Consider the following 47544-nt stretch of genomic DNA (forward strand, 5'->3'; position numbering starts at 1 on the left):
AAGCTGGCGCAAGCTGCGCGGCTTCGTTCATCTCGCCGACGTCATCCAGGGCGTCGATTTCGTCAACGGCATCAAGCCAATAAACCAGCAGCTAACCGCCGCATGATGATCGCTTGGGCACCAGATTTGACAATAACTCGGATTGCCAATGCGTTTGGCATTCAGTGTCCTGCCGTTGTCGCCCTGCTGGGCGGGTGAACCAAACCGCATAGTCTGGCGGCACAGCGCCCTTTCGCGCCGATATCCGGGTTTGCGGACTATACTGCAATCAAATAACGGCACAAATGGCGCGGAATTGAAGCAAATAGGTGTCTGCTCCCCTCGCGTCATTCCAGGGAAGGATCCCCTCAGTCCCTCGTTTGGCTATAAGCGGCCTTGCAAAGTGGCCCTATTGGCAAGCGGTGTACATCGCTAGTGTCCGCCCAACCGCGCAGGCCCCTCGGCCCGCGCCCTTCCCAGGGAGAGCCACCATGAAAATGACCACCGAAGAAGCTTTTGTCAAAGTCCTCCAGATGCACGGGATCGAACATGCGTTCGGGATCATCGGCTCGGCCTTCATGCCGATCTCCGACATCTTTCCGAAAGCGGGCATCACCTTCTGGGACTGCGCGCATGAAGGGTCTGGCGGCATGATGGCCGACGGCTACACCCGCGCATCCGGCAAGATGTCCATGATGATTGCCCAAAACGGCCCGGGCATCACCAATTTTGTGACAGCAGTGAAAACCGCCTATTGGAACCACACCCCGCTTCTGCTGGTCACACCGCAGGCGGCGAACAAGACCATCGGTCAGGGCGGTTTCCAGGAAGTCGAGCAGATGAAACTGTTCGAAGACATGGTCGCCTATCAGGAAGAGGTGCGTGATGCCTCCCGTGTGGCCGAAGTTCTGAACCGCGTGATCCTGAACGCCAAGCGCGCCTCGGCTCCTGCGCAGATCAACATGCCCCGCGATTTCTGGACTCAAGTGATCGATATCGAACTGCCGGAAGTCGTTGAATTCGAACGTCCCTCGGGTGGTGACAGCGCGATCCAGCAGGCCGCTGATCTGATGTCGACCGCCAAGAACCCCGTCATCCTGAACGGCGCCGGTGTTGTTCTTGCCGGTGCGATCCCCGCCTCCATGGCGCTGGCAGAGCGTCTGACCGCGCCGGTCTGTGTGGGTTATCAGCACAATGACGCCTTCCCGGGGTCGCATCCGCTCTTCGCCGGTCCGCTGGGTTACAACGGCTCCAAAGCGGCGATGGAGCTGATCTCGGGTGCGGATGTTGTCCTGTGCCTCGGCACGCGCCTCAACCCGTTCTCGACCCTTCCCGGCTATGGCATTGACTACTGGCCCAAAACCGCGAAGATCATTCAGGTCGACATTAACCCGGATCGCATCGGTCTGACCAAGAAGGTCAGCGTCGGCATCGTCGGCGATGCGAAAAAGGTGGCAGAGGGCATTCTTGCACGCTTGTCCGACACCGCTGGCGATGAGGGTCGTGAGGACCGAAAAGCCAATATCGCAAAAACCAAATCCACCTGGGCGCAGCAGCTGTCCAGCATGGACCACGAACAGGACGATCCGGGTACCACCTGGAACGAACGTGCCCGCGCAGCCAAGCCGGAGTGGATGAGCCCGCGCATGGCATGGCGCGCGATCCAGTCGGCTCTGCCGAAAGAGGCAATCATCTCGTCGGATATCGGTAACAACTGCGCCATCGGCAACGCTTATCCGACGTTCGAGGAAGGCCGGAAATACCTGGCGCCGGGTCTGTTCGGACCGTGTGGTTATGGCCTGCCGTCGATCATCGGCGCAAAGATCGCCTGCCCCGATGTTCCAGTGGTTGGGTTCTCGGGTGACGGTGCGTTTGGCATCGCGGTGACCGAATTGACCGCGATTGGCCGCCCCGAATGGCCGGCGATCACACATATCGTCTTCCGCAACTACCAGTGGGGTGCGGAAAAGCGCAACTCCACCCTCTGGTATGACGACAATTTCGTCGGAACTGAACTCGACGAAGGCGTGAGCTATGCGGGCATCGCCAAGGCTTGCGGTCTGCAGGGTGTCATCGCGCGAACGATGGACGAACTGCGCGATGCTCTGAACACCGCCATCAAGGACCAGATGGAGAATGGCAAGACCACGCTGATCGAAGCCATGATCAACCAGGAACTGGGCGAGCCGTTCCGCCGCGACGCGATGAAGGCACCTGTGGCCGTGGCGGGGATCGACCCGGCGGACATGCGCCCGCAGAAAGTCGCCTGACATGACCGACCCCGCAGAGAACGGACCGATTCTGGTCCTGAATGCGGGGTCGTCCTCGATCAAGTTTGCATTGTTTGATCCGAACTTGATCGAAACCCTCTCGGGGATGGCCGACGCCATCGGCGGGGCCTCTCGCTTGCGGATCGGGGACGACACGCACGATGTGCCGCTGATCGACCACCGCGCAGCTTTGGAAGCGATCCTGAAAGCACTGGCAGAACGCGGGATCACGCCAGCCACTCTTCGCGCCGTGGGGCATCGCGTGGTACACGGCGGTCGCAAGCTCACGGGTCCGATGCGAGTCACCGACGAGGTCCGCGCCGAGATCGCAAATTGCACGCCCCTTGCCCCGCTGCACAACCCGCACAACCTCGCCCCGATGGAAGCGCTGTCGCGGCTTGCGCCGGACCTGCCGCAGTTTGCCAGCTTTGATACGTCGTTTCATGCGACCAACCCGAATGTGGCCACGCGTTATGCCATTCCGAAGATGATGGAGACCAAGGGCATCCGCCGCTATGGCTTCCACGGACTCAGCTACGCGTCCCTCGTGCGCCGCTTGCCGGAGGTCTCAGGCGAAGCCTTGCCATCCCGTCTTTTGGCGTTCCACCTCGGCAACGGCGCGTCGCTCTGTGCAATCCACAACGGACAGTCGATTGCTACGACCATGGGCTATTCGCCGCTGGATGGCCTGACCATGGGTACCCGCTCTGGCGGGATCGACGCGAACGCCGTGCTGCGGCTGGTCGAGGAAAACGGGCTGGAGCGCACCAAGGCCATCCTGAACCACGAAAGCGGTTTGTTGGGCCTGTCGGGTGGCAAGTCCGACATGCGCAAGCTGATGCTGGATGCCTCTGCCGAAAGCGCCTTTGCGGTCGAGCATTTCTGCTATTGGACGCTGCGACATGCCGGGTCACTGATCGCGGCTTTGGAGGGTCTCGACGCGATCGCCTTTACCGGCGGCATCGGCGAGAATGCGGTCGGAGTGCGCGCACGTATCCTGCGCGGGCTGGAATGGGCGGGCGTTCGGATCAATCCGGACTTCAATCACCGCTCTGGCCCGCGCCTGCATGGGGAAAGCTCCAAAGTCGCCGTCTGGGTCATACCCGCCGAAGAAGAGCGCATGATCGCGATGGACGCGCTGGCCCTTTTGGAGGCCGCATGAGTTCCACCGATCAGGTGTGCTGTGCGAGGGCGATGGTGACCAGCGTTGACGCCACGATGTCGTCCACACTGGCACCCCGGCTGAGATCGCAGACGGGCTTGGCAAAACCTTGCAGAAACGGGCCGATAGCCTGCGCGCCTGCCAATTCCTGGCACAGCTTGTACGCGATGTTGCCCGCGTCCAGCGATGGGAAGATCAGCACATTGGCATCTCCGCTGCCCAACCCTTTCTTCGCGGCAATGGTGGCGTTCAGCGCGGCATCCGCCTGGACCGGTCCTACAAAGCCGGTGGCCTCGGCAACGCTGCGCACGCGATCCACGCTGTCGCCTGCACCGCTGGTGCCGGTGGAGAAAGACAAAAGCGCGACCCGCGCGTCGCCCAATAGCGCCTTTGCCGTGTCAGCCGATGCCCGCGCAATGGCTTCCAGCGCCGCTGCATCCGGTGCCACGTTTACTGCGCAGTCTGCGAACACGAATTCGCGCCCATCCGGGAAGACCATCAGGAAATACGACGACGGGATCGTCACGCCATCGGCCAGCCCGATCGCCATGCTTGCCGCTTCGATCACGCGCCGCGTCGGGCTGTCGGCCCCTGCAACCATCGCATCGGCCTCGCCTGCTGCGACCATGGCCGCCGCGCGGTACAAGGGTTTCTGCAAAAGCCTGCGGGCCATTGCCTCTTTCATCCCGCGCGCTGACACCAGGGCTGCAACCTGTGCCTCTGTCGGATTGGCCGCGACATCGAGCACGGAACACAGCCCTTCCTTGGTCAGACACTGCGCGGCGTTTGCAACGCGCGGATCGTTAAGTTCGGGGAACACCACGCGGGTGTCCGATCCTGCTGCAATGGCACGTGCCTTGCTCAGAACGCTCATATCACTCTCCCACTTCCGGCCGCAAAGGAGCCTTCAATGACTGATAACGTCAAGATCAACCGAGGTTTGAAGGGTGTCTATTTCGAACGGTCCGGGGTGAGCGACATCGACGGCGCCGCGGGAACGCTGCAATATCGTGGCTATTCGATCCACGATCTGGCTACGCATGCCACGTTCGAAGAGGTGTGCCACCTCTTGATGAAGGGCGAGTTGCCGAACGCGGCTGAACTCGCAGCCTTTGACGCAGAGATGCGGGCAGCGCGGTCGGTGCCGGATGCGGTTCTTGATATCATCCGCGTGTGCAAGGACGGCCACCCGATGGACGTGCTGCGCACGGCGGTGTCTGCGCTGGCGGCGTTGGAGCCGGACAGCCTTGCGACCGGGGAGGAGGCATTCCTGCGCAACGGTATGCGGCTGACCGCGCAAGTGCCGACGCTCGTCGCGGCGCATGAGGCGATCCGCAATGGCCGTGACCCGATCGCACCGGATAACAGCCTCAGCCATGCCGCCAACTGGCTCTGGATGCTCAAGGGCGAGAAGCCGTCCGAGGACGCGGCGCGTCTGGCTGATGTGGATTTTGTCCTGCACGCGGAACACGGCGCCAACGCCTCCAGCTTTGCGGCGCGGGTGACGGTTGGGACGGAGGCGAACCTGCACGGTGCCATCGTAACCGCGCTCAGCACGCTGGCGGGTCCTGCGCATGGTGGTGCTGCCGAAGACGTGATGAAGATGGTCAAGGAGATCGGTACTCCGGACAAGGCGGCGGAGTACGTGAAAACCAAGCGTGCCAACCGCGAGGCCGTCACCGGCTTCGGCCACCGCGTCTACCGCGCCGAAGACCCCCGCGCGCGCCACATGCGCGAAGGGGTGCGTAAGCTGGGCGAAGAGATGGGCGCGCCCGAATGGTACGAGATCCTGCAAGCTGTCGTCGAGGCGATGAAGCCCTACAGCCGCCACGGTCTGAATGTGAACGTGGATTTCTATTCAGGCGTGATCTACCAGCTTCACGGCATCCCGATGGATCTTTACGTTCCGATCTTTTCCATTGGCCGGATGCCGGGTTGGGTGATCCAGTGCATCGAACAGCAGCGCGGCAATATCCTGATCCGTCCGCTCACGCTCTACAACGGACCGGAGCCACGGGATTGGGTGCCGATTGACGCCCGCTGAGTCATAAATGTAAGCGCTTGCATAATGCGCCTTTACCATCGGCGCAGAAACGTAAACACTGTCGCCAACTCCGACCGGGTCGACACCCGGCGGATCAGGGAGGATAGATATGGGCCACGTCCAGCCAGAGCTGAACCTGTCACCGAAAGTCTCGGACGAAGTGCGCAAAACCACCTGCTACATGTGCGCCTGCCGCTGCGGGATCAACGTGCACATGAAGGACGGCAAGGTCGCCTATATCGAGGGCAACCGCGATCATCCGGTGAACCGCGGGGTGCTCTGCGCGAAGGGCAGCGCGGGTATCATGCAGCACAACGCGCCATCACGCCTGCGTGCGCCGTTGAAGCGCGTAGGCCCGCGCGGGTCGGGTGAGTTCGAAGAGATTAGCTGGGACGAGGCGCTTCAGATCGCGGCTGATTGGCTCAAGCCTTTGCGGGCCGAAGCACCGGAAAAGCTCGCGTTCTTCACCGGGCGCGACCAGTCGCAATCCTTCACCAGCTTCTGGGCGCAGAATTTCGGAACGCCGAACTACGCAGCACATGGCGGGTTCTGTTCCGTGAACATGGCCGCTGCCGGCATCTACACGATGGGTGGCGCGTTCTGGGAATTCGGCCAACCGGATTGGGAGCACACCAAACTGTTCATGCTGTTCGGCGTGGCCGAGGACCACGACAGCAACCCGATCAAGATGGGGCTTGGCAAGATCAAGGCGCGCGGGGCCAAGGTGATCGGCGTCAACCCGATCCGCACTGGTTACAACGCGATTGCGGATGATTGGGTCGGCATCACGCCGGGCACCGATGGCCTGTTCATCCTCGCGCTGGTGCATGAATTGATGAAGGCCGGGAAGATCGACCTCGACTACCTTGCCCGCTACACCAACGCGCCGGTTCTGGTGAATGGCGACACGAAATCGCCGGAACACGGGCTGTTCCTCAAGGATGACAACGGCAAGCCGCTGGTCATAGACCGGGTGACGGGCAAGCTGACCCCGTTCGATCAGCCCGGCGTCAAACCCGATCTTGCCGCCAGCTACCGCCATGCCGGGATCACACACAAGACCGTCATGCATCTGATGGCCGAGCGCTATCTTGATCCGCAATATGCGCCCGAAGCAGTGGCCGAAACCTGCGGCGTGTCCGCCACCAAGATCAAACGCATCGCGGCCGAGATTGCCCGCGTCGCCTTTGACGAGGCCATCGAGATCGACCAGCCATGGACGGATTTCCGGGGCGAAAAGCATGACAAGATGCTGGGTCGACCGGTCAGCTTCCACGCGATGCGGGGGATCAGCGCGCATTCCAACGGCTTCCAGACGTGTCGCGCGTTGCATGCGCTGCAAATCCTGCTGGGCGCGGTCGAAACCCCCGGTGGGTTCCGCTTCAAACCGCCTTACCCCAAGCCCGCAACAGCGCATCCGAAGCCGCATTGCAAGGTGACACCGGGCAAGCCGCTGGATGGTCCGCATCTTGGATTTGTGCATGGGCCGGATGATCTCTGCCTCAAGGAAGACGGCACGCCTGCCCGCATCGACAAGGCGTTCACATGGGAAAACCCGATGAGCGCCCATGGTCTGATGCACATGGTCATTTCCAACGCCTATGCAGGCGATCCCTACAAGATCGACACGCTGTTCATGTACATGGCGAACATGTCGTGGAATTCGACGATGAACACGTCGGGCGTGATGAAGATGCTCACGGACACGGACGAGAACGGCGACTACGTGATCCCGCGCATCATCTATTCCGATGCCTACTCGTCCGAGATGGTCGCCTATGCCGACCTGATCCTGCCCGACACGACGTATCTTGAACGGCACGACTGCATCTCGCTCCTCGACCGTCCGATCTGCGAGGCGGACGCGGCGGCGGATGCGATCCGTTGGCCTGTGGTGGAACCTGACCGTAATGTGCGCGGGTTCCAGTCCGTTTTGTGCGAATTGGGTGCAAAGCTTGATCTGCCGGGTTTCGTGAACGAGGACGGCAGCCAGAAATACGCTGACTACGCCGATTACATCACCCACCACCAGCGCCGTCCCGGTGTTGGTCCGCTGGCGGGTTGGCGCATGGGTGAAGACGGCCTGACAGGCGGGCGCGGCGACGTGAACGAGGCGCAGATCGGCAGCTACATCGCCAATGGCGGTTTCTGGATGGCGCATGTTCCGGAGGAAGCACTGTACTACAAACCGTGGAACAAAGCCTATCAGGACTGGGCGGTGAAAATCGGCCTCTACGACGCGGCCGCGCCCTATATCTTCCAGCTCTACGTTGAGCCGATGCGCAAGTTCCAACTGGCCGCCGAAGGGCATGGCCACCGCCAACCGCCGGATCACCTGCGCGAGAGGATCAAGGAAACGCTCGACCCGCTGCCGATCTGGTACGCGCCTTTCGAGGACAGCCGCGTTGACACCGAGGAATTCGCGATCCACGCGCTGACCCAACGCCCGATGGCGATGTACCACTCCTGGGGTACTCAGAATGCTTGGCTGCGCCAGATCCACGGTCGCAATCCGCTTTATCTGCCGACCAAGCTTTGGGAAAAGCACGGGTTCAACACTGGTGACTGGGCGCGTGTGACCTCTGCCCATGGTGATATCACGGTGCCTGTCGCGCATATGGCGGCGCTGAACGAAAACACCGTCTGGACATGGAATGCCATCGGCAAACGCAAGGGGGCATGGGCGCTCGACAAGGACGCGCCCGAAGCGACCAAGGGCTTCCTTCTGAACCACCTGATCCACGAATTGCTGCCACCCAAGGGCGACGGTCTGCGCTGGGCGAATTCCGACCCGATCACAGGGCAGGCGGCGTGGTTCGATCTTCGGGTGAAGATCGAAAAGGTCGATGGGCCTTCGGAATCCCATCCTGTGTTCGATGAACTGAAATCGCCTGTTGGCAAGGGACCAGACGAACTGCGCTGGAAGGTGGAACCATGAGTGGAGCAATGAAAGCCACTCTGCTGGCCATCGCGGTTGTGCTGATCGGCATGGCCGGATCGTTTATCTGGTTCGTCGCAACCTGGGACAAAGAGGCAGAGCAGCCGATCGGGTTCGCGCCAGCACCCATCATCACGATCACGGAGGACCGCACCGCATGACGCAGCTTCCCGAAAAGACCGACCGCAAGATGGGTCTGGTGATCGACCTCGACACCTGTGTCGGGTGCCATGCCTGCGTCGTGTCCTGCAAAGGCTGGAACACCGAAAACTACGGCGCGCCTCTCTCGGATCAGAACCCTTACGGCGCGGACCCGTCGGGCACCTTCCTCAACCGCGTTCATTCCTACGAGGTCCAGCCGGAAAGCGGACCGGCACAGCTCATCCATTTCCCGAAATCCTGCCTGCATTGCGAAGACGCGCCCTGCGTGACCGTCTGCCCGACCGGGGCCAGCTACAAGCGCACGGAGGACGGGATCGTTCTGGTGAACGAGAAAGACTGCATCGGCTGCGGTCTCTGTGCCTGGGCCTGCCCCTATGGCGCGCGCGAGTTGGACAAGGCGGAAGGGGTGATGAAGAAATGCACCCTTTGCGTGGATCGCATCTATAACGAAAACCTGCCCGAAGAAGACCGCGTTCCCGCCTGCGTACGCACCTGTCCGTCCAACGCCCGTCACTTTGGCGATCTGGGCGACCCGGATAGTGAGGTCAGCCAGCTTGTTGCCGAACGCGGTGGGATGGATCTGATGCCGGAACAGGGCACCAAGCCCGTCAACAAATACCTGCCGCCGCGTCCCAAGGACCGGCTGAACGAAGAAATCGACATCCTCGCCCCGCTTCTTGCCCCCGTGGTGGAAGAGCCCAAAGGCTTTCTGGGATGGCTCGATAAAGCGCTGGAGAAACTCTGATGCACCCGGCTCCGTCCATCATCGCCTTCAGCACGTTCTCCGGACTTGGCTTGGGTCTGCTGTTCTGGCTTGGGATTGATCCGACCGCGCCAACGGGCTGGGTCGCCTTCGCGTTCTTCGCGATTGCCTATGCCTTGGCCGTTGGCGGCCTGATCTCTTCGACCTTCCACCTCGGTCGCCCCGAGCGGGCGATCAAGGCGTTCACCCAATGGCAGACAAGCTGGCTCAGCCGCGAGGCCTGGTGCGCCGTTGCGGCACTGGTCACTATGGGGATCTACGCGTTCCTACTGGTGTTCTTCGACACGCAGGTCGCGATCCTCGGCTGGATCGGAGCCGCGTTTGCACTGGCGACCGTCTACACCACCTCGATGATCTACGCCCAGCTCAAGACCGTGCCGCGCTGGAACACTGTCCTGACTTCGGCGCTGTTCCTGTCTTTGTCGATTGCAGGCGGGGCCCTTCTTTCGGGTCGTGTGACCATCGGTCTGATCCTGCTCTTGGTGGCGGGAGGCCTACAGGCGCTTTGGTGGAAAACCGGCGACACGCGGTTCAAGCAAAGCGGGACAGATCTCAAGACTGCGACCGGCCTTGGCAAAATCGGTGAGGTCCGCGCCTTCGAGCCGCCGCATACCGGCACCAACTACCTGCTGAACGAGATGGTCTACACCGTCGGTCGACGACATGCGCAGAAACTGCGGATGATCGCGCTTGTGCTGATGCTGGTCGTGCCTGTGCTGCTTCTGCTGCTGCCCTATCCGCATATCTTCGGCCTTCTGGCAGTGATCAGCCACGTCGCGGGCGTTCTCGTGTCCCGTTGGCTGTTCTTCGCGGAAGCCGAACACGTTGTCGGCCTTTATTACGGTCTGAGGTAAGTCGCCGGGTCAGGCCGACCCGCGCCGGATCAGTGTCACGGGCAACGGGGCAGGGGATGTCACCTCTGTCCCGCCGATTTCTGAAAGCAGAGCCTCCACCGCCGTGGTCACCATCGCTTCGGCATGCTGTCGGATGGTCGTCAGGCTGTAGGCGGGCCAGGCCGCGCTGGGCACATCGTCGAACCCGATCAGCGCCACATCGTCCGGCACGCGCAAACCCAGTTCCGACCGCAGAACATCCATTACGCCGAACGCCATATAGTCATTGGCCACGAACACCGCATCCGGCCGGTCGGGCGTGTCAAACATGCGCCGTGCTGCCTCTTTGGCGCGGGGCAAACGGTAGTCGCCAACCTCGCGCGCAAACAGGCCCAGACCGGCAGCACGCAGTCCTTCCATGAACCCTGCCTCGCGGTCGCGCTGCGTGCTGGCGCCTTCCCAGCCAGCGATATGCCCGATCCGCGTGCGCCCGAGCGAGATCAGATGTTCGGCCGCCAGACGTCCGCCCATGCGGTTGTCCGACACCACTGCCAATTCGCCCTCGGCCTCGAGCTTGCGGTTGAACAGCACCACCGGAACGCCGGACGCGCGGCAGCGATCCGCAAGATCGGAACTCAGGGAAACCGAGGCGAGGATCAGCCCGTCGACCTGATAATCGAGGATCTGGCTCACCACGTCTTCGACATCATCCGCAGAGTGGGCGGCCATGAAAACCAGCACGTGATAGCCTTCGCGCTCCAAAGCCTCGGACAGCAGTTCCAGCACGGTCGGGTAGAAATGGTTGTCGAGATAGGCCACCACCAGCCCGATGATCTTGCTCTTCCCGGTCAGCATCGCGCGGGCCAGGACATTGGGCCTGTAGCCCAGCGCATTGGCCGCCTCGCGCACCTTGGACGCCGTGCGCTCGCTGACCGAGGCACCGGGGGTGAACACGCGGCTCACCGCAGAGCGGCTGACCCCGGCGCGTTTCGCCACGTCAAGCGAGGTGACCTTGCGCGTCGTCGTCATGGGGCAGGCGGGGTCTTTTCGCCCCGGTCATAGGCTTCCCAGCCTTCGCCACCGAACACGTCAACGCCAAGCTGCGCCAAGACATGCGGGAAATCGACCATCACGTAATTGTCGACGATCTTGCCATCCACGACCTTCCAGAAATCCATATAGCGGATCGTGACGCGCTTGCCCGTCGGCTCCACCCCCATGAAGCGCCCGGAATGCACGGCCTCCTGACGGCCAAAGGCAGCCGCCCATTCGCCCATGTAAAGCCGCGCCTCGTCAACGCAAACCTTGTCCGAAAACGCCGCCTGAAACGGTTTCTGCCAATTGTCCTGAAATTCCCGCAGACCCTCTTTGGTGCCGCAGCCGGTGTTACCCATCCAGCGGAACCCTTCGGCAAAGAACTCACCGATATCGGCAATGCGGTGATCGTTGAGACCGTCCACCATGCCTTCGATGACCCGACGTGTCTCTTCGGTCTTGGACAAATCCGTATCGCGGGTCAGAACCGCCTGTTCGGGTCGTACGCCTGCCATCATCCCTCACTGCATGCGTTTGCACGAGACTGACCGAAACCGCATCGCTTTGGCAAGCGGGTTACTTGGACTTCCAACTGTCCAGCCACCGCCGGAACCCGCTGCGACGGCGTGCGATGCCGTCGCCGACCGCATCGAACCCCTCTTCCACGTCTTCCAGAACCGGGTCGATCCGTGCGATGCGGAACCGCCGCCAGCGCACCCAGACAGCCCAGAACAGCGCCGCCAAAGTTGTCAGGATCACGATATTGATCCACGGGATGATCCGCACATCCGGTCCGTCCACAGGCCGCACGCTGATCGCGTTGGGGAAGATGGTGAAGAACTCGTTCCGCCAGCCATAATGCTTGATCACCACCCATTGAGGCGCGGCGGAGGTGCTGCGCAGATCAGCCGCTTCGGCCTGCAGGTTCGAGGTGTCGAACTTGAAATAGGGCGGCCAGCTCCAGCCGGTGTCCTCGTTGCGGTAGACCATCACGCGCCCGTTGTCGCGCACGGTCGAGATGAAGAACACGTCGCGGTTCGCCAATGTGCCATCGCTGCCGATGTCGGCCTGCGCCCAGAACCAGCGGTTTTCGCCCGGATCGATCCGGCGCACATCGGTTTCCGTGATCCGCGCGATGTCATGCTGCGGCAGCGTGTAATGCAGGAACGAACCGAACAGCACCCAGAAGGTCAGGATGATGGCCCATTTGAAATACCCCACGGCGTCGTCCCCTCAGTGGAAATTCGTCAAGTAGATGATGACAGAGATAACCGTCAGCGGCACGATATACACCCCCAGAATGAGCTTTCGCCGCAGCGACCCGTCGTATTCGCGCAATCCCGCCTCTACAAATGTCTCGCGGTCGCCCTGCTGGATTTCCTCGTCCCATTCCTTTTCCAGCTTGTCCCGCCGCACCGCGCGGGAATAGAGCGACAGGCAGATATAGACCACGCTCAGGACCAGAAATCCGATCACCAGCAACCGACCAAGTGCAAACATACCCTACCTCCGAACCGCGCCCCAGGGACCGACGCGCGTGATGATATCGTCGCGGATCGGCGCCGGTTCTTCAAGCGGCGCGTCATGGCCGAACAGCGCCTCCCGCGCACCGGCCTTGTCGGCGACGTATTCACGTGTCAGGAAATCCACCACATAGGCGCGCTTAGTGTCGGTCCACCCGCGATAGGCGGCGTAGAACGCCTCCTTGTGGCAGATATAAAGCTGCCGGATATCCTTGGGCGACAGCTCCGACAGCAGCATGTTCACCAGCGTCGCGTCGGGCGTATCACTGGCCCGCAGCGTGTAGAAATAGGCCGAGTTGTCACTTGCGATCCGGGGCCATTTGGCGTCCCCATCCGCCCATTGCACCAACTGGTTCAGCGCGTGCCACTCGGGGGGGAGCCTCTCTGCATACCGCCGCGCCAGCCCGCGAATGTCCCGCCGGGTCGCCCCGGTCAGGTCGATCTCTGCCTCCTGCGCAATATCCACAACGATGAAATCCATCTTCTGACGCAGAATGGCCGAGGCATCGATACCCCGCGCCTTCACAATCGGTTCCACCAACCCGTTCAGGTCCAGAAACTTCGCGACCTTGTTCCGCTGCTCCAGCCCGAACGTGTAGGCAATCGGCAACCCCGGCACGACATTCCCAGAACAGATCGCCGCCGGATGTTCCACCTGCCGGAACACATAGATCCCGCCGAAATGGCTGGTGTGAAAGTTCTCCTGTTTGAACTCCATCTGTTTGAGCCGCACGGGATTGCGCACCACATCGCCAGTGCGTTTGGCGAGGCCAATCATCTCTGCAATCAGCACATCATCGTGCCAGCCGTCAGGCTCCGTCTTGAACCGATCCACCAGCGCGCCCAGCTTTTCCGCATCGCGCACCGTGCCGCTGGTCGTGTCCGCCTCGATCCTGATGGTGTGAATATCGAACAGCCGTTCCGGGTTAGACACGTCGAACACTGTGTTCACCAACTCCCCCGCCACCGCATCCTTGGCGGTCAGCGCGAACAACTGGCTCTCATTCGCCTCGATGAACTGCCGCAGAATATCCCGCGAGGTCGAGAATTTCGCATCGAGCAGCGGCGCGGTCTTCTGCTGCGTCGTCAGCAGAATGAACTGCCGGTTCACCCCGTTGTGGTTGAGGTAGAGCGGGTCGTTCAACTCGTCTCCGATTTCGGGCGAAAAGCCGGAGATGTCGACGTGGAAATCGGTCTGGGCCGTGGTCTTGCCCGTCAGGTGTTTGAGCGCGCGGTTATACCGTTCGACCAGCGCCGGCGAGGCGACGTGGATCAGGTTGCCGAACATCAGACCGGATTGGATGAGGCGGTTCATGGTTAGAAAAGCTCTTTGATTTTTGGCAGGAATTCCGTAAGGGCTGCTCCTGCTAGGAGCATTATAACGCCAACGATAAACTTATCCTTGTTTCTCTGCCAGAACGTATCTTGACGCGAGTAGTAAACAGGATTGAATAGATTTATGAATAAGGAGATGATCCACATTGCCCAAGGAATAAGCGCAAAGGATGCTTCGAAGTGAGTTTCCGGCTGGTTTGATCTTTCAATTGGCGCCACGTTGCTTAGGATCAAGCCTAAGATAATTCCCCACCAAACGAACCTTGGTATTAATGTGAAAATCCATATTATTGGCGTTCTCAATGATTTGAGATCAGCTTCAAGTTTTTGGCGTAGCGCTTTAATTTCCGTATTTTCAGTCTCTGTATTGGCGCGTGTCTCAATAGAAGTGCAATAGTTGAACTTTATCGTTATTTGATTAGCCCACTGCCCCTTTGATTGCAGTTTTACTGTCGTTTTTCCCTGAAGAAGTGGTAGATTTTCCTCCATGTCGTCAACTCCTTCAAAGGAGTGGTTTTTTGTTTCTGCAGAAATCTTGATATCCGTCGATTCATACTTCCTAAGAAGCTCAATAAGACTTTTCCCTGATATTCTAATGTGCCCAATTGGTTTGCCAAGTGGCCACTCGGGTTTTTCTATCTGCTTGACCATCCATTGACGCTCCTTTTAGGGAAAATTTGGTGAATAGCGGAAAAATTTCTGGCAAAAGTGTAACGCAATATTGAAATTCGTTTACTAGCCTTGAAAGGAAATATCGGTAGATAAGACTTCTAGAGACCAAACTGGTTGCTCCACAATTGGGCAAATAATTGGGCTTTTCACCTCTTCCCCTCCAACCACCTTCTCTTCGCCTCTTCCTGACGCCCGAAGTCCCGCACCATCGCCTCGATCGCCACCTCATCCGACTTGTCTGCGTACCTGAACTCGGAATCCGCGTAGCGGTTGATCTCCTGGATCACCATCTCGACCGTAATCGGTCGCCGCAACTCCTCGATCATCGCCGCCTTCTCGTCATACGGCTTGAACAGGAACAGATCCGGCTGCTCCATCCATTCATCCGGCAGTTCAAAATCCATCGCGCGGACCTTCACCGCGTCGGTGATGTTCTTGATCGCGCGGCCCGTAAAGCGCGGGTCGGCCTCCTGAATGGCCTTGAGATAGGTGCCCATCTTGGCAATCGTATCGAGCGCGCCGATCTGCGACGACACCCGGTCGAACACGTTCATCAGCCCCGGCTCCTTGGGCCGGTTGTGCGACTCAAACGACGCCGCCACCGCCTTCTGTATCTGCTGCGCGGCATATAGCTCGTGGTCGCCCAGAGGGATGTCGTGCTTCTTGCCCATGAGCAGCGCAAGGATGTCGATGTAATCCTCCCGCGTCTGCGGCCCGTCCACAAGGAACCGCGCCCCCGCCCGCTGCCGCAGCGCGTCGTCCACGTTCTCGGGGAAGTTCGAGAACATCCCGAACGTGCAGTTCCCCCGCACCACCGTATTGGCCCCGGCGAACGCCTCCATGAACACCGCCGTGACCTCCTGCTGCCCCGCGCTGGACTGCCGATCCCCCCGCTTGCCCGCGATCTGGTCAATGTCGTCAATCGTCCCGAACCCGATCACCGACGGGTCGAGCACATTGTTGATAAACGCCTTCGCATTCTGCCCCGACTTGCCCTGAAAGCTGTCGATATTGTCGATGCCGAAGTTCTGGTACCGGAACGTGTAGCCCGCGTTCTGGCAATACTCAAAGATCATCCCCGCCATCATCTGGATGAGCGTCGTCTTCCCAGTCCCCGGCGCGCCGTCCCCCATGAAGGTGAAGATGAAGCCACCCAGTTCCGCAAACGGGTTCAGCCGCCGCTCGAAATCATAGGCCATCAGCATCTTGGCGAGCCGCATCGCCTGGTACTTGGCGATATGGTTGCCCACCACCTGATGCGGCTTCTTGAACTGCATGGTGAGCGTGGTGCCTTTAGCCTTCGTCGCAGGCGTGAACCCCCGGAGCGTCAAGCCATCCGCCTCCACCCGCCAATTGGCCGAGGTAAACGCCCCCGTCCGCGCCCCGTTCTGGGCGCGCAGCGCGACCCGCTCCATCAACTGCTCGGCAAAGGCCAACACCGTCGCTACCATGCGTGGCTCATCTGACGCATAAAGCGCCAGCTTCTGGTCCAACTCCCAAAGCGCCCCATGTAGGGCCAGCTGCGCATTGTCGGTCAGAACCTCCTGCACCTCGCCCACATCGACCGTCACCTCCGACGCCTGCGCGGCCAGCAAGAACGCCGTCGCATTGGCAAACACATAGCCTACCGCCAGCGCCTCACCTTCCAGAAGCGCAGAAAACTCCGCTTTCCGATCCGCGCCCAATGAGCCCTGCAAATTCGCCCGCTTCATCTCGCCCAGCGGCGTCGCGTCCGAAAACGCCTCCCCAACCGCAAGCGCAATCCCCAAGGCCCGCCGCAGCCCATGCATCACCGCCGCCTGCGCAGGCGACACCAGCGGGTCATCTCCGTCCGCCCCGGCAATCTGATCCAGCAAATGCACCCCCTCGGGCCGCGCCGTGGACCGCGTCACCAGACCCGGCGTCGTTGCCCGAAACCGCCGCCGTGTGCCGATCCCCGAGGACCGCTCCACCGCCGCAGGCTCGGTCGCCGCCGCCACCCGTGGCGTATGATCGAACCCCTCCAGCATCGCATTGGCCGCAGGATAATGCTTGCGGATCGCCTCTTCGCGCAGCTCCATCAAATCGGACGTTACGGACATCTTTCGACGCTCCTATGCTTCATCTTGCCAAACAAACTCCCGCCGGAGGCTCCCGCAGCAAACGCAAGCACGACGGTCAGTAACTCAACACCCGCCCCGCATCGTTCACCACGAACTTGCGAACAGTCGCAAATCCCGGCGGGTTCAATTCCGCAAGCGCCTGGAACGGCCGCTCCGGCAGGATGACCATGCGCTCGGTCGCTGTTGTCCCGGTCTCCGCGCCGCGTCCCGCAAACGGGTCCAAGGCAAACACCTCGCGGTCCACTTTGGAAAACCAGCCCGATTTCTCCTGCCGCACCCGTTCGCTTTCCAGTTCTTCCAGCGTCCAGGCCAGCGCCCAATCCTGCCCTTCGGGCGCGCGCGCCTGTTCCAGCACCTCGCGGATCGGGCCGGACTTCTGGGTGAAGGAATGTGAATACATCGGCCCAATGTGAAACCGCCGCAGCCGCTTGGGATGCAGGTCGTCAAAGGTTTCGTCAAACCCCTGCGCGATGGTCAACAGCTTCAGCCCCCCAAGTGACTGCGCCATCAGATGCGCCTGCACTTCGGGCCAGCGCCGGTCGTCCTTGGGCAGGGCCTCGCGGCCGCTGTCCTCGACCTCCATCAGATAGATCGTGGGCAGGTTCACCTGGCTGTCATAGACCCCCCAATGCAGCAGATACCGCCGGCGCGGCTCGGTCCCCGACAGCCACAGGCATTGCGGATCATTGCGCGCCCAGAACAGCTTTCCGCGCCCCAGTTCCTCGTAATACAACCGCTGGCTCAGGGTGAATTGCAGCCGTGTCGGGATCGCCTGATCGCCGATGATCTCGGCCACCATCTGGTCCTTCAGCGCCTCGACCGAGGGCATGGTCCGCAAATGCTGATCAGCCTGAGCGGCGTCATTCGCCATCACCAGCAATTCCGTCACCGTTGGAAACCCGCTGTCCTTCACGTCCATCGTCAGAGACCCAAAGAACTGCCCGGTGTCCCGCCCGACCAGCAGGTACTTCATCGAAAGCGCCCGGAAGGTGAGGTTGAGCGCGATCACATAGCGCGTCAGAACCTCGACCTCGTCCTTGGTCAGCCGCTTTTCCACATGCAGCATTGCCGCCACGCGTCCCAAATGGGCGAGGATCTTTTCGAACTTCGCAAAATACCGGCGGCTGGCCTGAGTGGCAGGCAGCCCCCGGTGATCATTGGCGGCATTACCGCCCGAACGTGTCACGCGTTTTCCTTTCCTTCATCCATGCCCGCGCTGCATATGCCAGTAAGCAAACGGCTATCACGAGTAGGAGGACGCAAATAAAAGTGCCAACTGTGCCGTAGCGACCGGGCAGAAAGCTCGGGAATTCTGGTACGACTCTCGTCCAAAAACCCAAGACAAACCAGCCTAGCCATACTCCACAAAGCGCCAAGAGAATGACCTTCGCAGAAGGCACTTCATGCCCCATACAGGTTCTTGTCGTGTTTCTCGACAATCGCCTGGAACCGGCGGGCAAAGCGTTCATCCGCCTTGGCCTTGGCCTCCAGCACTTCGCGGGCGAAGACCATGTGATCTTCATGGCTTTCCAGCATGTCGGCCATCTTCTGATTGGTCGCCGCCCCGATTCCGGCCATCGCGGACTGCGCCTCCTGGTCGGTCTTCACCCCGATCTCGTTGATCCGGTGCGCCACGTCCTGCTGCTGCGCGGTCTTCAAGGACTTGGACAAAGCATCATACAGCACCACCCGCTGCTTGGTGTCGGTCTGCAGCTTGTTGATCAGCACCATCTGTGTCGCCGCCTGGTTCTGCAGTGAGTCGATCCAGGTCTTGCCCTTTTCGATATAGCGCTCCAGCGTCTGGGATTTGGCCAGCTTGACCTGCTCGTCTTGAACCATCGCGTTATAGGCGGCGTTCAACTCGGCCAGTTCGGTTTCCAGCTTGGTGCGGGCGGCCGCGTCCTGTTCGACGCTGATCTTGTTTTCCAACTCGATGATCTTGGGGTCCATCGCCAGAATCTCGGACCGAACGCTCTCAAGCTCACCCACGGTCGCCTCGCGCTCGTCCAGCGTTTCGGAAAGGTTCACCTCAACCTTGTCCTTCTGCTCGTTGAGCAGGTTCAACTGCCCCTGAAGCAACGTGACGATCACATCCGACTTGGCGATCAGATCCTGCAACTTGTCGTCGATGGAGGCGGTCTTCATCCGCTCCTGACGCATCGACTCGGACTTGCCCGCCGAGAAGATACCGACAAAGCTTTCCCAGCCCGTTTTCGACCGCATCTCGTCGAAATCCTTGGAAAACGCGGCGGTCACGTCGTCAAGACCCATGATCAGTTCCGCGATGTTCGCGTTCATCACATCCGTATGGGCCTGCACGTCCTCAAGCGTGGCGTTTTCGATGTCAAAGGTGACATCTGTGCCATCCTTCATCTTGGCGCGTGCGGTTTCAATGCGGCTGGTCAGTTCCGCGATCTTGGCCTGTGCTTCGGCCACCTGTGCCTGGCTTTCGCGCACTTGAGTGTCGAAATCCGCCATTCCAAATCCTCCAATCAATCCATCCGGTGCGGCATCAATGGCAACTTGGGGGTCGCCGAACCGGGTCTGGCAAAACAATCGCAAAACCCCGGTTGAAAGGGAAGCGAAGATCGCGCTTAAAGTTGCGTAAGGCGCGGTGCTTTGCCGGATCGCCAAGACATCCGAACGGAGACTTTAGAATGAACAGATTTATGAGTTTTGCATTGGCCGCGGCGTTGACCCTGCCGTTTGCGGCGCAGGCAGACGAAATTTCCGATACGCTGCAATCGGCCATCGAAGCCTATAACGACGGTGACATCACCTACGCCCTCGAAGAGTTGGATTTTGCGCGTCAGAAACTGATGGCCCTGCGGACCGAGGCGTTTCAGCAGTTCCTGCCCGAAGCGCCCGATGGGTGGACGCGCGAAGTTGATAGCGACATGCAGGCGGGCCTTGCGATGATGGGCGGCGGCATGGGGGCCAATGCCGATTACCGGTCTGCGGATGGTTCGCAGTATTATTCGATTTCGATGATGGCCGACAACGCCATGGTGGCCAGCATGGGAGCCATGGTCGCCAATGCGGCCGCGATGAGGATGAAGGTCGAACGCGTGGGCCGGCAGCGGGTGGCGATCAATGACGGTCAGGCGATGGCACTGGTCAACAATCCCATCCTCATCACAATCGAAGGCGGTGACGAGGCGCTCTTAATGCAGGCGATGGAGGGGATCGACTTCGACGCGCTGTCGAATTTCGGCAACTGACGAATTTGACCATCCGGTAAAAACCCGAAAGGCGTCCCCCTGCGACGCCTTTCGTCGTCTTTGGACTTGCTACGTCCTCCGGTCTCGCGCATCCCTTGCGCAACCCAAACTTCGGAGTGTGGCTCATGTCCGATCTGTTCCTGCGCGTCCTGCCCTCGGTCGAGGTCGAGGAAGACGCCCCACCTGCGGACCGCGTGATCGCAGGCGCACCGCAATTCAAGACGTGGAACCTTGAAGACCGAGACGGGATCTACTGCGGCATCTGGGAAGCAACGCCAGGCCACTGGAGGATTTCCTATGACGAATGGGAATTCTGCCACATCCTGTCCGGTCATTCGATCATCACAGATGCCGAAGGCACGGAATATGAATTGAAGGCTGGCGACAGCTTCATCCTGCGTCCGGGCTTTTCCGGGTCGTGGAAGGTCATCGAAACCACCCGAAAAGAATACGTGATCCGCACGTAACCACACCATCAAGGAAGAACCGAATGAATTGGTCGCCCGACAAGACCCAAGTCAAAAGCTGGAACGAATGGGACACCCTGCGCCACGTGATCGTGGGCCGTGCCGACGACTGCCATATCCCGCCGGAAGAACCCGCGCTGGATGCGAAGGTGCCCGAGGACAGCGACATGCGCGGCCAATGGGGTCGCCGTCCGCAGGAAACCATCGACCGCGCAAACGAGCTTCTGGACAACTTCGCCGACATGCTGCGCAAGCGTGGGCTGCGGGTGGATCGCCCGACGCCGACGGATTTCTCAAAGCCCGTCACGACCCCGGATTTCCACACAGACAGCCAGTTCGGCTGCATGCCGCCGCGCGATGTGCTGCTGACCGTGGGGCACGAGATCCTGGAGGCGACGATGTCCTATCGCTGCCGCTGGTTCGAATATCTCTGCTACCGCCCGTTGATGCAGCAGTACTGGGAAGAAGACGTGAATTTCCGCCACGAAGCGGCCCCCAAGCCGCGCTTGACCGATGCGGATTATCACGCCGATTACCTGTCCGAGAAGATCGGCATCGAAAAGCGCCTCAAGTGGACCGCCGAGAAGTTCTTTGTCACCACCGAGGAAGAGCCTTTGTTCGACGCGGCGGACGTGCTGCGCTTTGGCAAGGACCTGATCGTGCAGCACGGGTTCACGACGAACCTCAAGGGCATCGAATGGCTGCGCCGTCACTTCCCCGACCACCGCGTCCGCGCGGTGAACTTCCCGGGTGACCCGTACCCGATCCACATCGACGCGACCTTTACGCCGCTGCGCCCCGGTCTGATCCTGAACAACCCGAACCGCCGGTTGCCCGAAGAACAGCGGGAGTATTTCAAGAAGAACGATTGGGAAATCGTCAATGCCGCACAGCCCGCGCACAACACGCCGCCGCCGCTGTGTTATTCCTCGACATGGCTGTCGATGAACGTGCTGGTGCTTGACCCCAAAACCGTATGCGTTGAGGCGTCCGAAGTCTACCAGATGGAGCAGATGGACAAGCTGGGGATGGAGGTTGTCCCGGTCGATCTGCGCGACGCCTATGCCTTTGGCGGTGGCCTGCATTGCTGTACGGCGGATGTCTACCGGGATGGCGACTGCGAGGATTATTTCCCGGTCCAGTAAGGCTGGGTGGCACGTGTTTTCGAAAACACGTGCCACGACATTTCGAAATGTCGTGCCGCCCCGACCCGTACGGTCAGCCTATCCGAACCGTACGGTCGAGCAAATCCACACCCTGCTGCGCCCAGAGGTGCAGCAGGTCGATGACGATCCAGTTCTCGGCCAGCTTGTCCCCCTCACGGCGGTAAAAGTCGATCACGCGGAATTCCACGCGTTTCCCGGTGGCAGGCATGCCCATGAACCCACCGGTGAATTCGGCGGTGAAGTTGGGCCAGCCGAAGAACCCGCCGAAATGCCCCTCGGCCATCCTGCAGAGGTGGCCGGTTTTTGACCGATTGGTAAAACTTGCGCGGAACGGTGCGGAATGCTGCTCGGCATAGCGCGGGATCGTGTAGGTGGTCCCAATCCCGGCGGGCCCCCACCAAATCATATCCTCATGCCAGGTGCGGCGCAGTTCCTCGACCAAGGGCAGGCCAAGGTTCCAGTCGCCCAGATCGCCCACCATCGCGTTGATGGCGTGCAGGGTGGCAGCACCTTCGGCCTCGGGCGCATCGTGGTAGAGCAGGCCGTCATGGGTGATGGGCCCCGGCTGCACCAGATGTGCGCCGGTCTGTGGGCCAAAAGGGTTTTGCCCGGCCTGCATCATCAGATGGGGCAGGTCGAAATACATCACCTCTTCGGTGATTTTGCCGCCCTCGATCTTATGGAACGCGCCGAAGCGCAGCATGCCGATCTTGCGGGTCGGGCGAACGCCCCAGAGCGGCTGATCGAACAGGCCCATGAGATGACCCATGGACGCGACCCAAACCGCGCCGTCCTCGGCCATGTGGTTCAGCCCGGCGAAGAACAGGTCGGTGCGACGTTGCAAGGAGGTCAGTGCTGTCTTGATTGGCGTCCAGAATTGCGTTGCCACAGCCTCTGGACCGACCAGCAGACCAACGGGGTGATAGCCGCGCCAGATCAGCTCGGGATGGCAATAGCGGGCGAGAACCGTTTTCGTGTCCTCAGCCCCGGACAAAGCGGCGTAATAGCCGCGGACAAGCTCTTTCTCGGATTGGAAGCCGGGCATGGCGGGCCTTTTGCAATCGTATGCAGTCTTGCCCACATTGCCCGAAATCCGCAAATCGGCAAGCCGAAAGTCGGACACCGGCCTTGGCTGACAGCCAAGGACTGCGGTTCCGCCTTAAGGGGAGGACCTGCCCGGCGTGTTCAGGTCTGCGCGTAACTGATGATCGACAGATACCGGGCGGGCAGTTCCACCAGCGTTTCCGGTCCATGCGGCGCATCTGCTTCGAAAAAGAGCGTGTCACCGGGGCGCAGGGGGTAGATCTTGGACCCGTGCCGATAGTCGACCGCCCCTTCCAGCATGAAGATCGTTTCGATGCCGTCGTGTTGAAAGGTCTCAAAGGTGTCGGACTCGGATGTGAGGACAATCAGGTAAGGCTCGACAATGACACCGCTTGTGTTTGCGCCGATATGACCAAGGAGGTTGTACTGATGCCCGGCCCGTGTGCCGGCGCGGTCGATGGTAACGCCCTGACCGGCCGGTGTGTGCACGGCCTCGCGCTTTTCCTCGAAACCACGAAAGAACGACGTGAGCGGAACCGACAGAGCATTTGCCAGCGTTTGTAATGTGGTGAGCGAGGGCGAGGTGTTGCCGTTTTCGATTTTAGAGAGCATCCCAACCGAGATCGCGGTCTGTTTCGACAGGTCGGCGACGGTCATGTTCTGCTGCTTGCGGAAGGCACGTAATTCGCGCCCAATGGCGACCTCAAGCACTTTCTCCAGTTTTTCAGTCGTGCGATGCGGGTTTTGTGTGAGTTTGGTCAAAGTTCACCCATTCAACGACACATTGTGCGAAACTGTGTTAGAGACCTCCGGTTGAAAAGGCCAGTACGGGTCGGTTGTGGCAATTTTCACCCACGCCGAACCATTGTAGATTTTTTTGAAGCAATCCCGGATTTAGTGCCCATTTTTGGGGAACTCAAAGAGACCCGACGCGTTGCATTCCGGGAACCAAATAAATCACTGAGGTCAAGCAGCAATGACACCGACGAAATTCGCGGCGATCCAAGAGCATGACTGGCGTGTGAGCGGCTGCGCTGCAGGAACATAGCTTTCATGAATATCGCAGGACCAGAAAACGCATCCTCGACAGCACGAGAAGGCGGAGCGAAGTCGCTTCGCCAAATGCTTGTTGTGCGGATCGGGTTTCTGTTGTCGCTTGCTTTGTTGCCGATCGGGCTTGTGGCGATGGGGCAAAGCTGGCGGGCGCTTCACATCACCAACGAAAATCTCGAAGCGTCGATCCACGCCCGCACCAGCGCCTTGGTCGAATCCGAACGGCGCGCCTTGCAGACAAAACTCGGAACGGCCTCGGCTTTGGCGGACACGCTTGGGGCCGCTGATCTTGGCACCGATGTCTGCACGGCCATTATGCAGCGGGTGCAGGAGACCAGCCCACGGCTTGCCTTCGCGGGCTTTCTGGAAGCGGGCACGGTGTCGCGCTGCAACAGCGCGGGGCGCACATTCGATTTTCTACCCGATGCGCGGTCAGACGCGCTTTTTGAGCAACCGCAGCCCTATATCACCTACAGCGCACAAGGCGCCGTATCGCAGCTGCCAGTTGTGATCGTGGCCTATCCGAGTTTTTCGCAGGACGGGTCGCTCAAGGGGTTCGTGACTATTTCGTTCGAGACGGAACCGCTGGTTCAGGCCGACAGCGCCATTGCGGCGGACGGCGACGTGGCTTTGATGACCTTTAACCAATTCGGCGACACCCTGTCGAGCTTTGCGCCGGACGGTCCGATCGAAGACTATCTGCCCGAAGGACTGGCCTTTGAAGGCTTCATCAATCAGGACGATTCCTTTTTCACGGCTACGACACGGTCTGGAGAAAAGCGGCTGATTTCCGTCGTGCCGATCCTGCCGGGCGAGGTGTATGCCCTTGGCAGTTGGGGACAGGATGCCCTGCAGCGCACCACCTCGACATGGTTCACGATTTCAACTCTGCTTTTCCCGTTCCTGATGTGGCTGGTCGGGATCATCGTTGCGGTGGTTTCCCTCAATCGGTTGGTGCTGCGGCACATCAGCGATCTGGGGCGACGCATGCGCCGCTTTGCAACCTATCGCGATGTTGAGTCGTCGGAAAAGATCGACGACGCGCCCAGTGAGATCCAGACGATTAATGAAACCTTCGAAGCCATGGCCGACCAGTTGCTGCGCGACGAAGCCGATCTGGAAAACGCGGTGTTCGAACGCGAGGTGCTTCTCAAAGAGGTGCATCACCGGGTGAAGAACAATCTTCAGCTGATCTCGTCGATCATCAACATGCAGGTCCGTCAGGTGGCCAGCCCAGAGGCGGTTGCGGCCCTGCGGCAATTTCAGGACCGTGTGACCAGTCTCGCGTCGGTCCACCGGGCGCTTTATCAGGAACCGTCGCTGACCCGTATCCGGTTCGATGTGCTGCTGAGCGATCTGGTGGCGCAGGTCAATGCTGTCGGTACCGCAGATCAGACGCCGGTCGAGATCGAGCTGGATCTTGATCCGGTGACGCTTTTGCCAGATCAGACCAGCCCTTTGGCGATGGTCACAACCGAGGCGCTGTCAAATGCGTTCAAGTATGGTGGGCCGGGTCGGGACGGGGTGTTCCGTCTCAAGGTGCATCTCAAGGAGATCATCGACGGTTCGACGACACACCTGCGATTGAGCATCGAAAACAGCGTCGATCCAGAGGCCCGCACCGAACCGGGGACCGGTCTTGGCAAGCGGCTGATCCTTGCCTTTGCAAGCCAGTTGGACGGTGACCTTGTCTATACTGACGAAGAAGATCGGCATGGGCTTACGATCACCTTCGACTATCAGCCGTTCTCACCGGAATAGATGAACGAAAAAAACGCGCCCAAAATTCAGGGGCGCGTTTTTGCCGTGGTGGTTGTGCTGCGGACGCTCAGGCGTTCGGCGCGTCCTTGGCCAAAGTCGATTTCGACGCGTTGGGATCGTCAAGCTTTTGCTCGGTACGATGTTTGCTCACCAATGCGAAGATGATGGCGGCCAGCATCGTCATGAGCGCAAGAAGCGGTACGATAAATTCTGCTGTCATGGTCGTCTCCTTTCACAGGATCAACCCACAGCACCTTGTTGGGTTCCCGGATCGTGAAGACCCGAGTTGTGTTACCCGCGTAGCTCAGAGTGCCGCGCGCATTGCCGTCACAAGCGCATGGTGCAGGGATTTGGCCGAAGAGCTTGGCCCCAATATGCGCAACCAATTGGCGGGATCGCGGCGCAGAACATAGACACCCATGTAGTGAATGACCGTGCGATGGGCATCGCCGGTCTGCATCTGGTCGATGTCGATATTCGCGCAAAGCCGCATCACGTCTTCGATCCCGTCGCCGCGCATGTCAAAGCAGACCCACGCGTCGGTTTGATCGGTGATCGACGCTGTGTGTCCAAAGCGGGACTTGAGCTGCGCTGCAAGGTCTTCGTGCGTCGCAATCGGCGCGCCGACCATCCATTGATCCGGCCCCATCCAGAATGAAGCTTCCGGATCGTGAAGAACGGCTTTGCACGGTTCGGGTACCGAGCCGTCCAGCAACGTACTCAGATGGGCGCGACATGCGGCTTCATGACCCCGCCGCGCCGCCACGGACGCAAGAGAGAGGCCGGGATTTTCGGTCAGGGTGACACCTTTGACGGTGTCGACATGCGGTTCGGTGCCGCCAAGGGCGCAGACGGGGGCGAGATCATGCACGGAGGCGCTCTCCTTCCGGGTCGACGAAATGCGGGCTGACCACTTCGACATCGTGATCGACACCTGTCAGGGGGCTGACCAGTCGGATGATTTCCCCGATGCGGGTGTCGCCCGATTTCAGGAACCCAAGTGCGATGTGACATCCAAGGTTCGGCGAATAACAGGCTGACGTGACATAGCCCTGACCATGCGCGGCATCGACCTTGGTGCCCTTGGTCATCAGATGCGCCCCGGCGGGCACCTTGTGGTTCGGGTTCACCGGCTTCAGCCCCACCAGTTTCAGCGCGTCGGGTTCATTGAGGCCGGGGCGTTCTGACAGTTTGGAGCCGATGGAATCCTTGGCCTTGGACACCATCCTGCCCATGCCAAGGTTCAGCGCCGTGGTTGTCCCGTTCAATTCGTTGCCCGTCACATGGCCTTTTTCGATGCGCATGACGTTCAGTGCCTCAAGGCCGTAGGGGACCACGTGAAACTCCTCGCCCGCCTGCATCAACCGGCGCACCAGCGCGTCGCCATAGCGGGTCGGGACCGCGATCTCGTAAGCCAGTTCGCCCGAGAACGAGATGCGGAACAGCCGGGCGCGCAGGCCGCCGCAGATGGTGATCTCCGCGCAGGCCATGAAAGGGAAGGCGTCATTCGACAGGTCCACGCCATCGTCAACGATCTTTTCCAAAAGCTTGCGGGAATTCGGACCGGCGACCGAGAACTGCGCCCAAGCGTCGGTGGTCGAGATCAGCTGCACGTCCATGTGAGGGCAAAGACACTGGCGCACAAACTCGAGGTGGCGATAGACCTGAACCGCCTTGGCGGTGGTGGTCGTGACGACGAAATGATCCTCGGCCAGCCGCGCGGCGGTGCCGTCATCCATGACGATCCCGTCCTCGCGCAGCATCAGGCCATAGCGCACCTTGCCGACGGGCAGCTTGGCCATGCCATTGCAGTAGACTTTGTTGAGGAACTCCGCGGCATCCGCGCCCTGTACGTCGATCTTGCCCAGAGAGGTCACGTCGCAGATGCCGACGGATTTGCGGGTCTGGATGACCTCGCGGTCGCAGCTTTCACGCCAATGGGTCTCGCCCGGTTTCGGGTACCATTGTGCGCGCAGCCAAAGCCCTGCTTCGGTGAAGACCGCGCCTTGCTCTTCGGCCCATGTGTGACTGGGGGTCAGGCGTGTGGGTTTGGTCTCCATGCCCCATGCACGGCCCGCAAACACGCCCATCGCCGTGGGGGTGTAGGGGGGGCGGAACATGGTTGTTCCGACTTCTGGAATTTGCTTTCCGGCCACCTCGGCCATGATCGCGAGACCCGCGATGTTCGAGGTCTTGCCCTGATCGGTCGCCATGCCCAGCGTCGTGTAACGCTTGAGGTGTTCGACCGAGACATAGTTTTCCTGATGCGCCAGCTTGATGTCCTTTGCGGTCACATCGTTCTGCTGGTCCACCCATGCGCGCTTGGCGGTCTTGGCGTGCCAGAACGGGGTGATCCTGACAGGAGTATCCTCGGCCTCGGGCAGGGCAGGGGCGCTGGCCTTTATGCCAAGATCGGCAAGGATCGCCTTGGCCCCGTCTGCGCCCGACTGAAGCGCGCCGTGGGTCGAGAAGATGCCATTCGCAGCGCCTGCAACGATCATGCCCGGCGGCAGCGTTCCACTGGGGACGAAGGCGGCAAGCGCTTCGTTCCAGACGGGCCTTCCGCCCTGGTGGCAGGTCAGATGCACGTTCGGGTTCCAGCCGCCGGAAACACCCAGCGCCCCGCACTTGATCCGGCGGATGCCGCCCTTGGGCATCTTCACCTCGATCTGCGTGAGGCCCAGCCGCCCCCAAGTCTGGTCGATCACACCGCCAGCGATCACGTCATAATCCGACGACGTTGGCGCGTCGGCGCGAGTGTCGATCACCGACACAACCTCAACGCCTTTCGCCGCCAGATCGGACGCGGTGCGGTGCCCGTCATCGTTGTTGGTAAAGATTGCTACCTGCTGTGCAGGCGTCGTCGCCCAGCGGTTCGCATAGGCGCGGATTGCACTGGCCTGCATGATGCTAGGGCGATCGTTGTTTTCGAACACGATGGGGCGTTCCGTGGCCCCCGCGCAGAGTAGTGCTCGCTTGGAGGTGACACGCCACAGGATCTGACGCGGCTTGCCGTCTTCGGGTACGGCAAGGTGATCGCTCACCCGCTCCACCGCGCCATATATGCCGTGATCGAATGCGCCGATGACGGTGGTCCGGGGCATCACGCGGACATTCGGCATCGCCTGCAAGCGCGCGACGGTTTCTGCCGCCCAGGCTGCACCCGACATCCCGCCGACTTCGTAGGTCTCGAGGTTCAGGCGACCGCCGATCAGGAAATCCTCGTCACACAGGATCACCCGCGCACCGCTTTCGCCTGCGGTCAGCGCGGCAGCAAGGCCAGCAGGACCACCGCCGATGATCAGCAGATCGCAATGCAGGAAGCCCTTGTCGTACCCATCGGGATCGTCCTGCGTGCTGAGCGATCCAAGGCCAGCGGCGCGGCGGATGATCGGCTCATAGACCTTTTCCCAGAACGCGGCGGGCCACATGAAGGTCTTGTAATAGAACCCGGCGGCAAAGAAATTGGACAGAAGGTCGTTCACCTCCATCGCGTCGAATGTCAGCGACGGCCAACGGTTCTGCGAATTGGCGCGCAGACCGTCGTAAAGTTCTATGGTCGTCGCCCGCGTGTTGGGTTCCTTGCGCGCGCCTTCGCGCAGTTCGACAATTGCGTTCGGTTCCTCTGACCCGGCGGTCATCGGCCCACGCGGGCGGTGGTACTTGAACGACCGCCCCATGAGCCGCACACCATTGGCCAGCAGCGCCGAGGCCAGAGTGTCGCCCTTGTGTCCCTTGTAATACTGGTTATCGAAGCGGAACGACCATGTCTTGGACCGGTCGATCAGCCCGCCGTTCAAACGTTTCTTCTGGCTCATGTCGACCGCCCCTCTGCCAGCGCCACGTCGCGCGCGAGTTCCACCGACGTGATCTCATGCGTGACGGTGTTGCGGGTCACCACCAGCCACGACCTGTCCCCTTGTTCGTGGTACCACAGCTCGCGGTGCAGACCCGCTGGGTTGTCGCGGATGTGGCCGTATTCGATGAACTGCTCGAGCGCATCGTCGGCTTGCCAGTCGGGACGATTGAGAAGGCACGCATCGCCCAGATAGACGAACTCGCTGGAATCGCGCGGGCCCAGAAGTGGATGGTTGATGATCATCAGTGCAGATTGGGCTGATTGCCCATCCCTTTTTCGTCGACCATATGACCGGTGTGGAACCGGTCCAGTCGGAACGCAGTGGCGGTGTGGTGCGGTGTGTCGGTGGCCAGCAGATGGGCATAGACAAAGCCCGACGCAGGGGTCGCCTTGAACCCGCCATAGCACCAGCCGCCGTTGAAATAGAGCCCGTCGATATGGGTCTTGTCGATGATCGGCGTGCCATCCATCGACATGTCCATGATCCCGCCCCAGGACCGCAGCAGGCGCGCGCGGCCCAGCATTGGGAACATGGCGATGGCCTCTTCCATCACGTCCTCGACCATCGGCAGATTGCCGCGCTGGGCATACGTGTTGTAGCCGTCGATATTGCCGCCGAAAACCAGACCGCCTTTGTCGGACTGACTGCAGTAGAAATGCCCTGCGCCAAAGGTGATGACCCCGGGCAGCACAGGTTTCAGACCCTCGGACACAAACGCCTGTAAGACGTGGCTTTCGATCGGCAGGCGCATCCCGGCATAGGCCATCACCTTGGAGGACGACCCGGCCACGCAAGACCCGACCTTCTTTGCGCCGATATAACCGCGCGAGGTTTCAACGCCACGGATCTTGCCGCCTTCGATCCGGAAGCCGGTCACTTCGCAATTCTGGATGATGTCCACGCCGCGCTGATCCGCAGCACGAGCATAGCCCCACGCCACCGCATCATGCCGTGCGGTCCCGGCACGCGCTTGCAGCAGGCCGCCCATGACCGGGAAGCGGGCGTTATTCACATTCAGGAACGGGTACTTTTCCAACACCTGCTTCTGGTCCAGCAACTGCGCATCCGCGCCATTCAGGATCATCGCGTTGCCGCGCCGGATATAGGCGTCGCGCTGGGCATCTGAATGCATCAGGTTGATGATCCCGCGCTGGCTCATCATCGTGTTATAGTTCAGGTCCTGCTCCAGCGTTTCCCAAAGCTTGAGCGAGAATTCGTAGAACGGCTCGTTGCCATCCAGCAGGTAGTTCGACCGGACAATCGTGGTGTTGCGGCCTACGTTGCCGCCGCCGATCCAGCCCTTTTCAAGCACCGCGATACGGGACTGCTTGTATTCCTTGGCCAAGTAATACGCCGTCGCAAGACCATGCCCGCCACCGCCGATGATGACATAGTCGTATTCGGGTTTGGGGTCGGCATCACGCCATGCCGGCCCCCAGCCACGATGGCCGGTCAGCGCCTCTTTGATCACGCGGAAACCTGAATATCGCATATCAATCGACTCCTTCCCGGCGATCCTCGCACGGGGTTGAACGGCGCGGCCTGTCTTTTTCGGTCAATTCATGGCCCGAAAAAGACATTGCGCGGGTCAAGCTCTTGCCGAATTGGGTAGAGTGTCAAGCCGAGGTGCCGAGAATAGCCCGCATCAAGGGGCTACCCGCCTGCGTCATGCCGTTTATCACGTCGAAATGATGCGTGCCGGGATCAATTACGAGGCTGCACCCCCAGGCGTCGGCCAGCCATTTCGCCTGATTGAGAAAGGCCGGTCTCTCGTCACTTCCGACCCAGACGGTGACCGGGGTTGCGGGCGGCTCCATCGCAATCGGGCTTTCCGCAACGGCCGACTCTTCGTCCAGTTTGAAGTCGTTGTTCATCGAGGTCTTGAGCAGCGGGCGCAGATCGGACAGGGGCGAGATCGGCACACATCTGGCAATGCGCGCCCTGACATCGTTGGGAAGAACGCCATCGTCCAGCATCCGCGCCACAAGGTGTCCGCCAGCGGAATGCCCGGCTAGGCGGATGGGGCCGGACACCTCGCGCGCGATCACGGAAATGGCGGTGGCCACCTGACGGGTTATGTCGGCGATGCGCACGCGCGGACACAGATCATAGGTCGGCATCGCCACCGCCCAGCCGCTGTCCACAGCCCCTTGCGCCAGATGCGACCAGAGCGATCCGTCGGTCTGCCGCCAGAATCCGCCGTGCACAAACACCACCAGCCCCTTTGGAACCCCGTCCGGCAGGAACAGATCGACGATCTCGCGCGTTCCGTGTCCGTACATCACCCCCAGCCGGGCGCGGCCCAGGACGGACATCCTCTGGCGATAGGCATCTGCGTCGGCGCGCCAGATGGCTGGGAAACCGTCCCCATTGGGGATATGCTTGCTGTTGGCGTAGGCGTCGTCCAATTCCACGTCACGGCTCCGAAAGATCAGCACTTGTCATTGCATCTAGCAAGTGTTCCACCTTTGTCAGCACTTAATCCGGAGGGACTCCATGCTCGACCAGACAACAAACCTTGCCAGCCTTCTCAAGGATCCATCGCTGCTGGAAACCCGCGCCTATGTCAACGGCGCTTGGATCGACGGCGATGATGGCACTTTCACGGTTGATAACCCGGCCCGCGGTGACACGATTGCCGAAGTCGCCGACCTGTCGCGCGCCCAGGTGGCCGATGCGATTGCCGCTGCCGAAAAAGCTCAGAAGGAATGGGCCAAGTGGACCGGCAAGGAACGCTCTGCCGTTCTGCGCAAATGGTTCGACCTGATGATGGAAAACCAGGACGATCTGGCCACGATCCTGACTGCCGAACAGGGCAAGCCGCTGGCCGAGGCCAAGGGCGAGATTGCCTATGGCGCATCCTTCATCGAATTCTTCGCTGAAGAGGCCAAGCGCATCTATGGCGAAACAATCCCCGGCCACCAGCGCGACAAGCGCATCATGGTGATGAAGCAGCCCATCGGCGTTGTCGGCTCGATCACACCTTGGAACTTCCCGAACGCGATGATCACCCGCAAGGCCGGTCCGGCGCTTGCCGCCGGGTGCAGCTTCGTGGCCCGTCCCGCTGCGGAAACACCGCTGTCGGCGATCGTGCTGGGTGTGCTGGCCGAACGCGCAGGCATCCCGGCGGGTGTGCTGAACATCGTGCCATCGTCTTCGGCGTCCGAAGTGGGCAAGGAGATGTGCGAGAACCCGATCGTCCGCAAGATCACCTTCACCGGTTCCACCGAAGTGGGCCGCATCCTGCTGCGTCAGGCCGCCGATCAGGTGATGAAGTGTTCGATGGAACTGGGCGGCAACGCGCCGTTCATCGTGTTCGACGATGCCGATCTCGATGCGGCGGTCGACGGCGCGATCATGTGCAAGTTCCGCAACAACGGTCAGACCTGTGTGTGTGCGAACCGCATCTACGTGCAGGCCGGTGTCTATGACGCCTTTGCGCAAAAGCTTAAGGACAAGGTCTCCAAGATGAAGGTCGGCGACGGTCTTGAGGCAGGCACCGATCTTGGCCCGCTGATCAACCCCGAAGCCCTCGACAAGGTGCGCGAGCATATCGCCGATGCCAAGTCCAAGGGTGCGCAGGTCATTCTGGGCGACGATACGGGAAGCAACGAGGGCAATTTCATCGCGCCGACGATTGTGACCGGAGCAACCCGCGATATGGCCTTCTCGACCGAGGAAACTTTTGGCCCGCTGGCCCCGCTGTTCAAGTTCGAGACCGAGGATGATGTGATCGAACTGGCGAATGACACGATCTTCGGTCTGGCCAGCTATTTCTACGCCAAGGATCTCAGCCGCGTCTACAAGGTCGCCGAGGCGCTGGAATACGGCATCGTCGGCGTGAACACAGGCATCATCTCGACCGAGGTGGCCCCCTTCGGCGGCGTCAAGCAGTCCGGCCTTGGCCGCGAAGGCAGCCATCACGGCATCGAGGAATTCCTCGAGATGAAATACGTCTGCATGAGCGTTTGACGCTGTACTGCAAAACCAACCGAAGGCCGGGCTTTTGCCCGGCCTTTTTCTTTGAAAAGAGGGATGCCATTTCAGAAAGCCAACACCACAAGTTCACAAAATTGAAACAAAACTGTCATGTGGCTGTCGCGCCTTCACGGCAGGTCACTTCTTGTCCATCCAAGGGGGATCTCCATGACATACCGTGCGCTGTGCCTGACATCGGCCATAGCTCTGACTGCCTCGGCTGCTGCCGCCGAGATGAATTTCAACCGCATCGCGTCTTTCCCGGTTGTGGCCAACATGGCCGACGGCGAAGACCTTGCCCGCCAATCCAGCGCCGAGATCATTTCGGCCAGTGCCGATGGCATGACGCTGGTCTATTCCGACAGCCCGTTGGGCGTGATCGGCATGATCGACATCACCGATCCGGCGAACCCGCAGCCCAAGGGCCATGTGACGCTTGAAGGCGGTGAGCCGACGGCTGTGTCCGCGCTCGGCAACACGGTGTTCGTCGGTGTGAACACGTCGGAAAGCTACACCGCTCCGTCTGGTCACCTGCTGCATATTGATATGGCAACCGGCGCAGAGGCTGGTCGCTGCGATTTGGGCGGTCAGCCTGACTCGACCGCAGTCGCACCTGATGCATCCTTCGTTGTCGTCGCCGTTGAAAACGAACGCGACGAGGACGCTGGCGATGGCCGTGTGCCGCAGATGCCCGCAGGCCATGTGTCGATCATCCCGCTGGACGCAAACGGCATGATGCAGTGCGATGCGCAGATCCGCGCCGATGTCACCGGCCTTGCTGAAATCGCGCCGGAAGACCCAGAGCCCGAATTCGTGGACGTGAACGCGAATGGCGAGATCGTCGTGACAATGCAGGAAAACAACCACATCGTCGTTCTGTCCGCGACGGGCGACGTGCTGAGCCACTTCTCTGCAGGGACCGTCGATCTTGAAAATGTTGACGCGACCGACGAGCGCGCAGCGCTGCTGTTCACCGAAACCCTGACGAACGTGCCGCGTGAACCCGATGGCATCCAGTGGATCGACACCGATCATTTCGTGACCGCCAACGAAGGCGATATGGATGGCGGGTCGCGCGGGTTCACCGTGTTCCACAAGGACGGCACGGTTGTGTACGAAAGCGGCAATTCCTTTGAACATGCCGTGGTCCAGATCGGTCATTACCCCGACCGCCGCTCTGACGCCAAAGGTGTGGAGCCGGAAGGCATGGAGGCCGCTGTCTTCGGTGACACGCCCTACGTCTTCCTCCTGGCTGAACGTGCGTCGGTCATCGGTGTCTACGACATGACCGACCCCGCCAACCCGGTGCTCAAGCAGTTGCTGCCCTCGGGTATTTCCCCGGAAGGCGCCGTCGCCATTCCCGGCCGCAACCTGCTCGCCACGGCCAACGAGTTCGACGGTCTGCAAGACGGTGCAGCGCGCGCCCATGTAATGATCTACGAATATCAGGATGCGCCTGCCGCCTATCCGCACATCACTTCTGCCGGCATGGACACCCTGACCGGATGGGGCGCGAATTCCGGCATGGTTGCCGATACAGACGGCACCATCTGGGCGGTCAATGACAGCTTCTACGGCTTCCAGCCGACGATCTTCCACATCGACCCGAGCCAGACCCCCGCGCAGATCGTGCACGCGATCCCCGTCACCCGTGGCGGTCAGCCTGCGCAACTGATGGATATGGAAGGCATCACGCTTGATGGTGAAGGTGGCTTCTGGGTTGCCTCCGAAGGCCGTCTGGATCGCGGCATCCTGCACGCGCTCTATCATATCAACGGGGATGGTGAGATCGAAACCACTATTCCGGTTCCGTCCGACCTGCTCGCTGTCGAACGCCGCTTCGGCTTTGAAGGCATCACCAAGGTCGGCAACACGCTCTGGATGGCGGTTCAGCGCGAATGGGCCGACGATCCGGCAAACCACGTCAAGCTGGTGGCCTACAACCTCGACACCGAGGAATGGGGTGCCGTGCGCTACGAAAAAGCCGAGCCTGCCACCGGTTGGGTTGGTCTTTCGGAAATCACTGCACACGGTGACTACGTCTACATCATCGAACGCGACAACCAGATCGGTGATGCGGCCGTGACGAAGAAAATCTATCGCGTGGCCCTGTCCGAGATGGTGCCCGCCCCGCTGGGTGGCGACCTTCCCGTCGTGGCCAAGGAAGAGTTGGTCAATCTGCTGCCCTACCTGACCTCGACCGGAGGGTATGTGCTCAACAAGGTCGAAGGTCTGGCCATCACCGCTGATGGTACGATGTGGGTGTCGACCGACAATGACGGTGTGGATGACCACTCCGGCGAGACGATGTTCTTTGCCGTTGACGGCAAGTACTGAATCTTGACCAAAGCAACAAAAAAAGGCGCGGGTTATCCCGCGCCTTTGACGTTTCGGATCAGGGAAAGATCAGTTCACCGCTTTCGCGTCGACCACGTCTTTCTCGATCGCATCGGCCTTGGCAATCGCGATCCGGCGCGGTTTCAGCGCTTCGGGAATCTCGCGCTGCAGGTCGATATGCAGCATGCCGTTCTCGTGGCTCGCACCGACAACACGCACATGGTCGGCCAGATGGAATCGGCGCTGGAAGGCGCGGGTGGCAATGCCGCGATGCAGGTAGGTGCGGCCTTCGTCCTCGTCGACCTTGCGTGCGGACACATGCAGCGCGCCATCCTTGACCTCGACGGTCAGATCCTCGTCCGAGAAGCCGGCAACGGCGATCGAGATGCGGTAGGCATCGTCAGCGGTCTTTTCGATGTTGTAGGGCGGGTAGGTCGGTTGGCTGACCTCGGTGGTCAGAACCCGATCCATCAGGTCGGCGATTTGGTCAAAGCCGACAGTTGCGCGGTAAAGCGGTGCGAAATCATATCCTCGCATAGGTCATCCTCCATTGAGCGATACCAGATGTGAAAGCCTTCCGAAGTGGACAGGCCGTGAATGGGTGTCAGGCCCCGTCTGGGCATCCCGACACGCTTCATCTGGGATGGCACAATCAGGGTTTCAAGAGGTCGGTTTCGCCATCTTGGGGTCGAATGAATTTTGCGCCGGTGTCTTTGCGGACCGTCTTTTCGGCGCGCAGCGGTCTGAACACGGACCCTTCGGCAAAACCGGCACCATGCGCCATCATGCCAAGGATCGTGTCGATCTGCGTTTCAAGCGGAGCGCCAAGGGACACCGGTTGGTCGCCGCTTTTTGCTTTGGACGACACCACCGAAACGATGCGCGTTCCATCCGGGCCAAACGCAAAAACCGGTGACCCGGAACTGCCGAAATCCACCGAACACGACATGACCAGAACGGTTCTCTGCGCCGACATCACTTCGCAGGTGTCCTGCATAGATGGCGCTTCGGACCGGTTATGGGCGTAGGACACGACACCAACACTTTCGCCAACCTTGGGGCGCGCGCCGGTCACGAAAGGGATGATGGTCGTATTGCGGATCGGATGCTGCAACTGGATCAGGGCGATGTCGTTATAGACCCGATCCGGGCTTGGCTCTGCGGTGAAATCGTAATCGGGATGCGCCACGGCGCGGCGCACCCTGCGATACGCGGCAGCGCGTCCGTTGCGCCATCCGGCAAGGAACTGAATGTCCTCGGGGGCCAGCAACGCGCCTTCAGCATTATACAGGCAGTGGGCCGCCGTCAGAACGAGGTCAGGGGTGATCAGCGATCCTGTGCAAAACGCGGTTCCGGCAAGTTCAAGCCGCCCAACCGCTTCCCATGTGCGACCATCCTGGCGGCTCTCCATCGAGAACAGCCCGGTGCTTTGCGCACCAGCCATGGCCGGCAGCAACGAAAACAATGCCCCCCAGAGCATTTGGCGCACAGGTAACCTCCATTACGACTCCCGCAATAGGGGCCGAATAGGGCAAAACTATGTCCTTACGTCAACGTCAAGATGTCTTGAGCGCCGATGGTTTAGGACCGCCTGTGGCCCAATCCAAAAGTTCGACCGTATGCACGATGGGCACTTCGGTGCCCGATCCGATCTGCATCATGCAGCCGATATTGCCCGCTGCAATGATGTCGGGGTGTTTTGCCTCCAAGGTCCTGACCTTGCGCGTTTTCAACTGCTTGGAGATCTCAGGCTGCATCAGGTTGTAGGTTCCCGCCGATCCGCAGCACAGATGGCTATCCGCCGGTTCCACCACCTCGAACCCGGCCGCCTTGAGCAGCGTCTTGGGATGCGTCTTGATCTTCTGCCCGTGCTGCAGGCTGCACGCCGCGTGATAGGCCACCTTCACGCCGCCATGCTGCGTCCGCGCGCCAGCCACACTTTCTTCGTCGATCAGATCGATCAGAACTTCGCTCACATCCTTTGCAATGGCCGACACCCGCGCCGCATCCTCCGCCAGAGGCTCATTGCGGAACATATGCCCGTAATCCTTGACCGTGGTGCCGCAACCGCTTGTATTGATTACGATGGCATCCAATCCGGCGCTATCCATCTCGCGCGCCCAGGCTTTGATATTGGCCGCCGCAGACCCGTGGCTTTCATCCACCTTGCCCATGTGATGTGTGAGCGCCCCGCAGCAGCCAGCACCTTGGGCCACGACCACCTCGCAGCCAAGTCGCGTCAGCAACCGAATAGTGGCATCGTTGATGTCGGTGTTCAGCGCCTTCTGTGCACACCCCGTCATCAGCGCGACCCGCTTCTTGCGTGGTGCGAGGGGCGCAAAGCTCTGCGGATCGTCATTTCGACTGACCGGCGGAATGGTCTTGGGCGCCATCTCAAGCATCGCCTTCAGCCGCGCATCGGGGATCAGCGGCGCAAATGGCTTGCCGATCTTGGCCAACAACAACGCCACCCGGAACCGCGTCGGATAGGGCAGGATATTCGCCAAGGCCCACCGCAGCGCCTTTTCGTGCCACGGTCGGTCGTAGTTCTTTTCGATATAGGCCCGCGCATGATCGACCAGATGCATGTAATGCACCCCAGACGGACAGGTTGTCATGCAGGCCAGGCAGGACAGACAGCGGTCGATATGCTTGACCGTCTTCTCATCCGGCTTGCGCTCGTTCTCGAGCATGTCCTTGATCAGGTAAATCCGGCCGCGCGGGCTGTCCAACTCGTCGCCCAGAACCTGATAGGTCGGGCAGGTCGCGGTACAGAACCCGCAATGCACGCATGAGCGCAATATCTCGTTCGAGCGCTGGATTTCGGGATCGCGCAGTTGGGTTTCGGTGAATGTCGTCTGCATCGCTTACCCCATCAATCCCGTGTTCAGGATGCCCTTCGGATCGAATTTCTGCCGCAACCCGCGCGACAGGGCGGCAATCGGTCCGGGCTCCGGCTGGAACTTCGCCTGTCCCGTTCCGCGCACCAGCGTGGCGTGCCCGTCAAACAGGCCCAGCCGGGTCCGCACATCCGTGCCTTCGGTGACGCGCGCCCAAATCAGCCCGCCGCCCCAATCATAGAGCAGTGCCTCAGCACCAACGTTCGTCGCCAAAGCCGCCGCTTCCGATGGTGTGCAGGAGATGCGCCAGACATCTCCCGGCCGTCCATGAAACGCCTCCACATCACGCACCCAGCGCCAACCCTTGGCCACCGCATCCGCGTCACGCTCAACCCGCACCGCCAAACCGCCGAACAACGCGGCGATCTGATCTGCGCGATAGGCGACCGACCCGGCAAAGCCTTCGATCCGCAGTATTGTCACTGGATGCCCGTCCAACCCAACGGGGATATGCGCAGCCCCAGACACCTCGAACGGCGACCCCAGCGCCTTGGCCATCGCGGAGACGGCGTCCGCATCGCTCAACCCATCGATCAGCACGGACGCCGCTGTTTCCGGCTTCGGCAAGACCTTGAGACTGACCTCGGTCAACACCCCCAGCGTGCCCCAAGACCCGCTCATCAGCTTGACCAGATCATAGCCGGTGACGTTCTTCATCACCCGACCACCGTTCTTTACGATGGTGCTGGTGCCATCGACATAGCGCACGCCCAGCATGAAATCCCGGCACGCGCCGACACTCACACGACGCGGACCGCTGACATTCGCGGCAACAACGCCACCGATTGTCGGCGCGCCGGATGTCCCCATCAGCCCGCGGTGATCCATCGGCTCGAAGGCCAGCCGCTGCCCTTCGGCATCAAGCGCCGCTTCGATCTCGGCCAAAGGCGTGCCCGCCTGCGCAACAAGCGTCAGCGAGCCGGGTTCATACAGGGTGATGCCAGACAGCCCGCCGGTCTCCAGAACATCCCCATCAAGGGTAACGCCCCGCGTTCCCCCGCCTTGCACGCGAATCGGTCCATTCGCCGTGGCAATCGCCTCGGCCAGATCGGTCTCGGATTCCGGTCGCATCTTCATCTTGCCCATAAACTCCGGGGGTTTGGGGGCTGGCCCCCAAGTTTCACTCTGCCGCAAGTGCCACGCTGCGGCGGCTCTCGGACGCCGCCAACGGGAACACTTTGGCCGGATTGAGCAGCCACGCCGGATCGAACACGTCCTTCACTGCCATCTGTGCCTCCAGATCTGCCGGTGCAAACTGATCCACCATCAGATCGCGCTTTTCGATGCCAACGCCGTGTTCCCCGGTCAGGCATCCGCCCACCTCGACACAGAGCCGCAGGATGTCGGCACCAAACGCCTCGCACAGTTCCAGATCACCTTCCTTGTTCGCATCGAACAGGATCAGGGGGTGCATGTTGCCGTCACCGGCATGGAACACGTTGGCCACATCCAACCCGTATTCCTTGGACATCTCGCCGATCCGGCGCAGCACGCAGGGCAGTTCCGACACCGGGATCGTGCCGTCGAGGCACATGTAGTCGTTGATCTGCCCCATCGCGCCAAAGGCCGATTTACGGCCCAGCCAGATGCGCCCGGCCTCATCCGCATCCTTGGCCTCGCGCAGCTCCACCGGGTTGTGCCGCCGCGCGATCTCGAGGATCAGCGCCAGTTGTTCGTCAATCTCGGCCGGGCTGCCTTCGACCTCGACGATCAGCAGCGCCTCGCACATAGGATAACCCGCTTTGGCAAAGGCTTCGGTGGCCTCGATGCAGGGGCGGTCCATAAACTCGATGGCCACGGGTAGAACACCGGCCTTGATGATGTCGGCGACACAGGCACCGGCCACTTCGTTCGAATCGAACCCCATCAGCACCGGCCGCGCGCCTTCGGGCTTCGGCAGGATGCGCAGGGTTGCTTCGGTCACCACGCCCAACTGACCCTCCGAGCCGCAGATCAGACCCAACAGATCATACCCACCCGCATCCAGATGTTTGCCGCCGATCTCCATGACGGTGCCATCCATCTGAACCATCGTGACGCCCATCAGATTGTTGGTGGTCACGCCATATTTGAGGCAATGCGCCCCGCCCGAGTTCATCGCGATATTGCCCGCGATGGCGCAGGCCAACTGGCTGGACGGGTCAGGTGCGTAGAAAAACCCATCCGCTTCGACAGCACCCGTGACGCTCAGGTTGGTGCGCCCGGTCTGCACGCGGATGAAGCGGTTGTCATAGTCGGTTTCGAGCACGTCATTCATCCGTGCCACACCCAAGAGCACGCAGTCGGCTGTGGGAAGCGCACCGCCGGCAAGCGATGTACCTGACCCACGCGGAACCACAGGCACACCCATATCATGGCAGACCTTGAGAACTGCCGACACCTCTTCGGTCGAGGAAGGCAGCACCACAGCCAGAGGAGCACACTTGTAGGCTGTCAGCGCGTCGCACTCATAGGCGCGGGTTTCCATCTCGTCCGAGATCACCGCATCCCCCGGCAGCACCTCCTGCAAACGGGCAACAATCTGTGTCTTGCGGGACAGCACATTGGCGTCCGGTGTGGGCATCTGCATTACAAATCCTCCGAATTGGTAAAAAGATATAACCAATATTGCGAAAGACGCCAGCGAAAATTTCGCAACACGCGGCATCTGTTCCTCTTGCCTTTGTTGCAAACCCCGGCCACCAAGCTGACATGGACTGGATCAAGATCATTCATATTCTTTGCGTCATGGGCTGGATGACGTCGATCTTTGCTGTTCCGCGCGCCCTGATCTACTGGAAACGTGAATATGACCGGATCGGGGAATTTGGCCCCTTGGGCGACCTCACGATCCGTCTTTACCGGTTTTCTGCTGGACTTGCCGTCATTGCCCTGATCACTGGCATCTGGCTTGCCGCGATCTGGCAGTTCCCGGCATGGGTTTGGCTCAAGCTGGGTCTCGTGCTGTTGCTCGCCTTGCATTACGCATGGACCGGGCGGTTGGTACTGCGGGCAAAACGCGGTGTCTTCACTGAATCCGACCGTTACCTGCGCATCTTCAACGAAATCAGCGTGTTCGGCGCAATCGCGATCCTCTGGGTTGTCGTCGTAAAGCCGTTCTGACCAATGGATTGGTTGGACCGCCTGTCACTGTTCACCACATTGGACGCGGTGGGGCTTGGGTTGCTGATTCTGAGCTGGATCGGGTGCAGCCTTGTCGTCGAGAATGCGCCCAAATCCTACCCGTCAACCTCGCAGATCATGGCCGAGTTCCGCCGCGAATGGATGCGCCAGTTCGTGCGTCGCGATCCGCGCATCTTCGACAGCCAGATCATTTCAAGTCTTCGGCAAGGCACGGCGTTTTTCGCGTCGGCCAGCATGATCGCCATCGGTGGCGGGTTCGCGCTTTTGGGCAATGCGGAACGGCTGCGCGGTGTGGCGCAGGACCTGACGCTGGAAAGCGACCCGATTTTTCTGCTCGAAGTGAAACTGCTTGTCCTGCTGCTGTTCGCGGCAAATGCGTTTCTCAAGTTCGTATGGTCGCATCGGTTGTTCGGCTACTGCTCGGTCATCATGGCAGCCGTGCCCAACGACCCCGAAGACCCGCAGGCCCTGCCCATGGCCTTGCAGGCAGGTGAACTGAACATCACGGCGGCGCGGGGGTACAACCGTGGGCTGCGGGCCGTCTATTTCGGCATTGCGTCATCCGCGTGGTTGCTGGGGGCGGGGCCGCTCATCCTTGCCACTTTGGTGACGTTGCTGGTCATCTTGCGGCGTGAATTCGCGTCGCAATCGCGGCATGTTCTTATCCATGGGGCGCCAGACGCGAAAACGTGACCGCATGGTGAAGATGGGTCTGCTAGGCTGTGACCATGTTGACCCGTTCACTTCTCGCCCTATGGTGTTTCGCAGCGCCTGCACTTGCCGATCCACCTGATATTGTCGGGATCGAGGTTTCGGGGGCGCGTGTCTCTGTCATGCTTGCGCATCCTGATACGGGCTGGGACCATTATGCAGATGGCTGGCGGATCGAGGCGGAAGACGGGACGGTGATTGGCACCCGGGAGTTGCTGCATCCACATGTCGAAGAACAGCCGTTCACCCGCAGTCTGACGGTCGATGACCTGCCCGATGGTCTGCTGTTCATCCGGGGCAAGTGTTCGGTTGATGGCTGGTCGGATAGGCGTATTGCCCTGACGCGCTGAAGGTTACCCCCAGAGGCAGGAGGCCAAGACCTGTCGCGGTGACCTTTCCATCCCGTCCCCAGAATTTTATGGTGGGGCCGAGATTCTTCGTACGAAGAATCTTAGTCTGGTCCCCATAAAAAACTGTGAACGGGAAAGGGAACTGAACCTGACCCAATGTTTCGCGCGCGAAACAATAGGACCAGTTCGGACCTATTTACGTCTCGTCAACCACATCCGCGTGCAGATGCCGCTCGCCTCGCGCCTCGGCGAGCCGGATCTGTTTCTGCCGCTCCCGGAACCGAGCCTTGTCCTCGTCCGAGGTCTCTTCGATGCAAAGGTGACAGGACACGCCGTGCTCATACTCGGGGCGATTTTTATCATCCGGTAAAATCGGGCGACGGCAGGCATGGCACAGCAAATGCGGCCCTTCCTTCAACCCATGCCCGACCGATACGCGCCCATCAAAAACAAAGCATTCTCCCTGCCAGGTGCTCTGCTCGGCGGGCACCTCTTCAAGGTATTTCAGGATGCCACCCTTTAGGTGATAGACCTCTTCCACTCCCTGACTGAGCAGGTAATTGGTGGATTTTTCGCAGCGAATGCCGCCGGTGCAGAACATCACGATGCGCTTGTTGTGAAAGCGGTCCTTGTTCTTTTCCCACCACTCCGGAAATTCGCGGAAGCTGTCGGTCTTGGGATCGACTGCACCTTCAAAGGTCCCGATGGCGACCTCGTAATCGTTGCGGGTGTCGATCACAGCCACGTCCGGGCTTTGGATCAGCTCGTTCCACTCAGACGGCTGAACGTAATGGCCCACCTTCGCACGCGGATCGACATCCGGCACGCCCATCGTGACGATCTCTTTCTTCAGCCGGACCTTCATGCGAGGGAAAGGGCGCTCTTTCGCAGTCGAAAGTTTCCATTCCAGATCGGCGCAGCCGGGAAGGGCGCGCAGGTGGGTTAACAAAGCGTTAATGCCCGCTTCGGGTCCGGCAACCGTGCCATTGATGCCTTCCTTCGCCAGCAGCAGCGTGCCCGTGATCGCATGGTCGCGACATACGGCCAGCAACGGCTCCCGCAGGGCGGCGGGGTCGTCGAAGCGGGTGAAGTGGTAGAGTGCGCAAACCGTAAACATGGGCGCTGGATTACGCCTCGAATCCCTTACAGGCAAGGTTCCTGAATGCCGCAACCCTTGACCCTTGGGGGCAGGGTTCTTACCCAAGGCTTACCCAAGAGGAGGCTTGTCCCATGTCCGCGCTGATCGTCATCGACGTGCAAAACGATTTCTGCCCCGGAGGTGCGCTGGCGGTGCCCGAAGGTGATCAGATTGTTCCCGGCATCAACGCGTTGATGGCAGAGGCCGAGTCGGTGGTGCTGACGCAGGACTGGCACCCGGCGGATCATGCGAGCTTTGCCTCGCAGCATGACGGGCAGGATCCATACGGTCTGATCGAGATGCCGTACGGTCCGCAGGTGCTCTGGCCGGACCATTGTGTGATCGGGTCCGACGGTTCGGCGTTTCACGCGGGCCTGAATACCAACCGCGCCGAGATGGTGATCCGCAAAGGGTTCCGCCGCGCCATCGACAGCTATTCGGCGTTTTTCGAGAATGACCATACGACGCCGACCGGGCTGGAAGGCTATCTGCGCACGCGGGGCATCACGCAGTTGATGATGGTGGGCCTCGCCACCGATTTCTGCGTCGCTTATTCCGCAATTGATGCGGCCAAGCTGGGCTTTGATGTGACCGTGAAACTGGATCTCTGCCGGGCAATTGATTTGAACGGATCGCTTGAGACTGCCAAGGCTGATATGCTCAAGGCCGGTGTGACTCTGGCATGAGCAAAGCGCCGACGCTCCTTGACCGTCTGAGCAAGGTCCGCTCTGGCAGCGCGCCCGAGGTGACCGACCGCGCACGGCGGGGGTTGATGGCGTTTGTCGGCGCGCAGGTGGATGCGGGACGTGCAAGCAAAGAGCTTGCCGATGGCACCGCCGCGACCGGAATCGGGCGGGTGGCCCTATCCGCGATGTCGCCGCAGGGCTTGGCCTGTGCGGACGGCTGTGCGTTCTGCTGCATCCTATCGGGAGATGATGGCGGGACGATCACCGAGGCTGAAGCCATCGCGCTGCACAGCGCACTTGCGCCCTTGGCGGGGCAACCCGATGGGCGTGCGTGGCACCCCAAGGCCTGTCCCTCGCTTGACCCGGAGACGCGCAGCTGCCGCGCCTATGACGCGCGGCCGATGATCTGCCGGGCCTATGTCTCGACCGATGTGGAGGCGTGCAAGTCCGTTTCCGAGGGTCAGGCGGCCAGCGGGCCGGGCACGCTCGGGCCATATCACACGTATCTGGCTGCGATTGGCCTCAGTCGTGCCGCGCTGAAAGGGGTGAAGCGTGTGTCGACCTATGCGCTCGCCAAGGTAGCGGCAGCGGCGGTGGAGGGGGCGTCGCTGGATGACGCTCTGGCTTCCGCGCGTCACAAGCCTACTGAACTGGACGAAGAACTGAAGCGCAGCAAGCGGGATTTGTCGCGGGCCTGAGCCCTGTGGTTCAAGCAGCGCAGTTTACGCTTTGCGACGCAGAAGTTGGTGGTTTCCCCCTTTGTTCTGAGTCGCAAGTTTCGTAAGCTGCTAGAAACAAGACCGTCAGAGGCACCGAGCCATGTTCGAACGTATCCTTGCGCTGTTTGACAAAACAACGCCGACCACACCGTTGCCGCCCGCCGATGCGAAATACGCTTTGGGCGCGCTCATGGTCCGCACCGCAATGGCGGACAAGGCGTATCTGTTCCAGGAGGTGGAAGAGATCGACCGCGTGCTGGCCAAGATGTACGGGCTCAAGCCGCTGGAGGCGGCCAAGATGCGCGCCCAGTGCGAAAAGCTGGAGCATGAACTGCCCAAGACGGCCGATCTCGCGGCGATCCTGACCGAGAACATCAGCACAGAGAAACGCGAGGCTGCAGTCGCAGCGTTGTGGGATGTGGTCTATGCGGATGGCAATCGGCATGCCAAGGAAGACTTGCTTGTCGGCGAGATTGCCGGGCTGTTGGGCGTGGACGAGGCGACCTGCGAACGCATCCGCGATGAAGAGGTCGCGAACTGGGACAAGAACCACTGACACTGGACAAGTCGGGGTTGGATTGATCTAAGCGAGGCGCCTGCGCCCTTGGAGACCATCATGGTTGATATCGCCACCCGTGTCTGGAACCACAAATGGAAGATCGACCCCATCGTGCGGTCGCTCATCGATACGGATTTTTACAAGCTGCTGATGTGCCAATCGGTGTTTCGCAACAAGCGCGACACGCAGGTGACGTTCAGCCTCATCAACCGGTCGTCGCATGTGCCCTTGGCCAAGCTGATCGACGAGGGCGAATTGCGCGAGCAGCTTGACCACATCCGGTCGCTGTCTCTGCGGCGCAACGAAAGCACGTGGCTGCGCGGTAACACGTTTTACGGCAAGCGGCAGATGTTCCGCTCGGATTTCATGGAGTGGTTCGAGCAGTTGCGCCTGCCGCCCTATCACCTTGAGCGGGTGGGCGATCAGTACGAGCTGACATTCGAGGGCGCGTGGCCAGAGGTGATGCTGTGGGAAATTCCGGCGCTTGCGGTGCTGATGGAGCTGCGCGGGCGCGCGGTTCTGAACGACATGGGGCGGTTCGAGTTGCAGGTGCTTTACGCCCGCGCAATGACCAAGCTTTGGGAAAAGATCGAACTTTTGCGCGTGGACCCGACGTTGCGCATCGCCGATTTTGGCACGCGGCGGCGGCATTCGTTCCTGTGGCAGGATTGGTGTGTGCAAGCGATGGTCGAGGGGTTGGGTGACAGCTTTGTTGGCACGTCGAACTGCCTGATCGCCAAGAACCGCGACCTTGAGGCGATTGGTACCAACGCGCATGAACTGCCCATGGTCTATGCCGCCTTGGCCGAGGATGACGTGGCTTTGGCAAAGGCGCCTTATGACGTGTTGGCGGATTGGCACGAGGAACACGAAGGCAATCTGCGGATGATCCTGCCGGACACCTATGGGACCGAGGGTTTCCTGAAGAATGCGCCGGACTGGTTGGCGGGCTGGACGGGTATCCGGATCGATTCAGGTGATCCTGCAACCGGGGCCGAAACTGCGATCCGCTGGTGGAAAGAGCGCGGCGAGGATCCGACGAAGAAGCTGGTGATTTTCTCGGATGGGCTCGACGTGGACAAGATCCTTGAATTGCAGCGACAGTTCGCCGGGCGTGTACGTGTGTCCTTCGGCTGGGGGACGTTGCTGACCAATGACTTCCGTGGGCTGACGCCGGATGATCGGCTGGCGCCGTTCAGCCTTGTCTGCAAGGCGGTGGAAGCCAACGGGAAACCGACGGTGAAACTGTCGGACAACCCCAACAAGGCGATGGGACCGCAGGACGAGATTGCCCGGTACAAGCGCGTGTTCGACGTTGGCACGCAGGAGCGGCTTGACGTGGTGGTCTGACCTGGAAGGCCTGTGCGAGGCATCACCGGTCGGCGGAAAATCCCGCATATCGAGAAAATATATATTTCAGGTGTTGATTAGATCCCGACCTGAAACTAGCTCTCCTGTGTCTAGCTGACGCAGGGTCACTCTGTGTCATGGAGGAAGCTGGACTGTCCATAAATCGTCCGTCCTGAACAACGCCCAAGCTGTTGATAATGAATGAATAAACTGTGATTCCTGTAGCCATTTCCCGCAGGGTTTTGTATTATTGCATTGAAAACCCTGCAATTTGGTCTTGCCATGAAGCACCGTAGTCGCCTG

Annotated in this window: 44 protein-coding genes; 20 read left to right on the plus strand and 24 right to left on the minus strand. The window is 60.5% G+C overall.

The window, feature by feature from the left end:
• Positions 1–470 precede the first annotated feature (470 nt).
• Entirely contained in the window at positions 471–2249 is a 1779-nt protein-coding gene (gene xsc / locus JJ869_RS02875; RefSeq protein WP_292264472.1) for a sulfoacetaldehyde acetyltransferase, read from the plus strand.
• Between the two features lies 1 nt (position 2250).
• Positions 2251–3411, plus strand: a complete 1161-nt coding sequence (locus tag JJ869_RS02880; protein ID WP_292264473.1) for an acetate/propionate family kinase — start codon at positions 2251–2253, stop codon at positions 3409–3411.
• 10 nt (positions 3412–3421) lie between these two features.
• On the opposite strand, the gene JJ869_RS02885 is transcribed toward JJ869_RS02880, so the two are convergent.
• Positions 3422–4285: a phosphate acyltransferase gene (locus tag JJ869_RS02885; protein ID WP_292264474.1), complete on the minus strand. Its 864-nt coding sequence runs from the start codon at positions 4283–4285 to the stop codon at positions 3422–3424.
• Positions 4286–4321: 36 nt separating this feature from the next.
• On the opposite strand from JJ869_RS02885, the gene JJ869_RS02890 reads away from it, so the two are divergent.
• The 5 genes from JJ869_RS02890 to JJ869_RS02910 all read left to right on the plus strand — a co-directional run bounded on the left by JJ869_RS02890 (position 4322) and on the right by JJ869_RS02910 (position 10172).
• On the plus strand, positions 4322–5455 hold the full coding sequence (locus tag JJ869_RS02890; protein WP_292264475.1) for a citrate/2-methylcitrate synthase: 1134 nt from the start codon (positions 4322–4324) through the stop codon (positions 5453–5455).
• A 109-nt stretch (positions 5456–5564) separates the two neighbouring features.
• Positions 5565–8393 carry a molybdopterin oxidoreductase family protein gene (locus JJ869_RS02895; RefSeq protein ID WP_292264476.1) on the plus strand — a complete coding sequence of 943 codons (2829 nt, stop codon included), beginning with the start codon at positions 5565–5567 and terminating at the stop codon, positions 8391–8393.
• A gap of 8 nt (positions 8394–8401) precedes the next feature.
• The gene (locus JJ869_RS02900) at positions 8402–8554 is read left to right on the plus strand and encodes a hypothetical protein (protein WP_292264477.1); all 153 of its coding nucleotides are present in this window, start codon (positions 8402–8404) and stop codon (positions 8552–8554) included.
• On the plus strand, positions 8551–9300 hold the full coding sequence (locus JJ869_RS02905; RefSeq protein ID WP_292264478.1) for a 4Fe-4S dicluster domain-containing protein: 750 nt from the start codon (positions 8551–8553) through the stop codon (positions 9298–9300). Before JJ869_RS02900 ends, JJ869_RS02905 begins: the two co-directional genes overlap by 4 nt.
• A complete protein-coding gene (locus JJ869_RS02910; protein ID WP_292264479.1) occupies positions 9300–10172 on the plus strand; it encodes a DmsC/YnfH family molybdoenzyme membrane anchor subunit in 873 nt (290 codons plus the stop codon). The genes JJ869_RS02905 and JJ869_RS02910 overlap by 1 nt, the downstream gene beginning before the upstream one ends.
• Positions 10173–10181: 9 nt before the next feature.
• Here the strand turns inward: JJ869_RS02910 and JJ869_RS02915 are convergent, their stop codons facing one another.
• The 9 genes from JJ869_RS02915 to JJ869_RS02955 form a co-directional block, all read right to left on the minus strand.
• Complete coding sequence (locus JJ869_RS02915) at positions 10182–11180, minus strand: LacI family DNA-binding transcriptional regulator (protein WP_292264480.1); 999 nt, start codon at positions 11178–11180, stop codon at positions 10182–10184.
• The gene (locus tag JJ869_RS02920; protein ID WP_292264481.1) at positions 11177–11701 is read right to left on the minus strand and encodes an ester cyclase; all 525 of its coding nucleotides are present in this window, start codon (positions 11699–11701) and stop codon (positions 11177–11179) included. The genes JJ869_RS02915 and JJ869_RS02920 overlap by 4 nt, the downstream gene beginning before the upstream one ends.
• Positions 11702–11762: 61 nt before the next feature.
• A complete protein-coding gene (locus JJ869_RS02925; RefSeq protein WP_292264482.1) occupies positions 11763–12407 on the minus strand; it encodes a DUF1523 family protein in 645 nt (214 codons plus the stop codon).
• Positions 12408–12419: 12 nt separating this feature from the next.
• Positions 12420–12686 (minus strand): hypothetical protein, encoded by a 267-nt coding sequence (locus JJ869_RS02930; protein ID WP_292264483.1) that lies wholly within the window; start codon positions 12684–12686, stop codon positions 12420–12422.
• 3 nt (positions 12687–12689) lie between these two features.
• Positions 12690–14024: a DUF6638 family protein gene (locus JJ869_RS02935; protein ID WP_292264484.1), complete on the minus strand. Its 1335-nt coding sequence runs from the start codon at positions 14022–14024 to the stop codon at positions 12690–12692.
• 2 nt (positions 14025–14026) lie between these two features.
• Positions 14027–14695, minus strand: coding sequence for a hypothetical protein (locus JJ869_RS02940; RefSeq protein WP_292264485.1), 669 nt, complete (start codon positions 14693–14695; stop codon positions 14027–14029).
• 167 nt (positions 14696–14862) lie between these two features.
• Positions 14863–16797 carry an ATP-binding protein gene (locus JJ869_RS02945; protein WP_292264486.1) on the minus strand — a complete coding sequence of 645 codons (1935 nt, stop codon included), beginning with the start codon at positions 16795–16797 and terminating at the stop codon, positions 14863–14865.
• A 76-nt stretch (positions 16798–16873) separates the two neighbouring features.
• Entirely contained in the window at positions 16874–18004 is a 1131-nt protein-coding gene (locus JJ869_RS02950) for a hypothetical protein (protein WP_292264487.1), read from the minus strand.
• Positions 18005–18219: 215 nt separating this feature from the next.
• Positions 18220–19296 carry a hypothetical protein gene (locus JJ869_RS02955; RefSeq protein ID WP_292264488.1) on the minus strand — a complete coding sequence of 359 codons (1077 nt, stop codon included), beginning with the start codon at positions 19294–19296 and terminating at the stop codon, positions 18220–18222.
• Positions 19297–19475: 179 nt separating this feature from the next.
• Between JJ869_RS02955 and JJ869_RS02960 the strand changes: the two genes are divergently transcribed.
• The 3 genes from JJ869_RS02960 (at position 19476) to JJ869_RS02970 (ending at position 21651) form a co-directional block, all read left to right on the plus strand.
• Complete coding sequence (locus tag JJ869_RS02960) at positions 19476–20039, plus strand: hypothetical protein (RefSeq protein WP_292264489.1); 564 nt, start codon at positions 19476–19478, stop codon at positions 20037–20039.
• 125 nt (positions 20040–20164) lie between these two features.
• Entirely contained in the window at positions 20165–20506 is a 342-nt protein-coding gene (locus JJ869_RS02965; RefSeq protein WP_292264490.1) for a cupin domain-containing protein, read from the plus strand.
• A gap of 23 nt (positions 20507–20529) precedes the next feature.
• Complete coding sequence (locus JJ869_RS02970) at positions 20530–21651, plus strand: serine/threonine protein kinase (protein ID WP_292264491.1); 1122 nt, start codon at positions 20530–20532, stop codon at positions 21649–21651.
• Between the two features lie 73 nt (positions 21652–21724).
• Here JJ869_RS02970 and JJ869_RS02975 read toward each other — a convergent pair whose 3' ends face one another.
• Together JJ869_RS02975 and JJ869_RS02980 are read right to left on the minus strand one after the other, a co-directional pair.
• On the minus strand, positions 21725–22717 hold the full coding sequence (locus tag JJ869_RS02975; RefSeq protein WP_292264492.1) for an ester cyclase: 993 nt from the start codon (positions 22715–22717) through the stop codon (positions 21725–21727).
• A gap of 140 nt (positions 22718–22857) precedes the next feature.
• Positions 22858–23478 carry an XRE family transcriptional regulator gene (locus tag JJ869_RS02980; protein ID WP_292264493.1) on the minus strand — a complete coding sequence of 207 codons (621 nt, stop codon included), beginning with the start codon at positions 23476–23478 and terminating at the stop codon, positions 22858–22860.
• Between the two features lie 291 nt (positions 23479–23769).
• On the opposite strand from JJ869_RS02980, the gene JJ869_RS02985 reads away from it, so the two are divergent.
• Positions 23770–25530 carry a sensor histidine kinase gene (locus tag JJ869_RS02985; protein WP_292264494.1) on the plus strand — a complete coding sequence of 587 codons (1761 nt, stop codon included), beginning with the start codon at positions 23770–23772 and terminating at the stop codon, positions 25528–25530.
• 67 nt (positions 25531–25597) lie between these two features.
• On the opposite strand, the gene JJ869_RS02990 is transcribed toward JJ869_RS02985, so the two are convergent.
• The 6 genes from JJ869_RS02990 to JJ869_RS03015 form a co-directional block, all read right to left on the minus strand.
• Positions 25598–25750 carry a hypothetical protein gene (locus JJ869_RS02990; protein ID WP_292264495.1) on the minus strand — a complete coding sequence of 51 codons (153 nt, stop codon included), beginning with the start codon at positions 25748–25750 and terminating at the stop codon, positions 25598–25600.
• An 84-nt stretch (positions 25751–25834) separates the two neighbouring features.
• Entirely contained in the window at positions 25835–26401 is a 567-nt protein-coding gene (locus tag JJ869_RS02995) for a sarcosine oxidase subunit gamma (protein WP_292264496.1), read from the minus strand.
• Positions 26394–29348, minus strand: a complete 2955-nt coding sequence (locus JJ869_RS03000; RefSeq protein WP_292264497.1) for a sarcosine oxidase subunit alpha family protein — start codon at positions 29346–29348, stop codon at positions 26394–26396. Before JJ869_RS03000 ends, JJ869_RS02995 begins: the two co-directional genes overlap by 8 nt.
• Positions 29345–29632 carry a sarcosine oxidase subunit delta gene (locus JJ869_RS03005; RefSeq protein ID WP_292264498.1) on the minus strand — a complete coding sequence of 96 codons (288 nt, stop codon included), beginning with the start codon at positions 29630–29632 and terminating at the stop codon, positions 29345–29347. Before JJ869_RS03005 ends, JJ869_RS03000 begins: the two co-directional genes overlap by 4 nt.
• Positions 29632–30882: a sarcosine oxidase subunit beta family protein gene (locus JJ869_RS03010; RefSeq protein ID WP_292264499.1), complete on the minus strand. Its 1251-nt coding sequence runs from the start codon at positions 30880–30882 to the stop codon at positions 29632–29634. The genes JJ869_RS03005 and JJ869_RS03010 overlap by 1 nt, the downstream gene beginning before the upstream one ends.
• 124 nt (positions 30883–31006) lie before the next feature.
• On the minus strand, positions 31007–31804 hold the full coding sequence (locus JJ869_RS03015; protein WP_292264500.1) for an alpha/beta hydrolase: 798 nt from the start codon (positions 31802–31804) through the stop codon (positions 31007–31009).
• A gap of 82 nt (positions 31805–31886) precedes the next feature.
• Here JJ869_RS03015 and JJ869_RS03020 point away from each other — a divergent pair, with 82 nt between their 5' ends.
• Positions 31887–33362 carry an NAD-dependent succinate-semialdehyde dehydrogenase gene (locus JJ869_RS03020; RefSeq protein ID WP_292264501.1) on the plus strand — a complete coding sequence of 492 codons (1476 nt, stop codon included), beginning with the start codon at positions 31887–31889 and terminating at the stop codon, positions 33360–33362.
• A gap of 174 nt (positions 33363–33536) precedes the next feature.
• Positions 33537–35705, plus strand: coding sequence for an esterase-like activity of phytase family protein (locus tag JJ869_RS03025; RefSeq protein WP_292264502.1), 2169 nt, complete (start codon positions 33537–33539; stop codon positions 35703–35705).
• 69 nt (positions 35706–35774) lie between these two features.
• Here JJ869_RS03025 and JJ869_RS03030 read toward each other — a convergent pair whose 3' ends face one another.
• From JJ869_RS03030 to JJ869_RS03050, 5 genes are all read right to left on the minus strand, one after another.
• The gene (locus tag JJ869_RS03030; protein ID WP_292264503.1) at positions 35775–36242 is read right to left on the minus strand and encodes an Hsp20 family protein; all 468 of its coding nucleotides are present in this window, start codon (positions 36240–36242) and stop codon (positions 35775–35777) included.
• Between the two features lie 115 nt (positions 36243–36357).
• On the minus strand, positions 36358–37185 hold the full coding sequence (locus JJ869_RS03035; RefSeq protein ID WP_292264514.1) for a trypsin-like serine protease: 828 nt from the start codon (positions 37183–37185) through the stop codon (positions 36358–36360).
• Between the two features lie 76 nt (positions 37186–37261).
• Positions 37262–38569: a glycolate oxidase subunit GlcF gene (gene glcF, locus JJ869_RS03040; RefSeq protein WP_292264504.1), complete on the minus strand. Its 1308-nt coding sequence runs from the start codon at positions 38567–38569 to the stop codon at positions 37262–37264.
• A 3-nt stretch (positions 38570–38572) separates the two neighbouring features.
• Positions 38573–39676: an FAD-binding protein gene (locus tag JJ869_RS03045; RefSeq protein WP_292264515.1), complete on the minus strand. Its 1104-nt coding sequence runs from the start codon at positions 39674–39676 to the stop codon at positions 38573–38575.
• Positions 39677–39725: 49 nt separating this feature from the next.
• Positions 39726–41174 carry an FAD-linked oxidase C-terminal domain-containing protein gene (locus JJ869_RS03050; protein ID WP_292264505.1) on the minus strand — a complete coding sequence of 483 codons (1449 nt, stop codon included), beginning with the start codon at positions 41172–41174 and terminating at the stop codon, positions 39726–39728.
• A gap of 122 nt (positions 41175–41296) precedes the next feature.
• On the opposite strand from JJ869_RS03050, the gene JJ869_RS03055 reads away from it, so the two are divergent.
• The 3 genes from JJ869_RS03055 to JJ869_RS03065 are packed head-to-tail and all read left to right on the plus strand — an operon-like array spanning position 41297 to position 42789.
• A complete protein-coding gene (locus JJ869_RS03055; protein ID WP_292264506.1) occupies positions 41297–41707 on the plus strand; it encodes a CopD family protein in 411 nt (136 codons plus the stop codon).
• 3 nt (positions 41708–41710) lie between these two features.
• Positions 41711–42421 (plus strand): DUF599 domain-containing protein, encoded by a 711-nt coding sequence (locus JJ869_RS03060; RefSeq protein WP_292264507.1) that lies wholly within the window; start codon positions 41711–41713, stop codon positions 42419–42421.
• Positions 42422–42456: 35 nt separating this feature from the next.
• A complete protein-coding gene (locus tag JJ869_RS03065) occupies positions 42457–42789 on the plus strand; it encodes a hypothetical protein (protein ID WP_292264508.1) in 333 nt (110 codons plus the stop codon).
• 196 nt (positions 42790–42985) lie between these two features.
• Here the strand turns inward: JJ869_RS03065 and JJ869_RS03070 are convergent, their stop codons facing one another.
• Positions 42986–43906 carry a rhodanese-related sulfurtransferase gene (locus JJ869_RS03070; RefSeq protein WP_292264509.1) on the minus strand — a complete coding sequence of 307 codons (921 nt, stop codon included), beginning with the start codon at positions 43904–43906 and terminating at the stop codon, positions 42986–42988.
• Positions 43907–44019: 113 nt separating this feature from the next.
• Here JJ869_RS03070 and pncA point away from each other — a divergent pair, with 113 nt between their 5' ends.
• The 4 genes from pncA (at position 44020) to pncB (ending at position 47241) form a co-directional block, all read left to right on the plus strand.
• The gene (gene pncA / locus JJ869_RS03075; RefSeq protein WP_292264510.1) at positions 44020–44613 is read left to right on the plus strand and encodes a bifunctional nicotinamidase/pyrazinamidase; all 594 of its coding nucleotides are present in this window, start codon (positions 44020–44022) and stop codon (positions 44611–44613) included.
• Positions 44610–45311: a YkgJ family cysteine cluster protein gene (locus JJ869_RS03080; protein ID WP_292264511.1), complete on the plus strand. Its 702-nt coding sequence runs from the start codon at positions 44610–44612 to the stop codon at positions 45309–45311. Before pncA ends, JJ869_RS03080 begins: the two co-directional genes overlap by 4 nt.
• A 121-nt stretch (positions 45312–45432) precedes the next feature.
• The gene (locus tag JJ869_RS03085; RefSeq protein ID WP_292264512.1) at positions 45433–45888 is read left to right on the plus strand and encodes a TerB family tellurite resistance protein; all 456 of its coding nucleotides are present in this window, start codon (positions 45433–45435) and stop codon (positions 45886–45888) included.
• A 60-nt stretch (positions 45889–45948) separates the two neighbouring features.
• Positions 45949–47241: a nicotinate phosphoribosyltransferase gene (gene pncB / locus JJ869_RS03090; protein WP_292264513.1), complete on the plus strand. Its 1293-nt coding sequence runs from the start codon at positions 45949–45951 to the stop codon at positions 47239–47241.
• The last annotated feature ends 303 nt before the right edge of the window (positions 47242–47544 follow it).

This window comes from Marivita sp. (assembly GCF_017643905.1).
In the GTDB taxonomy this organism is placed as follows: domain Bacteria; phylum Pseudomonadota; class Alphaproteobacteria; order Rhodobacterales; family Rhodobacteraceae; genus Marivita.

What these genes read in the sequence shown, in the direction of transcription:
- JJ869_RS02930 (WP_292264483.1), bottom strand. Translation starts at nt 12,686, where the DNA reads ATGTTTGCACTTGGTCGGTTGCTGGTGATCGGATTTCTGGTCCTGAGC.
- JJ869_RS02990 (WP_292264495.1), bottom strand. Translation starts at nt 25,750, where the DNA reads ATGACAGCAGAATTTATCGTACCGCTTCTTGCGCTCATGACGATGCTG.
- glcF (WP_292264504.1), bottom strand. Translation starts at nt 38,569, where the DNA reads ATGCAGACGACATTCACCGAAACCCAACTGCGCGATCCCGAAATCCAG.
- JJ869_RS03045 (WP_292264515.1), bottom strand. Translation starts at nt 39,676, where the DNA reads ATGCGACCGGAATCCGAGACCGATCTGGCCGAGGCGATTGCCACGGCG.
- JJ869_RS02880 (WP_292264473.1), top strand. Translation starts at nt 2,251, where the DNA reads ATGACCGACCCCGCAGAGAACGGACCGATTCTGGTCCTGAATGCGGGG.
- JJ869_RS03035 (WP_292264514.1), bottom strand. Translation starts at nt 37,185, where the DNA reads ATGCTCTGGGGGGCATTGTTTTCGTTGCTGCCGGCCATGGCTGGTGCG.
- JJ869_RS02935 (WP_292264484.1), bottom strand. Translation starts at nt 14,024, where the DNA reads ATGAACCGCCTCATCCAATCCGGTCTGATGTTCGGCAACCTGATCCAC.
- JJ869_RS02890 (WP_292264475.1), top strand. Translation starts at nt 4,322, where the DNA reads ATGACTGATAACGTCAAGATCAACCGAGGTTTGAAGGGTGTCTATTTC.
- JJ869_RS02970 (WP_292264491.1), top strand. Translation starts at nt 20,530, where the DNA reads ATGAATTGGTCGCCCGACAAGACCCAAGTCAAAAGCTGGAACGAATGG.
- JJ869_RS02885 (WP_292264474.1), bottom strand. Translation starts at nt 4,285, where the DNA reads ATGAGCGTTCTGAGCAAGGCACGTGCCATTGCAGCAGGATCGGACACC.
- JJ869_RS03060 (WP_292264507.1), top strand. Translation starts at nt 41,711, where the DNA reads ATGGATTGGTTGGACCGCCTGTCACTGTTCACCACATTGGACGCGGTG.
- JJ869_RS03070 (WP_292264509.1), bottom strand. Translation starts at nt 43,906, where the DNA reads ATGTTTACGGTTTGCGCACTCTACCACTTCACCCGCTTCGACGACCCC.
- JJ869_RS02920 (WP_292264481.1), bottom strand. Translation starts at nt 11,701, where the DNA reads ATGGCAGGCGTACGACCCGAACAGGCGGTTCTGACCCGCGATACGGAT.
- JJ869_RS03080 (WP_292264511.1), top strand. Translation starts at nt 44,610, where the DNA reads ATGAGCAAAGCGCCGACGCTCCTTGACCGTCTGAGCAAGGTCCGCTCT.
- JJ869_RS03085 (WP_292264512.1), top strand. Translation starts at nt 45,433, where the DNA reads ATGTTCGAACGTATCCTTGCGCTGTTTGACAAAACAACGCCGACCACA.
- pncB (WP_292264513.1), top strand. Translation starts at nt 45,949, where the DNA reads ATGGTTGATATCGCCACCCGTGTCTGGAACCACAAATGGAAGATCGAC.
- JJ869_RS03030 (WP_292264503.1), bottom strand. Translation starts at nt 36,242, where the DNA reads ATGCGAGGATATGATTTCGCACCGCTTTACCGCGCAACTGTCGGCTTT.
- JJ869_RS03065 (WP_292264508.1), top strand. Translation starts at nt 42,457, where the DNA reads ATGTTGACCCGTTCACTTCTCGCCCTATGGTGTTTCGCAGCGCCTGCA.
- JJ869_RS02900 (WP_292264477.1), top strand. Translation starts at nt 8,402, where the DNA reads ATGAAAGCCACTCTGCTGGCCATCGCGGTTGTGCTGATCGGCATGGCC.
- JJ869_RS02985 (WP_292264494.1), top strand. Translation starts at nt 23,770, where the DNA reads ATGAATATCGCAGGACCAGAAAACGCATCCTCGACAGCACGAGAAGGC.
- JJ869_RS03020 (WP_292264501.1), top strand. Translation starts at nt 31,887, where the DNA reads ATGCTCGACCAGACAACAAACCTTGCCAGCCTTCTCAAGGATCCATCG.
- JJ869_RS02975 (WP_292264492.1), bottom strand. Translation starts at nt 22,717, where the DNA reads ATGCCCGGCTTCCAATCCGAGAAAGAGCTTGTCCGCGGCTATTACGCC.
- JJ869_RS02955 (WP_292264488.1), bottom strand. Translation starts at nt 19,296, where the DNA reads ATGGCGGATTTCGACACTCAAGTGCGCGAAAGCCAGGCACAGGTGGCC.
- pncA (WP_292264510.1), top strand. Translation starts at nt 44,020, where the DNA reads ATGTCCGCGCTGATCGTCATCGACGTGCAAAACGATTTCTGCCCCGGA.
- JJ869_RS02905 (WP_292264478.1), top strand. Translation starts at nt 8,551, where the DNA reads ATGACGCAGCTTCCCGAAAAGACCGACCGCAAGATGGGTCTGGTGATC.
- JJ869_RS02915 (WP_292264480.1), bottom strand. Translation starts at nt 11,180, where the DNA reads ATGACGACGACGCGCAAGGTCACCTCGCTTGACGTGGCGAAACGCGCC.
- JJ869_RS03025 (WP_292264502.1), top strand. Translation starts at nt 33,537, where the DNA reads ATGACATACCGTGCGCTGTGCCTGACATCGGCCATAGCTCTGACTGCC.
- JJ869_RS02895 (WP_292264476.1), top strand. Translation starts at nt 5,565, where the DNA reads ATGGGCCACGTCCAGCCAGAGCTGAACCTGTCACCGAAAGTCTCGGAC.
- JJ869_RS03000 (WP_292264497.1), bottom strand. Translation starts at nt 29,348, where the DNA reads ATGAGCCAGAAGAAACGTTTGAACGGCGGGCTGATCGACCGGTCCAAG.
- JJ869_RS03050 (WP_292264505.1), bottom strand. Translation starts at nt 41,174, where the DNA reads ATGCAGATGCCCACACCGGACGCCAATGTGCTGTCCCGCAAGACACAG.
- xsc (WP_292264472.1), top strand. Translation starts at nt 471, where the DNA reads ATGAAAATGACCACCGAAGAAGCTTTTGTCAAAGTCCTCCAGATGCAC.
- JJ869_RS02940 (WP_292264485.1), bottom strand. Translation starts at nt 14,695, where the DNA reads ATGGTCAAGCAGATAGAAAAACCCGAGTGGCCACTTGGCAAACCAATT.
- JJ869_RS02965 (WP_292264490.1), top strand. Translation starts at nt 20,165, where the DNA reads ATGTCCGATCTGTTCCTGCGCGTCCTGCCCTCGGTCGAGGTCGAGGAA.
- JJ869_RS02945 (WP_292264486.1), bottom strand. Translation starts at nt 16,797, where the DNA reads ATGTCCGTAACGTCCGATTTGATGGAGCTGCGCGAAGAGGCGATCCGC.
- JJ869_RS03055 (WP_292264506.1), top strand. Translation starts at nt 41,297, where the DNA reads ATGGACTGGATCAAGATCATTCATATTCTTTGCGTCATGGGCTGGATG.
- JJ869_RS02960 (WP_292264489.1), top strand. Translation starts at nt 19,476, where the DNA reads ATGAACAGATTTATGAGTTTTGCATTGGCCGCGGCGTTGACCCTGCCG.
- JJ869_RS02910 (WP_292264479.1), top strand. Translation starts at nt 9,300, where the DNA reads ATGCACCCGGCTCCGTCCATCATCGCCTTCAGCACGTTCTCCGGACTT.
- JJ869_RS03010 (WP_292264499.1), bottom strand. Translation starts at nt 30,882, where the DNA reads ATGCGATATTCAGGTTTCCGCGTGATCAAAGAGGCGCTGACCGGCCAT.
- JJ869_RS03005 (WP_292264498.1), bottom strand. Translation starts at nt 29,632, where the DNA reads ATGATCATCAACCATCCACTTCTGGGCCCGCGCGATTCCAGCGAGTTC.